Annotated in this window: 48 protein-coding genes (2 of these 48 cut by a window edge); 29 read left to right on the top strand and 19 right to left on the bottom strand. The window is 60.8% G+C overall.

Annotation, left to right across the window (positions count from 1 at the left end; all coding sequences use genetic code 11):
* The 5 genes from FJ949_RS08125 to FJ949_RS08105 form a co-directional block, all read left to right on the top strand.
* Window positions 1-1,068: the 3' portion of a glycosyltransferase family 4 protein gene (locus tag FJ949_RS08125; protein ID WP_140494882.1), read on the top strand. Its footprint begins 87 nt before the window's first position; the window shows 1,068 of its 1,155 coding nt (coding positions 88-1,155); the start codon falls outside the window, past its left edge; it ends in the stop codon at window positions 1,066-1,068.
* A 353-nt stretch (window positions 1,069-1,421) separates the two neighbouring features.
* Window positions 1,422-1,907, top strand: coding sequence for a hypothetical protein (locus FJ949_RS08120; RefSeq protein WP_140494880.1), 486 nt, complete (start codon window positions 1,422-1,424; stop codon window positions 1,905-1,907).
* A 107-nt stretch (window positions 1,908-2,014) separates the two neighbouring features.
* A complete protein-coding gene (locus FJ949_RS08115; RefSeq protein WP_140494878.1) occupies window positions 2,015-2,512 on the top strand; it encodes a hypothetical protein in 498 nt (165 codons plus the stop codon).
* A 21-nt stretch (window positions 2,513-2,533) separates the two neighbouring features.
* Complete coding sequence (locus FJ949_RS08110; RefSeq protein WP_224646752.1) at window positions 2,534-3,436, top strand: polysaccharide biosynthesis/export family protein; 903 nt, start codon at window positions 2,534-2,536, stop codon at window positions 3,434-3,436.
* 47 nt (window positions 3,437-3,483) lie between these two features.
* A complete protein-coding gene (locus FJ949_RS08105) occupies window positions 3,484-5,862 on the top strand; it encodes a polysaccharide biosynthesis tyrosine autokinase (protein ID WP_140494876.1) in 2,379 nt (792 codons plus the stop codon).
* Here the strand turns inward: FJ949_RS08105 and FJ949_RS30605 are convergent.
* Window positions 5,846-6,121 carry a hypothetical protein gene (locus FJ949_RS30605; protein ID WP_224646749.1) on the bottom strand — a complete coding sequence of 92 codons (276 nt, stop codon included), beginning with the start codon at window positions 6,119-6,121 and terminating at the stop codon, window positions 5,846-5,848. The genes FJ949_RS08105 and FJ949_RS30605 overlap by 17 nt on opposite strands.
* Window positions 6,122-6,175: 54 nt before the next feature.
* Between FJ949_RS30605 and FJ949_RS08100 the strand changes: the two genes are divergently transcribed.
* The 6 genes from FJ949_RS08100 to rfbD are packed head-to-tail and all read left to right on the top strand — an operon-like array spanning window position 6,176 to window position 11,893.
* Window positions 6,176-7,009 carry a hypothetical protein gene (locus tag FJ949_RS08100; RefSeq protein ID WP_224646747.1) on the top strand — a complete coding sequence of 278 codons (834 nt, stop codon included), beginning with the start codon at window positions 6,176-6,178 and terminating at the stop codon, window positions 7,007-7,009.
* Complete coding sequence (locus tag FJ949_RS08095; RefSeq protein ID WP_140494874.1) at window positions 7,006-8,460, top strand: O-antigen ligase family protein; 1,455 nt, start codon at window positions 7,006-7,008, stop codon at window positions 8,458-8,460. Before FJ949_RS08100 ends, FJ949_RS08095 begins: the two co-directional genes overlap by 4 nt.
* 19 nt (window positions 8,461-8,479) lie before the next feature.
* Window positions 8,480-9,361, top strand: coding sequence for a glucose-1-phosphate thymidylyltransferase RfbA (rfbA, locus tag FJ949_RS08090; RefSeq protein WP_140494872.1), 882 nt, complete (start codon window positions 8,480-8,482; stop codon window positions 9,359-9,361).
* Entirely contained in the window at window positions 9,362-9,916 is a 555-nt protein-coding gene (gene rfbC, locus FJ949_RS08085) for a dTDP-4-dehydrorhamnose 3,5-epimerase (protein ID WP_140494870.1), read from the top strand. It begins immediately after the preceding gene.
* Between the two features lie 31 nt (window positions 9,917-9,947).
* Window positions 9,948-11,018 (top strand): dTDP-glucose 4,6-dehydratase, encoded by a 1,071-nt coding sequence (gene rfbB, locus FJ949_RS08080; RefSeq protein ID WP_140494868.1) that lies wholly within the window; start codon window positions 9,948-9,950, stop codon window positions 11,016-11,018.
* Window positions 11,015-11,893 carry a dTDP-4-dehydrorhamnose reductase gene (rfbD, locus tag FJ949_RS08075; protein WP_140494866.1) on the top strand — a complete coding sequence of 293 codons (879 nt, stop codon included), beginning with the start codon at window positions 11,015-11,017 and terminating at the stop codon, window positions 11,891-11,893. The genes rfbB and rfbD overlap by 4 nt, the downstream gene beginning before the upstream one ends.
* A 75-nt stretch (window positions 11,894-11,968) precedes the next feature.
* On the opposite strand, the gene FJ949_RS08070 is transcribed toward rfbD, so the two are convergent.
* From FJ949_RS08070 to FJ949_RS08025, 10 genes are all read right to left on the bottom strand, one after another.
* Complete coding sequence (locus FJ949_RS08070; protein ID WP_140494864.1) at window positions 11,969-13,087, bottom strand: glycosyltransferase; 1,119 nt, start codon at window positions 13,085-13,087, stop codon at window positions 11,969-11,971.
* A gap of 60 nt (window positions 13,088-13,147) precedes the next feature.
* Window positions 13,148-14,263: a glycosyltransferase family 1 protein gene (locus tag FJ949_RS08065; protein WP_140494862.1), complete on the bottom strand. Its 1,116-nt coding sequence runs from the start codon at window positions 14,261-14,263 to the stop codon at window positions 13,148-13,150.
* Between the two features lie 52 nt (window positions 14,264-14,315).
* A complete protein-coding gene (locus FJ949_RS08060; protein WP_140494860.1) occupies window positions 14,316-14,927 on the bottom strand; it encodes a NeuD/PglB/VioB family sugar acetyltransferase in 612 nt (203 codons plus the stop codon).
* A complete protein-coding gene (locus FJ949_RS08055) occupies window positions 14,924-15,304 on the bottom strand; it encodes a glycosyltransferase (RefSeq protein ID WP_224646757.1) in 381 nt (126 codons plus the stop codon). Before FJ949_RS08055 ends, FJ949_RS08060 begins: the two co-directional genes overlap by 4 nt.
* A gap of 36 nt (window positions 15,305-15,340) precedes the next feature.
* Window positions 15,341-16,093: an ABC transporter ATP-binding protein gene (locus FJ949_RS08050; RefSeq protein WP_140494856.1), complete on the bottom strand. Its 753-nt coding sequence runs from the start codon at window positions 16,091-16,093 to the stop codon at window positions 15,341-15,343.
* Complete coding sequence (locus tag FJ949_RS08045) at window positions 16,090-16,872, bottom strand: ABC transporter permease (protein WP_181165147.1); 783 nt, start codon at window positions 16,870-16,872, stop codon at window positions 16,090-16,092. Before FJ949_RS08045 ends, FJ949_RS08050 begins: the two co-directional genes overlap by 4 nt.
* A gap of 22 nt (window positions 16,873-16,894) precedes the next feature.
* Window positions 16,895-17,995, bottom strand: coding sequence for a DegT/DnrJ/EryC1/StrS family aminotransferase (locus tag FJ949_RS08040; protein ID WP_140494854.1), 1,101 nt, complete (start codon window positions 17,993-17,995; stop codon window positions 16,895-16,897).
* Window positions 17,996-17,997: 2 nt separating this feature from the next.
* Window positions 17,998-19,086 (bottom strand): GDP-mannose 4,6-dehydratase, encoded by a 1,089-nt coding sequence (gmd, locus tag FJ949_RS08035; protein WP_140494852.1) that lies wholly within the window; start codon window positions 19,084-19,086, stop codon window positions 17,998-18,000.
* An 80-nt stretch (window positions 19,087-19,166) separates the two neighbouring features.
* Window positions 19,167-20,582 carry a mannose-1-phosphate guanylyltransferase/mannose-6-phosphate isomerase gene (locus FJ949_RS08030; RefSeq protein ID WP_140494850.1) on the bottom strand — a complete coding sequence of 472 codons (1,416 nt, stop codon included), beginning with the start codon at window positions 20,580-20,582 and terminating at the stop codon, window positions 19,167-19,169.
* Window positions 20,579-22,012 (bottom strand): phosphomannomutase, encoded by a 1,434-nt coding sequence (locus FJ949_RS08025; RefSeq protein WP_140494848.1) that lies wholly within the window; start codon window positions 22,010-22,012, stop codon window positions 20,579-20,581. The genes FJ949_RS08030 and FJ949_RS08025 overlap by 4 nt, the downstream gene beginning before the upstream one ends.
* A 584-nt stretch (window positions 22,013-22,596) precedes the next feature.
* Here FJ949_RS08025 and FJ949_RS08020 point away from each other — a divergent pair.
* Complete coding sequence (locus tag FJ949_RS08020) at window positions 22,597-24,537, top strand: nucleoside-diphosphate sugar epimerase/dehydratase (protein ID WP_140494846.1); 1,941 nt, start codon at window positions 22,597-22,599, stop codon at window positions 24,535-24,537.
* 219 nt (window positions 24,538-24,756) lie between these two features.
* Window positions 24,757-25,296, top strand: a complete 540-nt coding sequence (locus FJ949_RS08015; RefSeq protein ID WP_140494844.1) for a sugar transferase — start codon at window positions 24,757-24,759, stop codon at window positions 25,294-25,296.
* Here the strand turns inward: FJ949_RS08015 and FJ949_RS08010 are convergent.
* Window positions 25,284-26,231 (bottom strand): NAD-dependent epimerase/dehydratase family protein, encoded by a 948-nt coding sequence (locus FJ949_RS08010; protein WP_140494841.1) that lies wholly within the window; start codon window positions 26,229-26,231, stop codon window positions 25,284-25,286. The two genes, FJ949_RS08015 and FJ949_RS08010, sit on opposite strands and share 13 nt — an antisense overlap.
* Before the next feature lie 17 nt (window positions 26,232-26,248).
* A complete protein-coding gene (locus FJ949_RS08005) occupies window positions 26,249-27,526 on the bottom strand; it encodes an O-antigen ligase (RefSeq protein ID WP_140495055.1) in 1,278 nt (425 codons plus the stop codon).
* 483 nt (window positions 27,527-28,009) lie between these two features.
* On the opposite strand from FJ949_RS08005, the gene cysD reads away from it, so the two are divergent.
* Genes cysD through cysQ form a run of 3 tightly spaced genes read left to right on the top strand, consistent with a single transcriptional unit; the run spans window position 28,010 to window position 31,657 of the window.
* The gene (gene cysD / locus FJ949_RS08000; RefSeq protein ID WP_140494839.1) at window positions 28,010-28,915 is read left to right on the top strand and encodes a sulfate adenylyltransferase subunit CysD; all 906 of its coding nucleotides are present in this window, start codon (window positions 28,010-28,012) and stop codon (window positions 28,913-28,915) included.
* 2 nt (window positions 28,916-28,917) lie between these two features.
* The gene (cysN, locus tag FJ949_RS07995; protein WP_181167193.1) at window positions 28,918-30,855 is read left to right on the top strand and encodes a sulfate adenylyltransferase subunit CysN; all 1,938 of its coding nucleotides are present in this window, start codon (window positions 28,918-28,920) and stop codon (window positions 30,853-30,855) included.
* Window positions 30,856-30,865: 10 nt separating this feature from the next.
* Window positions 30,866-31,657, top strand: coding sequence for a 3'(2'),5'-bisphosphate nucleotidase CysQ (cysQ, locus tag FJ949_RS07990; RefSeq protein ID WP_181172060.1), 792 nt, complete (start codon window positions 30,866-30,868; stop codon window positions 31,655-31,657).
* 10 nt (window positions 31,658-31,667) lie between these two features.
* On the opposite strand, the gene FJ949_RS07985 is transcribed toward cysQ, so the two are convergent.
* From FJ949_RS07985 to FJ949_RS07970, 4 genes are all read right to left on the bottom strand, one after another.
* Window positions 31,668-32,810 carry a DegT/DnrJ/EryC1/StrS aminotransferase family protein gene (locus FJ949_RS07985; protein ID WP_140494833.1) on the bottom strand — a complete coding sequence of 381 codons (1,143 nt, stop codon included), beginning with the start codon at window positions 32,808-32,810 and terminating at the stop codon, window positions 31,668-31,670.
* Between the two features lie 493 nt (window positions 32,811-33,303).
* Window positions 33,304-34,227: a carbohydrate kinase gene (locus tag FJ949_RS07980; RefSeq protein ID WP_140494831.1), complete on the bottom strand. Its 924-nt coding sequence runs from the start codon at window positions 34,225-34,227 to the stop codon at window positions 33,304-33,306.
* Window positions 34,224-34,670 carry an RbsD/FucU domain-containing protein gene (locus FJ949_RS07975; RefSeq protein ID WP_140494830.1) on the bottom strand — a complete coding sequence of 149 codons (447 nt, stop codon included), beginning with the start codon at window positions 34,668-34,670 and terminating at the stop codon, window positions 34,224-34,226. The genes FJ949_RS07980 and FJ949_RS07975 overlap by 4 nt, the downstream gene beginning before the upstream one ends.
* Window positions 34,671-35,897 carry an ROK family protein gene (locus FJ949_RS07970; RefSeq protein ID WP_140494828.1) on the bottom strand — a complete coding sequence of 409 codons (1,227 nt, stop codon included), beginning with the start codon at window positions 35,895-35,897 and terminating at the stop codon, window positions 34,671-34,673.
* A gap of 229 nt (window positions 35,898-36,126) precedes the next feature.
* On the opposite strand from FJ949_RS07970, the gene FJ949_RS07965 reads away from it, so the two are divergent.
* The 10 genes from FJ949_RS07965 (at window position 36,127) to FJ949_RS07920 (ending at window position 52,362) form a co-directional block, all read left to right on the top strand.
* On the top strand, window positions 36,127-37,143 hold the full coding sequence (locus tag FJ949_RS07965) for a sugar ABC transporter substrate-binding protein (protein ID WP_181165177.1): 1,017 nt from the start codon (window positions 36,127-36,129) through the stop codon (window positions 37,141-37,143).
* Window positions 37,144-37,299: 156 nt separating this feature from the next.
* Entirely contained in the window at window positions 37,300-38,361 is a 1,062-nt protein-coding gene (locus FJ949_RS07960) for an ABC transporter permease (protein ID WP_140494823.1), read from the top strand.
* Window positions 38,358-39,140, top strand: coding sequence for an ATP-binding cassette domain-containing protein (locus FJ949_RS07955; protein ID WP_140495053.1), 783 nt, complete (start codon window positions 38,358-38,360; stop codon window positions 39,138-39,140). Before FJ949_RS07960 ends, FJ949_RS07955 begins: the two co-directional genes overlap by 4 nt.
* A gap of 132 nt (window positions 39,141-39,272) precedes the next feature.
* The gene (locus FJ949_RS07950) at window positions 39,273-41,741 is read left to right on the top strand and encodes a glycogen/starch/alpha-glucan phosphorylase (protein WP_140494820.1); all 2,469 of its coding nucleotides are present in this window, start codon (window positions 39,273-39,275) and stop codon (window positions 41,739-41,741) included.
* A gap of 104 nt (window positions 41,742-41,845) precedes the next feature.
* Window positions 41,846-44,092 carry a 1,4-alpha-glucan branching protein GlgB gene (gene glgB, locus FJ949_RS07945; protein WP_140494818.1) on the top strand — a complete coding sequence of 749 codons (2,247 nt, stop codon included), beginning with the start codon at window positions 41,846-41,848 and terminating at the stop codon, window positions 44,090-44,092.
* Between the two features lie 3 nt (window positions 44,093-44,095).
* Window positions 44,096-45,361 carry a glucose-1-phosphate adenylyltransferase gene (gene glgC / locus FJ949_RS07940; protein WP_140494816.1) on the top strand — a complete coding sequence of 422 codons (1,266 nt, stop codon included), beginning with the start codon at window positions 44,096-44,098 and terminating at the stop codon, window positions 45,359-45,361.
* A 135-nt stretch (window positions 45,362-45,496) separates the two neighbouring features.
* Window positions 45,497-46,942: a glycogen synthase GlgA gene (glgA, locus tag FJ949_RS07935; protein ID WP_140494814.1), complete on the top strand. Its 1,446-nt coding sequence runs from the start codon at window positions 45,497-45,499 to the stop codon at window positions 46,940-46,942.
* Window positions 46,943-46,945: 3 nt separating this feature from the next.
* Window positions 46,946-48,574, top strand: a complete 1,629-nt coding sequence (locus tag FJ949_RS07930) for an alpha-D-glucose phosphate-specific phosphoglucomutase (protein WP_140494811.1) — start codon at window positions 46,946-46,948, stop codon at window positions 48,572-48,574.
* 157 nt (window positions 48,575-48,731) lie between these two features.
* Window positions 48,732-50,735 (top strand): glycogen debranching protein GlgX, encoded by a 2,004-nt coding sequence (glgX, locus tag FJ949_RS07925; protein WP_140494809.1) that lies wholly within the window; start codon window positions 48,732-48,734, stop codon window positions 50,733-50,735.
* The gene (locus tag FJ949_RS07920; protein WP_140494807.1) at window positions 50,728-52,362 is read left to right on the top strand and encodes an alpha-glucosidase family protein; all 1,635 of its coding nucleotides are present in this window, start codon (window positions 50,728-50,730) and stop codon (window positions 52,360-52,362) included. The genes glgX and FJ949_RS07920 overlap by 8 nt, the downstream gene beginning before the upstream one ends.
* A gap of 20 nt (window positions 52,363-52,382) precedes the next feature.
* Here FJ949_RS07920 and FJ949_RS07915 read toward each other — a convergent pair whose 3' ends face one another.
* Window positions 52,383-54,152, bottom strand: coding sequence for a TadG family pilus assembly protein (locus FJ949_RS07915; protein WP_140494805.1), 1,770 nt, complete (start codon window positions 54,150-54,152; stop codon window positions 52,383-52,385).
* Window positions 54,153-54,599 (bottom strand): TadE/TadG family type IV pilus assembly protein, encoded by a 447-nt coding sequence (locus FJ949_RS07910; protein WP_140495051.1) that lies wholly within the window; start codon window positions 54,597-54,599, stop codon window positions 54,153-54,155.
* Window positions 54,600-54,884: 285 nt separating this feature from the next.
* Between FJ949_RS07910 and FJ949_RS07905 the strand changes: the two genes are divergently transcribed.
* From FJ949_RS07905 to FJ949_RS07895, 3 genes are all read left to right on the top strand, one after another.
* The gene (locus tag FJ949_RS07905; protein WP_140494803.1) at window positions 54,885-56,477 is read left to right on the top strand and encodes a peptide ABC transporter substrate-binding protein; all 1,593 of its coding nucleotides are present in this window, start codon (window positions 54,885-54,887) and stop codon (window positions 56,475-56,477) included.
* 171 nt (window positions 56,478-56,648) lie between these two features.
* Window positions 56,649-57,572, top strand: a complete 924-nt coding sequence (locus tag FJ949_RS07900; protein ID WP_140494801.1) for an ABC transporter permease subunit — start codon at window positions 56,649-56,651, stop codon at window positions 57,570-57,572.
* Window positions 57,565-57,671: the 5' portion of an ABC transporter permease subunit gene (locus tag FJ949_RS07895; protein WP_140494797.1), read on the top strand. It continues 1,012 nt past the right edge of the window; 107 of the gene's 1,119 nt are visible here — the first part of the coding sequence; it begins with the start codon at window positions 57,565-57,567; its stop codon lies beyond the right edge, outside the window. Before FJ949_RS07900 ends, FJ949_RS07895 begins: the two co-directional genes overlap by 8 nt.

The following is a 57,671-nucleotide window of genomic DNA, read 5'->3' as shown; positions in this document are numbered from 1 at the left end:
CAAGGGCGGGGCTATGAAGTGGTGGTTGCGGCGCCCAGGGACGAGTATTCGCGCCTGATCCCGCCGATGGGCTGCCGGTATGTCGAAATCGAGATGGATAATTCCGGCACCTCGCCGTTTCGCGACATGGTGCTTCTGTGGCGCTACTGGCGCCTGCTGCGCCGCGAGAGGCCGCTGGCGTTTGTCGGCTTCACCATCAAGCCCAACGTGTTCGGATCGCTGGCGGCAAACCTCAATGGCATCCCGGTCATAAACAATGTTTCAGGGCTAGGCACGGTTTTCGTCCGTGGCGGCCTTCTCCAGAAAATTGCCAAGGTCCTGTACCGGCTGGCGCTGGCCCGTTCGAAAATAGTCTTCTTTCAGAATGACGACGACAGGATGCTGTTCGTCAGCGAGCGCCTAGTCCGCAAGGAACTGACCGCGCTGCTGCCGGGCTCCGGGGTCGACCTTATTCGCTTCTCTCCGGCGCCCCGCCAAAGCCAATCGTCCGGCGCGATCGTCTTTCTGCTGGTGGCCAGGCTTCTCTGGGACAAGGGCGTGGGCGAGTTCGTCGAGGCAGCTCGTCAGATGCGCCGCAACATGCCCGGCGCGCGCTTCCAGCTTCTTGGATTCCTCGATGTCGAGAACCGCACAGCGGTCAGCCGTGCGCAGGTCGAGCGATGGGCAGGCGAAGGCCTGGTCGAGTATCTCGGAACCACCGACGACGTCCGTCCCTTCCTGGACGCGGCCGATTGCGTCGTCTTGCCCTCCTACAGGGAAGGAACGCCGCGCTCGCTGCTGGAAGCAGCCGCGATGGGCAAGCCGCTGATCGCGTCAGATGTGCCCGGCTGCAGGGAGGTGGTGGACCACGGCGTCAACGGCCTGCTGTGCAAGGTGAAAGACGCAGGCGACCTGGCAAGCAAGATGCTCGAATTCGCAACGATGGACGCCGCATCCAGGAACAGGATGGGCATGGAGAGCCGAAGCAAAGTGGAGCGGCAGTTTTCGGAACGGATCGTCGTAGAGTGCTACATGACGCAGATAGGGAAGCTCAATGCCTCGCCAGGCGATGAACCGGCCGGCGTGTAGTTGAACGCGGTTGAAGTTCGAGCCGAGGAGATCAGGCATTCAAGCAGGCGCTAAGCTTGTCTTGCTGCATTGCAGATCGGGACTCGGCTTTCGAGGGGGCTCGGCCTTGATCAAGTTGGGCTCGGTGTAATCAGGATGAAAAGGGAACCGTAATTTCTCTTTGGAGGGCCAGACATCCATCGCCGACAGCTCGGGATTATTTATACGTAATTGCTAAAATGGCGCGTTGTTCAGGTCAAACTTCTCCGCATCGTGCGACACGGGTTGGAATTGTGGCAAAAAAATGTTAGGCGCTGATGTCACCACCTTTTGATCTGGCATATCCGGGATGATTTGAAGGAAAGGCGAAACGGATGAATGTCATCATTAGAACCGCAGTGAGCGCGTTGGTTGCCGCGAGCGGTTTCACTTCGGTTTCATCTTTCGCCCAGGACGTATCCTGCAGCTGCGCTGCCGCCTATCGCGGCCCGGCGAGTGCGATTGGATCCATTCGTTCCGCCGATGGCGACGTGATGGTCTCGCAGTCGGTCGGCTATGGTCCTGCAAAGGCGGGGAGCACTCTCGGCCTTGGCAGTCGGGTGGTAGTCGGTACCAAGGGTTCGGCATCCGTACTTGTTGGCGGCTGCAACATGAATGTACCGGCGAATTCCAGTCTGGATGTTTCACGCGTGGGCGGCAACATCTGTCTGAAACTCGTGGGTTCAGAACGGACGGCGGCCATCCAGCCGTCCGGTGGCACAAGTGGGTTTGGCCTGCCCGAAGGGATTTTCGCCGGTGCGCTTGTCACCAGCGGTGTGTTGGCGGCGACGCAGGATGACGACAAAGCGGTCAGTCGCTGAGGGGCGGACCACCGTGAGTGCTGGTGAGTTCTTTGAGTGTTGTTGATCGAAGGGGTGCGTAAGCGATCCGTTCCGGGGGCGGGTCGTTGGTTCGAAGGGGGGTAGAAATGACCGGGCGTCATCGGGTTGGGGTTGTCTTCGCTTTTATCACGCTCGCCGGGGGAGGTGCCTGGTTTACAGCGTCCGATGCTGTTGCCCAGTCGGCACAGACATGTTCGTGCCTGGCCGCTGCGCCCGTGTCTGGCATTGTCGGCCAGTTCACCCAAGTCCGGGGTGATGTGCAGATGTCGCAGGCCGGCGGTTACGCCGGGGTGGGCGCGGGAGCGCCGATTTATCCAGGCGCGCGCATCATGACCGGGCCGCAAGCATCGGCTTCTTTGGCCATCGGCGCCAATTGCGCGCTTGATGTTCCGGCCAACGCGACCGTCAGCATCAATCCGGTGCAAGGCGGTATGTGCGTCTCGCTTGATGCGCAGGAAGCTGCTACCGGACCTGCCAATTCCGGACCTGGCATTTTGCCGGTGCTGTTGGGCGCCGGCGCGGTTGGTGGCGGCGCCGCACTGGCTATTGGACTACAGGATGACGACGACGCAGTCAGCCGCTAGGCAAGGTCTGGTCTCGCCGGTTTGCGCAAGCTCGGGCGCGATAGTGCAGAACCAGTTGCTCACGCCATCGGAAAAACGAGCGAAGAAGCCGGGAGCCAGCTGTGCGGGCCATTTCGATGGGCCGCCCAAGCTGTTCAAAAGTGGGGCTCTGTGATGGGCATTCTCGATCTCGGGGGAAGTGGCGTGGAGATGCCGGCATTGCTTGTACTGCTCGCCCTCTCTGCTTGCGCGAGCAGTTCATCATCGTCCACGAGCTCTGTCGATGCGCTGCAGCCGACATCGTCCTCAACGGCGCTTGCCGGGGGCGGCGCGCTACAGATGGTGAAGGATCTGCCGGCACCGCAGAATACACAAAACGGCAGCGAGCAGCCGCTGTCTGCCAACGATGTACTCGAAGTCAGCGTATTCCAGGTCGACAACCTGAACAGGACGGTTCAGGTGGACGCCGGCGGCCAGATTTCCCTTCCGCTTATCGGGACGATGACAGCGGCCGGCAAGACGGTCCGCCAGCTCGAAAAGGATATCGAGACAGCCTATGGCGCAAAATATCTGCAATCGCCGGATGTGACGATTTTCGTCAAGGAATCGATAGGCCAGCGCATCACGGTCGACGGTGAGGTCAACAGGGCCGGCATCTATCCGGTGTCCAGCAGCGCCTCCTTGCTGGATGCGATCGCCCTTGCCGGAGGCTTCAACGCCATCGGCGATGCCGGCAAGGTCTTCGTCTACCGCAATGTCGGTCAAAACAAGCTGGTCGCAAACTACAATGTCGAGGAAATCCGCGCCGGCAAGAATCGCAACCCGCGCATCTATGGCGGCGACGTGGTCGTGGTTTTCGCTTCGAAGTCGAAAATCGCAATGAACAATTTGAAGGATGCCCTGGGCCTCGCGTCGAGCGCGGCCCGAATTGCGGTCATTCCGTAAGGGAGGCCTGGCCGGCCAGGGTACGGATAACCAGGATCACCTCGCGCATGCTCGATCGCAACAGGCAGCCCCAAATCGCCGGTCCTCGACATGGCCAGGCTTTGTCCGCGGACCTCTATTATGACGGGGCGCAGAATTATAGTCCTTACGGTCGAGACTATGCCGCTCACGACGAGAGATTCAATCCGCTCAAGCTGCTTTTCTATGTCGTGCAATATCGCTGGCTGATTGTCATGATGGCGGTGGCTGGCCTAGTTGCCGGTATCATAGTGACAATGATGCAGACGCCGAAATATCAGGCAACGACACAGCTGGAAGTCCTGGTCCCTTCGGCAAAGGTTTTTCAGGACATCGAAGTGGTTTCCGAAAACAGCGACTTACGCGCGTTTCTGACCGCTCGCGAGAAACTGAAGAGCCGTGCGCTGGCCCAGCGCGTCGTGTTTCAGTTGGGGCTCTCCGAAAAACCGGATTTCCTATTCCCAACCCCGAGCTTCTCGCTCAGCAACATCCTCTACCGTGCATTCGGAATTTCCAAATCGCCTTCGATCCAGGAAAAGACCCCCGAAGAGCGAGAGGCAATGGCGATCAAGCGCGTTCTGAAGGATCTGACGGTCAACCTTGTGACCAACACCAGCTTGCTGTCGATCACCTTCATCGACCAGAAGCCCAGATACGCAAGCGACGTCGCCAACCAGGTCGCGCAGAGTTTTATCGATCAACGTCTCGACCAGACCAGCGAGACGTCCGATCTGGCGAGACAGTTCATCCAGGAACAGGTCCTGCAGGTCAAGCAGAAGCTGCAGAAGTCCGAGGAGGAGCTTGTCACCTATGCGAAGGATGCCGGCATCACCGTCACCGGCGACGACAAATCGCTGATCGGATCGAACATCGAGGCGCTGAACACAGCGCTCGCTACCGCTATCCAGGATCGTCTTGATGCCGGTCGCGTCGTGGACCAGATAGACAAGGGGCGAGGCTCCAGCCTGTCGCCGGTTCTGGAGAGTGATGGCTTACAAAAACTCAGCGAAAAACTCGCGGACCTCAAGAGCCAATATCAGCAGAAACTGAGCATTCTGAAGCCTGGCTTTCCGGAGATGCAGCAACTCCAGTCGCAGATCAAGGAGCTGACGCGGCTCTATAACAACGGCGTCCTGGCGATAACCGATTCGCTGCGCCTGAAGTACCAGGAAGCGCAGAACAAGGAAGCCGACCTCAAATCCAAGCTCGCCGAGATGGAAAAGCAGCAGGTTGTCTTCAATGACAAGAATATAAAATACACCATCCTCAAGCGCGAGGTCGATTCCAACCGGTCGCAATATGATAGCCTCATCACCAAGCTGAATGAAGTAGGCGTCAGCTCCGAGCTCAAGACGCAAAGCGCAGCCATCGTCGATTTCGCGACCCTGCCCGTAAGTCCCTATTCTCCGCGCCTGATCATCAATCTGGCGATCGCGCTAGCGCTGTTCATGGCTCTCACTGCATCGATCATCTACATCATCGAGTTGCTGAACAACACCTTCACCAACCCCGAGCAGGTCGAAAGGGAGCTGGGGCTGGCCATGCTCGGTATCCTGCCGCTCGTCGATGACCGCGAACTGACGGCCAGCATCGCCGACCAGAAGTCCGGGCTATCGGAAGCTTATCGTTCGCTGCGAACGTCGCTGCAATTCTCCGGCGCGGAGGGCGCGCCGCGTTCGCTGCTGGTGACCAGCTCCGAGCCTTCCGAAGGCAAGTCGACGACCTCGTTCAAGCTCGGCCAGGATTTCGCCGCCCTCGGTGCGAAGGTCTTGCTTATCGACGGCGATCTGCGCAAACCGAATCTTCATCGGCTGTTCGGTCTCGACAACACGATCGGGTTGAGCAATCTCCTGACGAATACCGTGCGCAAGGAAGATGTGGCGGGCATATTCAGGACGACCAAATATCCCAACGTGACCGTGCTGACGTCCGGAACGATCCCGCCCAACCCTGCGGATCTGCTTTCATCGCCGAAGATGGCGCTGATCGTCACCAATCTTGGCAAGCGTTTCGATCTCGTCATCATCGACGCTCCGCCGATCGTCGGCCTGTCCGATGCGCCCATTCTCAGCCGGCTTGCCGAGGGCACACTGGTGGTCATTTCCACCAACCAGGTGACGCGCAAGGCGGCCAAGACGGCGCTGAAACGCCTGCGCGCAGCCGGAGCGAACGTGATCGGGGCGGCAATGTCGAAATTCGCGGTGAACAAGTTCGACTACAACTACGCCTATAAATACATGAACTACCAATATTACGAACATGGCGCGGGCACGCCGAAGATTGAGGGCAAAGTCGATGACGGAGCAGGCCAGCCCTCTCATGCAAAATCTCCTGCGTTCAAGCGTTTGGTTCGTCGCCTCCGTTCTGGTGTTGATGGCTTCGTCGATCGGGCTAAGTCGGCTCCTTGAGGAGGGAACGCCGAGCGTGTCTCTGGCACTGGACCCGCTGAACGCAGATGCCTTGATAGACGAAATTGCCGGCGAGCTGAACGAAACGAGCGTCGATCTCGGCGCCTTGGCCGCCAAGGCCAAGAATGCGCTTCGCTTCAATGTCGCGGACGCCCGTCTCTACAGCCTGATCGGTGAGATCAGATATCGGCAAGGCGAACAGGCCCAGGCTTTCGAACTTTTCGACCAGGCGCGAAAACTGTCCAAGACTGAAATCCATGCGCTGCAGAGGTCCATCGATCGCTCGATCGCGGCAGGCGATCTGGCGAGGGCCGTGGGCGAGATCGACACCTTGCTGCGCCGGTGGCCAGACCAGTTTTCGGCCATCGCCCCAGGCTGGCCTGCCATCCTTTCCAATTCCGACGGCTATCAGGCCGTGCTGGCAGCCCTGGAGGCAGAGGCGCCGTGGCGTGGTAAGCTTTTTCTCGCCCTTGGCCAGAACCCGCAAAGCCTGGGACCTGCAAACCAGCTGCTGCTCGATCTCGGACGCACGGGTGCGCCGCCGACATCCAGCGAATTGTCCGCCGTTATCACCGGTTACATCAAGCAGAAGGACTATGGCCCGGCCTATCGGCTGTTTCTTTTCAGCCTGTCCGATCGGGAGCGGAAGCTGGGCGGCTATATCTTCAATGGCGGCTTCGAGCCGCTCTTCAGCGGCAAGCCGTTCGACTGGGTGATACACGACCGATCTGGGCTGGAGATCACCTTTGCCGGATCGCAGGGCGCGGGTGAAAGTGAAAGCGACAGCGGGGCGACGGTTCGATTTCTAAACACGCCGGTCAAGAACGCTGCGCTTCAGCAATATGTCGAATTGCCCCCCGGTTCTTACCGGATCTCCATGACCGTGTCCGCGACAAATCTCAAACTGCCAAAGCAGCTGTTCTGGTCCGTCAGATGCGCGGACCCGTCAAGCGAGATAGCGCGCTTCAACATACCGGAAGGCACATTCAACCGGCGAAGCCTGAGCCTGGATTTCACCGTCGGACCGGCTGCGTGTCCGATACAGTTGCTGAGGCTGGAAACAGCCGCAATTGCCGAGAGCTGGCGGTTTCGATACGTCGGCACGCTGGTCATGCACAGATTGAGCATCGAGAGGGTGTCGTCGTGAGAGCACGGTCACGGCAGCCCGGGCAGTGGGACAAATACCTGCTTGGGTCGGTTCTTTTCCTGTCCCTGCTGATTGGCGGCGGCACCGCGAGCGGCCTCTACACCGAAACGCTGATCGAGATCGCGGCGATTCTCTCGGCCGCGGCCATCCTGTCGCGGCCCAGCGGACAAACAATTCCCCGGGCGATCTTGTGGCTGATTGCTCTCGGCCTAGCCGTGTTCTGCTTCCAGATCGTTCCGCTGCCCGGGGCCTTGCTGGACGGGTTGCGGCCCGAGGTGCTGCTTGTCAGACCCTGGCTGGATGGTGAAACGCAATCGCGCTTCGTCAGCGTCGGCGTCGGGCGCACGATCGAGTGCATGTTGTATTTCGCCGCCGCCGCGGCATTTTTCCTCGGCGTCACCCGCCTGCGCACCGAGGAGGTCTACGGCCTTGTTCCCTTCTTTTTCATGGGCGTCATCTGCAATGGCCTGGCCGCGGCGATCCAGTATTCGCTCTCCGATAACGTCGCCATAGAAGGATTGCTGCCGTTTACGATCAATGCGGGCCTGTTTGCCAATCAAAATCACTTTTCGGCCTTGCTCTTCGTCTCCATCCCATTCGTGGTCTATTACGGCTTGTTCCGTGGACATTTTCTGTCCGGATCGCTTGGGCTGACGATGCTCTTGCTGCTTCTTCTGGCAGCCGGCTCGCGCGCCGGCATTCTGATCGGACTGGTGATCACCGCGATATCAGTTGTCTTCCTGTCCGCTCGCTCAAGGGCGGGCGGATATGGCACTCTTGCGGTTTTCATCGGGCTTTCCGTCTACACGATCGGCGCATGGGCGAAGATCGATGCGAAAGTGGTCGATCCGGCTTTCGGCAGGGCAGAGTTTGTTCGCACCACGATCGAAGGAATGAAAGAGAACTGGGTGACTGGCGTTGGTTTCGGCAGCTTTCCGAAGGTCTATCAGATATACGAAAAAGCCGGAATGATTTTCAGAGCTTATGTAAATCATGCCCACAATGACTACCTCGAATTGGCACTTGAGGGCGGCATACCGGTCGTTTTGTTAATGATTGTGTATGCCATATTGCTTTTCGCCTCGTCGGTCCGGATTCGCCGGGAGCCGTTACAGAAGGCTGCATTTCTGTCGGTGTCGTTTTTGCTCGTTCACTCTCTTGTCGACTATCCCCTGCGAACCGCAGCACTCGCGATGACGTTTGCCTATTTGAATGCGATCGTCTTTCACAAGGGTTTTGCCGAGCGGCTGAACCAAAGGCGCGAGATGGGCGAGATAGGCCATCACGATGAAGACAATCTGCTTGTCCCGGCCAGGACCTCGGGCCCGGCAAGGCAAGGGCGGTTGGCAGGGGCCGGTGACACTCGCTCGGCCCCTTCGTCGGGCACCAGATTGACAAGCCACGGCATGAAACCTAAGCACGGGCGGCTTGTGTCAGGGGAGGGGACTTAGGCATGTCAAGGAGAGTTTCTTGAAAGGAATTATCCTTGCTGGAGGCAGTGGAACGCGCCTTTATCCGCTAACGTTGGCGGTCTCCAAGCAAATCCTCCCGGTATACGACAAACCGATGATCTATTACCCGCTGAGCGTTTTGATGCTTGCGGGGATTCGAGAGATTCTGGTCATATCCACGCCGCGGGACCTGCCGGTTTTCCGCGAGCTGTTGGGCGATGGATCGGAATTCGGGCTTGAGTTGTCCTACGCCGAGCAGCCGCAGCCCAACGGGCTTGCGGAAGCGTTCATTATCGGCCGCGATTTCATCGGCGCGGACAGCGTTTCGATGATACTGGGCGACAACATCTATTTTGGCGACGGATTGTCCAAGCTTTGCCGCACCGCGGCATCGCGCGAAAGCGGCGCTTCGGTGTTCGCCTACCATGTCGAGGATCCGGAGCGCTATGGCGTGGTGTCCTTCGACAAGACCACTGGAACCGCGCTCACGATTGAGGAAAAACCGCAGAAGCCGAAATCCAACTGGGCCGTCACCGGCCTTTATTTCTACGACAACGAGGTTGTCGACATCGCCTCAAGGATTCGGCCCTCGGCTCGAGGCGAGCTCGAAATCACGGCGGTCAACAATGCCTATCTCGAGCGTGGCCAGTTGCAGGTGCATCGGTTGGGGCGCGGTTATGCCTGGCTCGATACCGGCACTCACGATAGCCTGGACGATGCTTCTTCGTTCGTGCGTACAATCGAACGTCGCCAGGGCATCAAGGTCGCCTGTCCGGAGGAAATCGCCTTCGAACAGGGCTGGCTGAGGGCCGATGAAGTGTTGCAGCGCGCAACCCGCTTGGGAAAAAATGAATATGCCGCCTATCTGCGCCGCCGGGTGGTCGAGTTGTCGGAGGACTAGATGCTGGAGGTGAGACCCCTTGGCATCGAAGGTCTGCTCGAAATCATTCCGAAGCGGCATGGCGATGCCCGTGGCCACTTCACCGAAACCTGGAACGCCGCACGCTTCGCCGCGGCCGGCCTCGAACTCGCCTTCGTCCAGGACAATCACTCCTATTCCGCCGCGGCCGGCGTCGTCAGGGGACTGCACTATCAGTTGCCGCCACGTGCCCAGGACAAGCTGCTGCGCGTTGTCAGAGGCAGCGTCCTTGATGTCGCGGTCGATATCCGCCACTCCTCGCCGACATTCGGAAAATGGGTTGCCCTCGAGGTCTCCGCCGAGAAGGGCAACCAGATCCTGGTGCCCAAGGGCTTCGCCCACGGCTTCATGACGCTCGTGCCCGATACCGAGGTGCTGTACAAGGTGACCGACACCTATTCGCCCGAACACGACCGCTCGATCCGTTTCGACGATCCGGCCATCGGCATCGAATGGCCGCCGCCGGCTGGCGGCTTCCAGCTTTCTGACAAGGACCTCAAGGCGCCGCTGCTCGCCGCCGCCGAGGTGTTTGCCTGATGAACATTGCCAGATGCACGGGAATAGCGGCATGAATTTTCTGGTGACGGGTGGGGCCGGCTTCATCGGTTCGGCGGTGTGCCGGCATCTATGCGCCAATCCGGCCTACCGGGTGACCAATCTCGACAAGCTGACCTATGCCGGCAACCTGGCCTCGCTGCGGCCGATCGAGAATGCACGAAATTACAGCTTCGCCCATGCCGACATCTGCGACGAGCGGGAGGTGCTCGACATATTGCGCCGCGACGATATCGACATCGTCATGAACCTCGCCGCCGAGAGCCATGTCGACCGCTCGATCGATGGGCCGGGCGCCTTCATCGAGACCAACATCGTCGGCACCTACCGGATCCTCAATGCAGCGCTGGAATACTGGCGCGGCCTTTCCGACGACAGGAAGGGCCGTTTCCGCTTCCATCACGTCTCGACCGACGAGGTGTTCGGTGACCTGCCCTTCGATGGCGGCATGTTCGTGGAAGAGACGCCTTACGCGCCGTCCTCGCCCTATTCCGCCTCCAAGGCGGCCTCCGACCATCTGGTGCGCGCCTGGCACGAGACCTATGGCCTGCCGGTGGTGCTGTCCAATTGTTCGAACAATTACGGGCCCTACCATTTTCCCGAAAAGCTGATCCCGCTGGTCATCCTCAACGCGCTCGACGAGAAGCCGCTGCCGGTCTACGGCGCCGGCGCCAATGTGCGTGACTGGCTGTTCGTCGAGGACCATGCGCGCGCGCTGGAACTGATCGCCACCAAGGGGCAGCCGGGCGAGAGCTACAATGTCGGCGGCAATTCGGAACGCACCAATCTGGGTGTCGTCGAGACGATCTGCGATCTGCTCGACGCCAGGCGCCCCCGGGCCGCCGGCAAAAGCTATCGCGACCTGATCTCTTTCGTCACCGACCGTCCCGGCCATGATCGCCGCTACGCCATCGACGCGTCCAAGATCGGCCGCGAGCTCGGCTGGACGCCGAGGGAGAATTTCGACAGCGGCCTGGCAAGGACGGTCGACTGGTACCTGGACAACAAATGGTGGTGGGGACCGATCCGCGAACAGCGCTATGCCGGCGAAAGACTGGGCGAAGCGCGCAAGGAGGCGGTGTGAGGCTCGTTGTCACCGGACGCGAGGGCCAGGTTGCGGCAAGCCTTCTGGAGGCTGGGCGCGATGACGTCAAGGTCATCGCCATCGGCCGGCCGCAACTCGACCTCGCGCGGCGCGGGACTGTGATCGAGGCCATCACCGCCGCTAAGCCCGATATCGTCGTGTCGGCCGCCGCCTACACGGCGGTGGACCAGGCCGAGGACGAACCCGAGCTCGCCTTTGCGGTGAACGCCGCCGGCGCCGGCGAGGTGGCGCAGGCGGCGGCTCGGCTCGGCGTGCCCGTCATCCATCTGTCGACCGACTATGTCTTCGACGGCACCAAGGACGGTCCCTATCTGGAAACCGACGCGACCGCGCCGATTGGCGTCTACGGCGCCTCCAAGCTTGCCGGCGAACAGGCGGTGGCATCAGCCAATTCGCGCCACCTGATCTTGCGCACGGCGTGGGTCTACAGCCCGTTCGGCAAGAATTTCGCCAAAACCATGCTGAGGCTGGCCAGCGACCGCGACGAGATACCGGTTGTGGCCGACCAATGGGGAAATCCCACTTCCGCGCTTGATATCGCTGACGCGATCCTGCATGCGGCAGCACGGCTGCACCGCAACGAGGATTTCGCCGCGTGGGGCATCTATCATCTGGCCGGCACGGGCGAGACCAACTGGAGCGGCTTCGCCCGCCATATCCTGGACATAAGCGGTGGGCTCGGTGGCCCCTCCGCGCGGGTGCGCGATATTGCTGCGACGGACTATCCGACCAAGGCGCGCCGCCCCGTCAATTCCCGGCTGTCGAGCGCGAAGGTTGCCTCCGTGTTTGGATGGAGTGCGCCGGTACTGCAGAAATCGGCGCGAGAGGTGGTCCGTCGTCTCCTGAGCAGGTGACCTGACGGGGATTTGACTGCATCAACAACCAACAAATCGCGGGGATTCACCGGCTGCCACAGTGCGAAACCGTATTCAGCGTCGGCGGTTATCGAGTTGGTGATAGAGATCGGCGTATGTTTTTCCCATCCTGTCAGCTGTAAAGAGGCGAACGTAGCGATCGCGAGCAGCTCGCCCCCAGTTCGCTGCCTCGACCGGCGAATCGACGACCTGGTTGATGGCTTCGGCAAGGCGTGCTGGATCGGAAGGCGGTACGACCAACCCGGTCTCGCCGGCTTTGTTCACATAACTTGTTCCCGTTCCGATCTCGCAGGAGATCATCGGTTTACCGCACATCGCAGCCTCGACGAGAGAAAGCCCGTAGGCTTCCGACCTCTGGTTTGACGGAAAAACGAACCCCAGGCAGTTGTGGAGGAGCGCCATCTTGTGCCGCTCGGCCACCTCGCCGAGGAATATCACATTGTTGCGACGCAACGTCTTGGCCTGAAGCTTCAGGCGCTCTTCGATAGGCCCTGATCCGGCAATAACGATCTTGCACCTGACTTTGTCGGCCGCCTGAATCAGCACGTCCAGCCCCTTGTAGTAGCGCAAGACGCCGACGAAGAGCACGAAAGGCTCCGTCACCGCCGCTTGGCACCATCTGTTGTCGGCTTCGGTCGGCGTGGGATAATCGGTTTCATTGATGCCGATTGGGATGATCGCCGATTTGCCCTCCAAGGCTCTGAGAACGGGGCTCGATTTCAAATAGTCCGGAGATGTCGCGACGATAGCGTCCACATCCCTGAGGAAGCGCAGCATCAGCGGCCGATAAAGAGGCAGCAAAAGCCGCTGTTTGACGATGTCGGAATGGTAGGTGACGACGGTCGGTTTGCCATGACGGGATTGAAAATGCACCATGTCCATGAATGGCCATGGGAAATGGTAGTGTATGAGGTCGGCTTTCCCGGCGAGCGCCCCGAACTTCCGAAAGACCTCGAGCGAAAACCCGGTCGACGCCAGTTCGAAATCCAGCCTGGCTTTTCGGGCCATGTGCCCGTCGAGATGCTGCGTGTTCTCGTTCGGAGCACGGCTCAACGAGAGCACTTCGGTTTCAATGCCGCGGCTGGCGGTGCTTTGAGCGATGGCATGTATCGTCCGCTCCACCCCGCCAAAGGTATCGGGCCAGTACGTCTTGAAGAAATGCAGCACTTTCAAATGTTGGTCTTCCGTCTTCGCTCGATGGCCAGTTCAAAAATCTGAAGCATACCTTCCACGTCAGCGCCTTCTTGCGATTATGGCCAATTCGAACACTGCGACCAGGTCCAAGGCGCTTTTTCTCCAGTCGAACCGGAGCGCGTTCAGGGGCGCTTTCTCAGCCAGCCGCGAGCGCAACGCATTGTCGAGTGCCAACCGGCCCATCGCGGCGGAGATATCCTGGACGTTGGTCGGGTCAACAAGAATGGCAGCTTCGCCAGCCACCTCGGGCATGGAAGACATATTTGAAGTTACAACAGGCACCCCAACCCCATTTGCTTCGATAATTGGAAATCCAAAGCCTTCGTATAGCGACGGCATGACAAGAAACTTCGCTCGGCGATAGAGGACAGCGAGATCGCTGTCCGTGACATAACCCGTAAGTCGCACGTCCGATTCGATTTCGAGGCGCACCATGCGCTCGCGCAGGTCGCCGAGACGCCACCCCTGACCCCCCGCTATGACGAGCAGCAGATTTTTCCTGACAGGCTCCGGAAGCAGCGCATATGCTTCCAGGAGATTTGGCAAGTTCTTGCGGGGTTCAAGTGTGCCGACAAAAAGGGCGTAATCGCGGTCGATGCCTTTGTCCGCAAGCACGCTGTTGGTCCCGCCATCCTCCAGGCGCGTCACTCCAGGGTACACCACGTGCAGTTTCTTGGAGACCTGTGGATACAGCATTCGAATGGCATCGGCCGTAGCGCGCGAGACTGCGACGATCTTATCCGATGAAAATACTGCAGGTCGCATGAGGAAGCGATCGCCGAGCCAGCCCTGCAAACGCATTGTCGATGCCGCATGGTGCCATACGAGATCGTGAATGGTCACAACGCGGGGAATATCCGGATCCAAGCTAAAGGGCAATCTGTGGGCAGGGCCCCAAAAGATGTCGATTTTGTCGCGGGCTGCCTGTTTGGGTAAGATGGTTTGACCCCAAACCATGCGCCTGAAATTGCCTGCATGACCAGATATCCGAAACGTTCCGCCCGATAGACGAGAAATATCCGAGACCGGTCGCTCCGGGAGATACAGAAAGATTTCGTGACCGGCTTCCGCCAACCCACGGCACATCTCCAGCACATAGCGGCCGATGCCTGTGAGATTGTGGACAAGGTTGCGGGCATCAATGCCGATTTTCATGAATCGGACCGTTTTTTCTGTTCGAGCCTGAAAGGAAAGCGGCTGGCGCTGTCTAGCCGTGGGCTCGACGGGCCGGCGTGCCTGTATACACGCCGGGCACTTCAATGTCTCGGACGACCGTTGCGCCAGCGCCGATGATGACATTGTCGCATATGCTGAGCCGATCAATCACGGTCGCACCTGCGCCAACCAGAACCTGTGTGCCTATTCGGCAACGGCCTGCAACGGTCGCATTGACGGATATATGAGAAAAATCACCGATCACGCATTCGTGGTCAACGACTGCGCCGCTATTGATGATGACGCCCCGGCCAACCTTTGTAAGCGGTCCTATATGGGCCTGATGAGCGACCAGTGAGCCTTGCCCGATCTCACATTGCCTCCCGACAGAGGCAGTCGGTGCGACGAGCATCGCAAGAGGAACAAGCGCGCTCCCGCATTGCGCGCGTCGCCGCGCATTGTCACCCGAGCCCGGAAACATGAACCAACCGGCGCCGGAGGCATTGCTGGGAAGAACAGCGACAGCAGGAAAGCCCGCAAATTCCTCACCGGCCTTTGCCTGGTCATCGATGAAAATCAAATCATCGAACCCTGACGACAGCGCTATATCCCCTACGCTACGCGCATGGCCGCCAAAGCCAAGAATGAAAAGACCTTTGCTCATAGTGACGGCGTCATGCCTTTCTGCTCGGCTATGACATCAAGGATGCGGATATGTTCCTTAACAACATCCTTCCACGTACGTTTCGCGAGAACATCAAAAAATTGGCGCTGCTGAGCGTAGAGGGCATCCCGGTTTTGAAGTGCCCATTCGATCTTGTCGGCCATTGCCTTCCAATCATATGGGTCGAACAAGGTGGATTCTCGCAGCGCCGGATCGACAACAATCTCCCTGGTCACCTCAATGTCGCCCATGACAACGGTAGTTCCTACGGACAACGCCTCTGTAATCGTGAATGGCATTCCACCTTCGGAAAGCGATGGATTTACCGCAAGGTCAGCGCACTTGTAGAGGCGGCAAGCTCTACCGGACCCCGGGATGAACGCCGACCAAGACAGATTGGGTGGGCATCGACATCACTGCGCCAATCCATTCACTTTTTTGTATGCCTTGATCGCGGGCCCTATTGCGCCGTCAAACGCAACCGCTCCATGATGAAAAACAACACCTCGCTCACAAATGGAACTCAGCGTGCCAAAGTCGTGTGAAGCGAGCAGCAGAATCTCCGCCTGCTCGACAAGATCCAGGATGCGTTTGCGCGCTTTTCCCATAAAATTCGCATCACCGGCACCGATCACCTCGTCGAGGAGGAGAATGTCACCGCCGACCGCTGTCGAAATCGCGAAGGCGAGGCGCACCTGCATGCCAGCGGAATAGGTTTTGATCGGATAGTCGATAAACTCCCCGATATCGGCAAAGGCGACAACCTCGTCCTCTATCGAGCGCATGAATTTGGGCGAGAGACCAAGGAGAAGTCCGCGGTACAGGATGTTCTCCCGGCCGGTGGCATCAGGCTCGAAACCCAAACTCAGGTCAAACAAAGACCGGACGGTCCCCTCGACCACGCGCTTCCCGGAAGATGTCGGGTATAATCCTGCCACCATCTTGAGGAACGTGCTCTTGCCGGCCCCATTGTGTCCTAAAAGGCCAACGCGTTCGCCGGGACCAATGTCCAGACTAACATCCTTCAATGCGTGGATGTCGACGATCTTCTTGCCTCCTCCGTTCAACGTCGCCAGCGACGCCAGCATGGATTTCAACGACCGCTCGCTGAAGCCGACGGATGCATAATGGAGGTTTACCGACTCGAGGTGAATCCGGTTTGTCATAGGTAGAAGATCACCCTCTTTTCGGCGGACCTGCCCACGAGTGCTGCGATCAGCATGAGCACTGCGATAGTCCCGAAGCACCACAGGTAATTGGCAGCGACGGGCCATTCACCATGCAGGAGTGGAGCGCGTACGATCTGGAGGAGGTGATAAAGCGGATTGTAGTCCAGAAGGACATGCAGATTGCCTTTGCGGAACACCGAAGTCTCGAAATAGATTGGTGAGACAAACCATAGGGCTTGCAATATCAGGCCAAGCGCATGCGGCAGATCGCGAAAACGGGCAGAAAAATATGCCATTATCGTCGCCCACGGCCAGACAATCAGACCGATGATCGGGAATATCGTGAGGGCGGCAAGCCAAGACCAGCCGAAATTCTGCGGCATAACGACAAGCACCCAACCGATGAGGCTGATGCTGGCCAGGGCAAGCACCATAAGCCCGGAAATAACGTTTCGAAGCGTATATATCGCTAACGGGTGACGTGTCTGCTTGATGTACGCGTCGGCTTGGACGAAAGCCAATGCGCCTCCACTTACATTGAAGACGATGTACTCCCAGATGATGACCCCGGAGAGAATGTAGGGCGCATATTCCGAGATCGCGGCGTCGAAGATGCGACTGAATACGATGGAGATAAGGATCGTTAGGCCCAGAGGCTGGATAATCGACCACAGGACACCGAAGAAGGACCTTCTCCAGCGACCGCGCAGATCGGACATCGCGAGATGCATCCAAAAATATCGCGCGGCCCAAATGCCCCTAAGATACTCGTTCACAGGCCATTTCCTTAACGCAAAGTCACCGCGGTCGATCCTCGAAATAACCGATGATCGAAGAACATATGCGGTTCAACTGTTCCTCGGTCAGTCCGGGGTAGCTCGGCAGATTGATGCCACGCTTGCTTACGCTATCGCCATTCGGAAAGGCCCGGTCAGAATAACAGTGCGGCATGTGGCTGGCTAAGGGGAAAAACGGGCGTGTCTCGATTTCGTCGTCGGCAAGATGCGCACGCAACCGATCTCGATCCTCAACGTGGTCAACGACAATCGAACACATCCAGTGCGAATGATTAACGTCGCCCACGGGATCATGGGTCCTCAAGGGAAGCCCGGACAGTCGGGTCCGGTATATCTCTGCGATCTGCTGCTTGCGGTGGATGATCTCTTCAGCCATCTCGATCTGGGCAAGCCCGATCGCCGCCTGGATATTGGTCATCCGATAATTGTAGGCGAGCATGTCGTGCCAGTATTCGCGGGTCGGCGAGACACCTTGGCTTTTCAGGCGCCGACACTTGTCCATCACCTCAGCCGATCGCGCCAGAACCATTCCGCCTTCGCCAGTTGTGATTGTCTTGTTCCCGAAGAAACTGAAGGTGGCAACATCACCAAACGTGCCGACATGCCGGCCTTTCCACCGGGTCCCGAAGCCTTCCGCGCAGTCCTCGATGAGCAAAAGATCGTGATCGCGGCAAAGGCTCGAGATCGCATCCATATCACAAGGATGGCCATACAAATGCACCGCCATGACCGCGCGGGTTCTCGGGGTTATAGCGTCACGTATTGCCTGCGGATCCACCTGCAGCGTGTCTTCCAACGAGTCGACATAGATCGGCGTCGCGCCGGTCTGCAAAATGGTGTTGACCGACGCTATGTAGGTGAAGCTTGGAACGATGACCTCGTCGCCGGCACCGATGCCCAATGCATCCAGCACAAGGTGGATGGCTACGGTGCCGTTTGCCACGCTTGTCGCCTCTTTCGCGCCTACATACTCCGCAAAAGCTTTTTCAAATCGGGATATGAAGGCTCCACGCGAGGAAATCCAACCCGTAGTCAAGCACTCGTTGACATACGCCGATACGTTTCCGCTGAGGTATGGCTCATATACTGGAATTCGTGCCATGGTTATTCTGCGCGAGTGAAGCGTTGATAGCCATGCGTTGTAAGCAGCTTTTCCTGCTCGGCACCCTTAAAGTCCTCGCGAATCATTTCTTGGACCAGCTCGGTGAATTTAATTCTAGGTTCCCAGCCAAGGTTCTTTCGAGCTTTACTGGCGTCGCCAAGAAGCGTTTCGACTTCTGTCGGCCGAAAGTAAGCCGCATCGACAGCCACTATACATTGACCGCTTTTGTTATCGTACCCTTTCTCGTCGACGCCTTTTCCCTCCCATCTTACGTCAATATCCAGTTCCGCAGCCGCCAGGGTCACAAATTCGCGCACGGAATGCTGCTCGCCAGTTGCGATAACGTAATCCTCAGGCGCCTCCTGTTGCAACATAAGCCATTGCATCTCAACATAGTCTTTGGCATGCCCCCAGTCGCGCAGTGAATCTAGATTACCCAGGTAAAGCTTCTCTTGCATGCCTAGCTTGATCCGTGCCAGCGCTCGCGTAATCTTACGCGTCACAAACGTCTCACCTCGCATTGGGGACTCGTGATTGAACAGAATGCCGTTACACGCATAGATGCCGTATGCTTCGCGATAATTGATCGTAATCCAGTATGCATACAATTTGGCCACGGCATAAGGAGACCGTGGGTAGAATGGCGTGGTTTCCTTTTGCGGCGTCTCTTGCACGAGCCCGTACAGCTCAGACGTAGACGCCTGATAGAAACGGACCTTCTTCTCCAAGCCGAGAATTCGGATGGCTTCCAAAATTCTCAACGCCCCTAGAGCGTCGGAGTTGGCGGTGTATTCAGGTTCCTCAAATGAAACGGCTACGTGACTCTGTGCCGCCAGATTGTAAATCTCATCCGGCTGAACGAGCTGAATGATCCGCATCAGACTTGATGAGTCAGTCAGATCGCCATGATGCAACGTCAGATCTACACCCTTTTCATGCGGATCATGATACAAATGATCGATGCGATCAGTATTAAAAAGGGATGTGCGGCGCCTTACGCCGTGAACGGAATAACCCTTTTCCAGCAGGAATGCCGCCAGATAGGCGCCGTCCTGCCCGGTGATGCCGGTTATCAGTGCTTTTTTTTTCATCAATGTTCTCGATGTATCCGATTTGTGTCCGCCCAGCCCCTAAGGCTTTGCCCGCCCAAGCACCGTGAGCCAATGGATTGTCAGGCGCGGCCGTATACGTCGTCAAAACGCACGATATCGTCCTCGCCGAGATAATCGCCGCTTTGCACTTCAATGATCACCAGGTCAATCCGGCCCGGGTTTTCCAGCCTGTGTTTATGACCGCAGGGGATGTAGGTTGACTCGTTGGTCGCCAGGAACAGCTCCTGGTCGCCATTGACTATTTTCGCGGAGCCGCTGACCACGACCCAGTGCTCGGAGCGATGGTAGTGCATCTGCAAACTCAAACGTCTGCCGGGTTTCACCTCGATGCGTTTGATTTTGAAGCGCTCGCCTTCCTCCAGAACCGTATAGGTGCCCCACGGCCTATGTACGGTGCTGTGGACCAAATGCGCCTCATGCCCGGAAGCCTTGAGGCCCTCGAACAACTTCTTGACGTCTTGAACGCGATCGCGGGAGGCGACAAGCAATGCGTCGGGAGAATCGACGATCACCAGATCGCTGACCCCGACCGTGCCGATGACGCGCTTGTCGGAACTTATATAGCTGCCGGTGGTGTCGACCATGTGAACATCGCCGCGTAGCCTGTTGCCGCTTTCGTCAGGAGCGATCAAATCGGCCATCGCGTTCCAAGATCCGATGTCGTTCCAATCCATGTCGCAAGGAACCACGGCAAGATTGTTTGCCTTCTCCATAACCGCATGATCGAGAGAGATACGCGGAGCGGAGCCAAAATGCTCGGGCGCGAGTTCGATTTTGGCAAAGCCTTCGCCTTGACTGAATCGGCCGTTCTCATAACTGTCGGAAACCGCCTGGATCACTTCGGGGCAATGCAAAGCCATCTCGTCGAGCATGCGTTGCGCGCTGAAGCAGAATATCCCCGCGTTCCAGAAGAAGCGTTTGGATTCGACATAGGCTTTGGCTGTGTCGAGATCCGGTTTTTCAACGAAACGGACGACTTTCTCACCATCGGCTTCGATATAGCCGAACGCCGTGTCCGGCCTGGTTGGGCTGATGCCCAGTGTGGCAATCCGCCCCAGTTTTGCATATTCGATGGCGCGGCCCATAACGTCTAGAAATGCGGGCAGGTTGCCAATCATGTGATCGGCCGGGAAGACGCATAGAATCGCATCAGGGCCCTGCGTTGCCTTGGCATGGACAGTGGCTGCCGCCACGGCAGCGGCCGTATCCCGGCCTTCCGGCTCGAGCAGAAACGTACGTGGCAACACAACCGAATCCAGTTCGTCGAAGTCGTCCTTCGTGAGGAAAAGGTGGTCCCCGGACGTTACAGCCACGAGTTCCACCACTCCCTCAATCGACGCGGCGCGCAGCACTGTGTGCTGAATAAGCGAATGCCCGTCCGCCACTTTAAGAAAAGGCTTGGGGTGCGATTGCCTTGAGGCAGGCCATAGTCGCGATCCGGCTCCACCGCTGATGATGACGGGAACCACTTTCATGAAATGACCTCTGCTTCGTTTGTGGATGCGATCGCCAGCGCCCTGTCGAGCGTCAGCGCCACAATCGCTCTCGCTCTGCCTGGGTCTGCTGCCTCCGAATAACAGCGAAGTTCAGGCGCGTTGCCGGACGGCCGCAGATGGATGATCTCGCCAGTCAGCATTTGTGTCCTTAGGCCGTCGGTCTCGTCAACTTCAGCAACAGTCCCGAACGGGGCCAGAAACCGCTGCAGTGCAGGCCGATCCGCGAGCCGACGCATCAAGCTGCGCGAACTCTCCACTGGAAAATTCTCAAGGCGTTCGCTTGCACAGGCCGGAAGATTCCACAACGCGCGCAGACCTGACAGCGATTTTCTTGTCGATGCGACCATCCCGAGGACAGCCAGGATGGGGAGCAGTGAATCCCGTGTCGGCAATGCCGTCAATGTCTTGCCGTGTAGCGAACAGTCCGACCCCAAGAGAACGCCACCATTGGCTTCAAAGCCCACAACGATTTTCCCGGGGCGGTGTGAGGCTTCCATGGCTTCGACAACAAAGGGAGATCCGACCTTCGTTCTCAGAACCGTAAAACCGAAGGCTTTCGAAATACCTGAATTCGAAGTCACGGGCGTCACCACGATGTCAGCCCGCAGGAACAGAGCCGTGGCGAGGCCGATCAGGTCGCCGCGAAACAGGTCACCATTCTCGTCGGCAATCAGTGGCCGATCAGCATCGGCATCGGTCGACACGATGGCGTCGAGGTGGAATTCCCGCGCCCAACCCTTGAACTTTGCAATTGTGGTTTCGTCAACGGCTTCGGTATCGACGGGTACGAAGGTCTCCGATTTCCCGACAGGTGTCACATCTGCGCCAAAGGATCGGAGAACCTCCACCAGAAGATCCGCCGCGACCGAACTGTGCTGATAGACGCCGAGCCTCAGGCCCGAAAGGGACCCTGGCTCCAAGATGTCATCAGCGCGCGCGCGATAGGCGGCGATCGCATTGTCGTGATGCCCCGGCAAAGCCGTACCTATTGGCGGCGGGGGGCAATAGGCGTCTAGCCGTTCGGCAGCATAGTGTGCCATAGCGGCTTCATCGGCCTTGGTGATCTCGCCCCGCGGGCTATAGAACTTGATGCCATTGCGGTCCGCAGGGATGTGCGAACCCGTAACCATGAGCGCCGCTGCGTCATGCTGCCCGGCATACAACGCCAAGGCTGGCGTTGGAATGGCACCGCAATCGATCGGTTGAAACCCACTTGCCGCCAAGGCAGCCATGCAGTTGGCGGCGATCGTCGGACTGCTATCGCGCAAGTCGCGACCAACGAACACCTTGGCCTTCGATCGGACCCCATCGGCAACGAGACGACAAGCGAAAGCCTCCGTATAAAGGCCGCTGGGTTTCCCGACTAATTCTGAAGCCAACCCTCGCAGGCCACTTGATCCAAACTTCATCACTTCGCTTTGGCTGGTAAAGGGAAGACCGTCATATTGCAGCAGACTTGGCTGTCAACCGCAAAATCGCTTCGGGCGGTTCACCTTTCCTTCCAGCTATCCACACTGCATTCCCAGCCGCGTCGACAGGGTGAGAGCCGCCTGGCGTCAAGGACCGAGCGATGGCCTCACGATCGCGCTGCCGGCATTCTCGAACCGCTTGATATCTGCGGAACCATAGGCCATAGGTCGAGAGCAGACCGCACCAGGGCAAAGAGTAGTCAAGGATTGATCTCTCCGGCCGACCCCTCTCTCTATCCTGAGTTGCTGTCGGACTCTAGGGCTCTTTGCAGTTGATGTGCAAGATCTTGATCAAACGGACTTTCTCTTCACCCGCCAACCTATGAAAAAATCTCTGGCGATGATTTCAAGTCCACGCTATGCGATACACGCGGCGGGGGCCGAAGATTTGGTACTAAAAAGAAGCCGCCGGTGACGGATGGTATTCGCTCTAGAGCCACTTTAGTATTGAAGTCTTCGCGCCTGGAGTTCAGTACCGTCCGATGAAATCCTATGTAGAAGCTGTACCCGGACTCCGGCCCACAATGCGTCGCGCCATCATCATGATTCAAGACATCGCCATGGTTTTGGTGGCGGTGGCGCTTAGCCTGACTTTATCGCAGTCGAGGCTGTCGTTCGAAGCGTTCTCTCCAGCGGGTTTCGCTTGCTGGGCGAGCATCATTATTCTTAGTCATCTGTTATTCAGATATTGCGGCCTCTACAATACTGTGTGGCGCTTCGCCTCGACGCCGGATTTCTTCAATATCCTGAAGGGCTGCGCAATACTGACCATCGTCCTTTACTGTGTTTCGCTTTTTGTTCGTTCCTTTCAGCCGGTGGCGGGCCTCAATGAGCGCCAGTTCATCGTCTTCTTCCTGGTTTCTTTCACGATCATCTCGGCGCCCCGGATTTTCTACCGGTTCTTTCGCGACGGCGCGAGCTGGCGCATTCTGAGTCGCGGCAAAGCTTCGACCAAGAGAGCGGTGTTTGTCGGCAAGCTGAGCGAGGCCGACGTAATCATCCGTTTCACGCGCACGACGCAGCCTGTAGAGTATTCAATTGCAGGGATTATGGCGATTGAACACGGTGTTCCGCAGGGCACTCGGATCCAGGGCGTTCCCGTCGTGGCCACCCGCCCCCGCCTGATCGAGGTGCTGGAAGAATACGCCAAGGGTACGACAAGCCTGGACCTGCTGATTTTCGGCAGCGGCGCCGAACATGAGATCGAGGAGTATTCGGAGCTCGTCCGTGTTGCCCGGCAAGGCGACATAGCGGTGGTGCAGTTCTCGGGGCTTTCGCAGCTTGGCCAGGAAGGAAAGCTCGTTCTCGACGAGGTCGAGATGGAAACGATCCTGCGCCGCCCCACGGTTCCGTCCGACATCGAACGGATCGGGGCCTTCGTCGGCGGCAAGCGCGTCCTGGTCACCGGCGGCGCCGGTTCCATCGGCCGCACCCTGGTCAAGAGGTCACTGGAACTGGGCGCGGAGGCGGTGCTGGTTGCCGATAATTCCGAGTTCGGCATTTTCCAGTTGAGCCAATATGTCGAAGAGAAGGACCACGACCGCCTCAAGGTCCGCATTGTCGATGTCGCCGACCGGCGCCAGATGACGCGTGTCGTCACCGAGTTCAAGCCGGACATCGTTTTCCACGCCGCGGCACTGAAGCATGTGCCTTTGCTCGAGGAAAACTGGGATTCGGCCATCCAGACCAATGTCTTCGGAACGCTTGTCTGTGCCGAGGTTGCCGCCAAATGCGGCGTCAAGCAATTCGTGCTTGTTTCGAGCGACAAGGCCGTGGACCCGACATCCGTGCTGGGCCTGACGAAGCGGGCGGCCGAACAGATCGTCAGCGCCTTGCATGAAACGCCCGCCGGCGAGCCCGGCGCGCGGCGCCCCGCCACCAAGTTCATAGCCGTTCGGTTCGGCAATGTCTTTGGCAGCAATGGCTCGGTCGCAACCATATTCCAGGCGCAGATCGAGGCCGGAGGTCCGGTCACCATAACCGACCGGCGCATGACGCGCTATTTCATGACCGTGGCCGAAGCCGTCGACCTCGTCATCATGTCGGCTGCCGATGCCGCCTCGCGGAAAGCCGGCGACGACTACGCCGTCTACATGCTCGACATGGGCAAACCGGTGCCGATCCTCGAAGTTGCCGAGACGATGATCCGCATGTCCGGAAAAAGCCCATACACGGACATCCCCATTCGCTTCACCGGAATCCGGCCCGGTGAAAAACTCCATGAAACGTTGCATGGTGAGGATGAGGAGCTGGTCGAACTCGGCATTTCCAAGATTTTTGGCCTGAGCACCGATGTCGCGGAATGGTCCGATGTCCAGGCGGCGCTTGCGGCCCTGCAGCAATCCGTGAAGAGCCAGGACAAGGCATCCTCGCTCGCGGTGCTTGCGGGTCTTGACCATACCAAGAAGGTAAGAGGGGACGTGCCTGAGGCCGTGATCCCGAAAGCGGCCGGGCAGGCGAACTGATGCTTCAAAAGACCCTGGCCTTCTTCGGCGCTTGAGCAGTCTGCGCAAGAGCGGCATTTATCGGCGGACCTTCGGGACCCTGGGGCGCTGGCTGGCATTCCTCTGCAGGCGCATCCGAGCAGGCGAGGGGTCGAGCTTGGTCGAGCGATAGCCTCATGCTACGTCGAGCGGATTCGTATTTTCGTCTTTGGTTTTGGCAACGAGCACTATCGGCGGTTCATGAAGACAGCCAAGCAAATCTTCGATCTTGCCGGCGCGGCGCTGCTGCTCCTGGTCACTTCACCCGTCCTGGCGCTCGCTGTCCTGGCTGTTCGTATATCGTCGCCCGGTCCGGCCATCTTTTCTCAAACGCGGGTTGGCCGCGATGGCGTGCTCTTTCGCTGTCACAAATTGCGCACGATGTATGTCGGCACGCCATCCTTGCCTTCGCACGAGGCGCCGGCGAATGCCGTGACGCCGGCCGGAAAGACCCTGCGGAAGTTCAAGCTCGATGAGCTGCCGCAGTTCTGGAATGTTCTGAAGGGCGAGATGAGCTTGGTCGGACCGCGTCCCTGTCTGCCGACGCAAACCGAGCTGATCGAGTGCCGCCGACGGCTGGGCGTTTCATCGGCGCTTCCCGGCATCACCGGCCTGGCTCAGGTCAAGGGCATCGACATGTCGGACCCGGCCCTATTGGCCGAAACCGATGCCGACTATCTCAAGGTCGCGTCGATCGGCCTTGATCTTCGCATCCTGCTTGCGACGATTTATCCAGGTTGAGCTTGCCTGCTGCGCGCCGCGATTTCGCTTAGACGATCAAGCGTCGCTGTTTCCGGCAGCCAGCCCTGCGAGACGAGCAGGGAAGGGTCGCATATCTGTGTCGCCGTCATGCTTTCCCAAAACGCCCGCTTGCCTAGCGCCACCGCGGCCATCCGCATCAGGCTGGCCGGTACGGCAGCCAGGCGCACCGGCCGCCCAAGTCCCTTACGGAAGGCGCTTACGACGGCTGCCACCGACACCGGAGGCACGTCGCTGGCTATATAGGCAGGGCTGAGCGGCCCCGGATGAGTCAACAAATGCCGCACGGCTTGCGCGGCTGCGTCGGCCGACACCAGCGAGCGGGTTCCTGTCAGAATACCTGTCGGCAGCGGCAGGCCCGTATCGGCCAGGCGCATCAGCATTGCCAGATTGCCCTTCATGCCGCTTGCGTAGGCCGCCGGCAGGCGCAGCACGGCGGCGTCGGCGCGGCCGTGCGATGCATAGGCGTCCAGGACCCTGATCTCGCCCTCGCGTTTCGAGCGCCCGTAGGCGCATTGCGGATCGGGGACCGTATGCTCGTCGATCGTTGCGCTGACGCGGGCGCCGATCACGGCCCGGACCGATGACAGTTGGATGAAGCGTCCGCTTGCCTGCATGGCGGCCGCATGCGCCAGCCGCGCGCTCAGTTCCGCGTTGGCGGCTCGGTAGTCGGCTTCGGTGGCACCGCCGTGATCATTGTTCAGGCCGGCGCAATGAACGACGTCCGTGACATCGCGGGTGACGGCAAGGAAGGCCTTGGCCGGCGCATCGAAACGCGGCAAGGCGACGATGTCGCTGCCCGAAGCGAGGCTTTCGGGATAGCGCGAGGCGAGGCGAACCTCCACGCCTGCCTCGCGAAGCCTTTGCACGACGAGACGTCCGATGAAGCCCGATGCGCCTGTGACCAAGACCTTCATTGCCTTGCCCGGAGCCGCTATTGCGTGACTGGCGGAAGCGGCATCTCTTCCGGCAACGGGGCCTGACGTCCCGACGCAAGATAGGTCCCGGATACCAGGAAGACCATGAACACCGAATCCAGGATGTCTTGGCCGATCAGGATGCCTGTCATCCCAGCCGTCAGGTAGATGATCACCATGACGACGACCATGGTGGCGCCAAAGCGCTCGATCGGGTCGGCGCTGTTGCGCAGGACCAGGGCGGCGTTTCTGCCGGCGACGACAAAGATCGCCGCCAAAGTCACGGCGCCCAGGATGCCCGCCTGTACCAATGCCGTCAGGAAGCCATTGTGGAAATGATTGAAACCTGCCGTTTTCGCGAACAGGTCTTGGAAGCCCTGCCTGATCAAGAGCTGGTTGGCGCCCACTCCGTGTCCGAACAAGGGCATGTCGCGGAATGCCTTCAGGCCGATGTCCCAGAGGGCAACACGTATTCCAAGCGAGGTGTCGGAATTGCCGTGCGCCCCAAGCGCGTCCCAATCAGAGCGCAGAAAATCAAATCTGTCGGATATTGTATGGAAGCCGATAGCGGCGACCGCGACGCCGATCGCCGCCAGCAGAAGCAGCAGACGGACGGCATTCTTCCCTTTCAGCCAATGCTGGTTGATCAACAGCACGGCAATGCCGGAAATCAGCAGCGCCAGCCAGATGATGCGCGTGCCGGAATAGATGATGGCGATCGTTCCGCCGAGCGCTGCGCAGATCAGCGCACTCTTGTGCCTTTCGATGCCCGACAGGGCACCGGCCACGCAGGCCATCACTGCAAGGCAGACGACCGTGGCGAACACTATCGCATTTCCCGCTCCGCCCTCCGCCCTCATCCCGATCCAATATTGCTGGATGATCGCCAACAGCAGCGCGACGAAACAGGCGGCCATGCTGCTGAGGATTATGATCCGGACAAGGGTTGTTTTCTGCGTAATGCTCCAGGTTGAATAGGAGAGGGGGAAAAACAGGAAGGTGACGAGCGGGATCAGATGCGGCGCATCCCTGACAATTGCGTTATTGGCGAGCGAAGCCAGGAGATTTGCCGCGCAATAGGCATAGATCGCGATCGTGAGCGCCATCATCGCCCGGTCGATGTTGAAGCGCCTCTTTTTCGAGGCGATCAAAAGAACCGACCACAGGCCGCCGCCGTTGAACACGAAGCTCACCACAGACCCCAGGACCGGTGGAAAAAAGAAGCAAGCGATGGAAAAATAGATATTGATCCGCGCGGGCGAGAACTGCCGTCTTATCGATGAAAGCTGGCTCAAGGGCGGCTCACCATTCTCGGACGCTTCACACGGCGGATTGTCTGACGGCGGCAAACATAGCCCTGCCGAAATTGCCCGTGTCGCATCGTGCATCTGCCCGCTTTCAGGGGCCGGTATAGCGGCTTGGGTCTTTTTCTGAAAGTGCATCAAGGCCGATTGCCACCGAAAATCGGTAGTCGCTGGCAGACGATCGGATTTGGGCGCGGCGAAGACTGCGTGCTTTTCATCAAGCAATTTTTTCCCCCGCATTTTCTCAGCCGCCGGCGTGACAAGCAGGAATTTCCGCATTTTGACGCATGGATGGAAAATTCATTCCCGAACCACTCCTTGCCAGGCGCGTCTTGCATTGTTCTGGGCAGCGGCGATCTGCTAGAACGCCCGCAAGAATAACATTGTCCAGAAGCAAGCTTGAACCGGGCGGGAAGCCCGATGATTTGATGCCAGGTCTTCTGTCGGAAGGCACGAGAGAACGCTAGACAGGCCATGACAACAGCGCTTACGCACCTGCAGCGGCTTGAGGCCGAGTCAATCCACATATTCCGTGAAGTCGCGGCCGCCTTCGCCAAGCCGGTCATGCTCTATTCCGTAGGCAAGGATTCGTCCGTGCTGATGCACCTGGCGATGAAGGCGTTCTATCCCGCCAAGCCGCCCTTTCCGTTCCTTCATGTCGACACAACCTGGAAATTTCGCGAGATGATCGCCTTTCGCGATCAGATGGCGCAAAAACTCGGTTTCGATCTCCTGGTTCACGTCAACCAGGATGGCGTGCGCGACAACATCAATCCCTTCGATCATGGCTCGAACACGCACACCCATGTGATGAAGACCGTGGCGCTGCGCCAGGCGCTCGACAAATACGGTTTCGATGCCGCCTTTGGCGGCGCCCGCCGCGACGAGGAAAAATCGCGCGCCAAGGAGCGCATCTTTTCCTTCCGCAACGCCCAGCACGTCTGGGATCCGAAGAATCAGCGCCCCGAAATGTGGAAGATCTTCAACACCCGCATCGCCACGGGTGAATCGATCCGCGTCTTTCCGCTGTCCAACTGGACCGAGCTCGACATCTGGCAGTACATCCTGCAGGAGAACATCCCGATCGTGCCGCTCTATTTCGCCAAGCAGCGGCCGGTCGTGGAACGCGATGGCATGCTCATCCTCAAGGACGACGATCGCATGAAATTGCGCCCCGGTGAGGCGATCGAGAATCGGCTGGTGCGCTTCCGCACGCTCGGCTGCTACCCGCTGACCGGCGCCATCGAATCGGAAGCAGACACGCTGGAAGCTATCGTCGGCGAGATGCTGACCGCGCGCACCTCCGAACGGCAGGGCCGCCTGATCGACCGGGACGAAGCCGGCTCGATGGAAAAGAAGAAGCGCGAGGGGTATTTCTGACCATGCGCCACATCATGGCAAAGAGCCTCGCACCTACCGACGGCGTCCGCGATTATCTGGCGGCGCAGGAGAAGAAATCGCTGCTGCGCTTCCTCACCTGCGGCTCCGTCGACGATGGCAAGTCGACGCTGATCGGCCGCCTGCTCTCGGACACCAAGCAGATTTTCGAGGACCAGCTCGCCGCGCTCGAACGCGATTCGCGCAAGCACGGCACGACCGGCGACGACATCGATTTCGCACTGCTTGTCGACGGTCTCGAAGCCGAGCGCGAACAAGGCATCACCATCGACGTCGCCTATCGCTTCTTCGCCACGCCAAAGCGCAAATTCATTGTCGCCGACACGCCCGGCCACGAGCAGTACACGCGTAACATGGCGACCGGCGCGTCCACCGCCGACCTGGCAATCGTGCTGATCGATGCGCGGCAAGGCGTGCTGCGCCAGACCAGGCGCCACTCGATCATCGCCTCGCTGCTCGGCATCCGCCATATCGTGCTGGCCGTCAACAAGATCGATCTCGTCGATTTCGACCAGGCGGTCTTCGACCGGATCACGCAGGACTATCTGCAATTTTCGCGCGATCTCGGCTTTGAGACCATCGTGCCGATCCCGATGTCGGCGCGCTACGGCGACAACGTCACCGGCCGCTCCGACAGGATGGAATGGTATTCCGGCCCGACGCTGATCGAACATCTCGAAACCGTTTCGGTCGACGAGGCCGCGGCCGAGCTGCCGTTCCGTTTTCCGGTGCAGTACGTCAACCGCCCCAATCTCGATTTTCGCGGCTTCGCCGGAACGATCGCCTCGGGCGCGATCTCGCAAGGCGACGAGGTCGTCGTCGCCAAATCGGGCAAATCCTCCCGCGTCAGACGCATCGTCGCGCAGGGTGGCGACCTCGCCCAGGCGGTTGCCGGCCAGGCCATCACGCTTGTCCTCGATGACGAGGTCGAGATTTCCCGGGGCAACATGCTGGTGGCGCCTGCGGCACGCCCGCAGGTCGCCGACCAGTTCGCCGCCAACATCGTCTGGTTCGACGAACATGCGCTGTTGCCGGGCCGCTCCTATATCCTGCGCACCGAGACCGACCAGACCAGCGCTACCGTCACCGATTTGAAATATCGGGTCAATGTCAATGACTTTGCCCGTGAAGCTGCCAAGTCGCTCGAGATGAACGAAGTGGGCATCTGCAACATCTCGACGCGCACGCCGATCGCTTTCGACACCTTCGCCGAGAACCGTACAACCGGCGCGTTCATCCTGATCGACCGCATCAGCAACGCCACGGTCGGCGCCGGCATGATCCTGCATTCGCTGCGCCGTGCCGAGAACATCCATTGGCAATCGCTCGATGTCGGCAAGCGGGTACGTGCCGACATCAAGAACCAGCGGCCCGCCGTGTTCTGGTTCACCGGGCTGTCGGGCTCGGGCAAATCGACCATCGCCAACCTGTTCGAGAAGAAGCTGTTTGCCTCCGGGCGCCATACCTACATTCTCGACGGCGACAATGTCCGCCACGGCCTCAACCGGGATCTCGGCTTTACCGACGCCGACCGCGTCGAAAACATCCGCCGCGTCGCCGAAGTGGCCCGCCTCATGGCCGATGCAGGGCTGATCGTCATCGTTTCCTTCATTTCGCCTTTCAGCGCCGAGCGGCGCATGGCCCGCGAATTGATGGCCGAAGGCGAGTTCGTCGAAGTGTTCGTCGACACGCCGTTCGAGGAATGCGCCAGGCGTGACCCGAAAGGCCTCTACGCCCGCGCGCTCAATGGCGAGATCAAGAATTTCACCGGTGTCGACTCGCCTTACGAAGCGCCGGAAAAACCGGAAATCCATCTGAAGACGCTCGGCAAATCGGCCGAGGAGATGGTAGATGCCCTGGAACACTGGCTGAACGAGCGTGACATTGCCGAAGACCAATACGACAATGGCGGCGGCATCTGACGACAGGTCGATGCTCGAAATTTTCGAGGGGCTCGCTTTGGCGGCCGGCCGCGAGGTCATGCGTGTGTTCCACGCCGGCTGCGCGGTCGACCAGAAATCAGATTCCTCGCCGGTGACCGAGGCGGACCGCGAGAGCGAGAAGATCATTCTGGCCGGATTGCGTGCGGCCTTTCCCGACATTCCCTGCGTGGCCGAGGAGGAAGCATCCGCCGGCATCGTGCCGCCGGACCTGGACGGGGCTTTCTTCCTGATCGATCCGCTGGACGGCACCAAGGAATTCGTCAATCGCCGCACCGATTTCACCGTCAACATCGCGCTTGTCCGCCACGGCGTGCCGGAAGTCGGCGTCGTTTTCGCGCCCTGCACGGGCCGGTTCTTTTCCGGGCTGCCGGGCAAGGCGGAATTCCTCGAAATAGATGGCGACTTCCGCATCGTCTCTCGCCGGCCGATTTCGGTGAGGGCGGCTGCGACGCCGCTGGCGGTGGTTGCGAGCCGCTCCCACAACACGCCCGAAACCGAAGCCTATATTCGTGACCTAGGCATCGCCGAGATCGTCTCTGTCGGCTCGTCGCTGAAATTCTGTCTGGTCGCCAATGGCGAGGCGGACATTTATCCGCGCTTCGGTCGTACCATGGAGTGGGATACCGCAGCCGGCGATGCCGTGCTGCGCGCCGCGGGCGGCATCACGCGCACGTTGGATGGACAGCCCTTGATGTATGGCAAGCGAGACCAGGGCGGCGATGCGGATTTTGCCAATCCGCATTTCATCGCCAGCGGCAGGGCAGGGGCAAGCCCCGCCTGAAGCCGGCTGGTTACTCGGCCGCGGCCTGCGCCGAGTTCGATCCGACATAGTTGCGGATTGTCTCGATGATCCGGTCCTGATCGGCTTCGCTGAGATAGGGGTGCATCGGCAGGCACAGGATGCGCTTGGGCAATTGCTCGGATACGGCAAGACCGGTCGGCGTTCTCGGATAGTCGCGATAGGCGATCTGCTCGTGCAGCGGCTTCACATAGTAGATGACCGACGGAATGCCTTTTTCGCCGAGATGCGCCTTCAGCCCGTCGCGCTTGGGCGTCTCGATGGCGTATTGCGCCCAGGCCGAGCGGCTGCCGTCCAGGTCACGGGCTGCCGTGACGACATCGCCAAGCCCTTCGGCATAACGGTTCGCCACCATTTGCCGGGCAACCATCTCGTCCTCCAGAATGGCGAGCTTTTCGATCAGGATCGCGGCCTGCAGCGTGTCGAGCCGTGAATTGATGCCGACCCGGATGTTGTCATATTGCGTCTCGCCCTTGCCGTGGAAGGCGAAGGAGCGCAGCTTGTCGGCCAAGGCATCGTCGTTGGTGAACATCGCTCCGCCGTCGCCGTAGCAGCCGAGCGGCTTCGCCGGATAGAAACTGGTCGAGCCGACCGTGCCGAACGACCCGCACATCTTGCCGTCCGCCGAACCGCCCATCGACTGGGCGGCATCCTCGATCACCATCAGGCCTTCTCGGTGGGCGATCGCCATGATGGCATCGTAGTCGGCGGCAAGGCCGAAGAGGTCGACCGGAATGATCGCCCTGGGCTTCAGCCGGCCTTCTTTCTTGATCATCGTGATCGCCGCCTCGAGGCTGGCGATGTCGATGTTGTAGGTGTTGGGATCGACGTCGACGAAAACCGGCTCGGCCTTGGCCAGCGCCACCACTTCCGCCGTGGCGGCAAAGGTGAAGCTCGGAACGAACACGGCATCGCCCGGGCCGATCCCGGCGGCGAACAGCGGCAAAAGCAGTGCGTCGGTGCCGTTGGCGCAGGCCACGACGTGCTTGACGCCGACATAGGCGGCGAGCTTTTTCTCGAATTCGGCTACCTGGGGACCGAGGATATAGCGGCCGTCCTCGACGACATGGTCGATCGCGGCCCTCAGCCGGTCGCGGATTCGTTCGCGCTGTGCGCCAAGATCGATGAACTGCATGTCGTCCTCAAACGATTTTAACCGGGCGGTCTGGCCTCGACCCGCTGGTATCAGAATTGCGCCTGCCGAGAAAGCCGGGCGCGCGGAGCGACAAATTGCCCGGTCGTGGCAGTCTGTTACCGCATTTTCCGGTGTCGGTCAGCCGGATGCCGGAAATCCGGGATTCGTGCGGCGCAATTACGGCCTTATAACCCCAGAGTCGACCCTGCTAAACATAAAGTGATCGGCCGGCTCAATCCATGTTGGGCCTTACCACGGCCCGAACTTGGGTCAGCCAAGGCCTGAGAACGGCCAGTCCGCAGTGCGGCAGCTATCCGAAGATAGGAATTTTTTCTTGACGGGGTGAAGGCAACTATGCTAGATATTTGCCTATGGTGCTGAGTTGCGCCAAGGACCCGCCGCACAGGCGGGTTTCTTTACCACCTCATCAACAGCGCGCCGGTGAAGGTTCCAAGGAACCTGTTAATTCGGATTCGTTCCTCTGGCGCGCCACTCAGGCGATCTCATGGCGCCAGGGCGGATTGGCGCCGGCCCGCGATACCGTCACCGCCGCCGCTTTGGCGCCGAGTGTCAGGGCCGCACGGATGGCGTCCTCGGAAAGGCCTGAAATCGCCGCTTTCGTTAGCCGGCCCTGCTCATGCAGCGAGGCGAGGATGCCGGCATTGAACGTATCACCGGCGCCGACCGTATCGACCACCTCGACTTTTCGCGGCGTTACGCTGACTGTGTGGTCCCTGGTGTAGCCGACGGCGCCTTCGCTGCCATGGGTGACGACGATCAGCTTGGGTCCGCGGTCGAGCCAGTTGCGCACGACGTCCTCGTGCGAGCCGGCTTCGTCGAACCAGTGAAGATCTTCATCCGAGAGTTTCACGATATCGGCCATCGCCATCATCTCGCGGATACGCTTCAGATGCTTTGCCTTGTCCGGGATGAAGTTCGGCCGGATGTTGGGGTCGAGCATCATGACGCGACGACCATGCTCGCGCTTCATCAATTCCTCGTAGGCGGCCCCCGCCGGGTCCGAAATAAGGCTGATGGCGCCGAACAGCATGGCCTCGATCTCCGGACCAAGTTGCGGCAGATCCTCGCCGGTCAGCATGCGCCCGGCGGTGTTCTCGTCGTAGAAAGTGTAGGTTGCCTGGCCATCGTTCAGCCGCACGAAGGCGAGCGTCGTCGGCCGGGGCGAAGTGTGCGCATAGGTGGAACTGACCTTGCTCGCCCCGAGCGCTTCGCGGAGCTGGCCGCCGAACAGGTCCGACGACAGGCCCGAGAAGAAGCTGGCAGGAGCGCCCAGCCGGCCGAGCGCAATGGCGGTGTTGAACACCGCGCCGCCGACATAGGGTGCGAAGGCCCGTTCTCCCTCCGTCGTCGTGCGCGGCAGCATATCGATCAGGGCCTCGCCGCAGCAAAGGATCATTGTCTTGTCGTCTCCGGCGGATGGATCACGCCCTTGCGGATGATGATGTTGGCGTAGAGCCTGGGTTCGCTGGTCGCGACGATGGCGTGCGCGGCCCTGACGCGTGCATAGAAGTCGGCACCGGCCAGCGCAACCACCTTGCGCCCGGGCGCGCGTTTTGCACACAGCACTTCGATTTCATGATGCACGGGATCGGCGAGCGAGGGGTCGCCCTTGGCCGAGGCGCGAAACAGCGCCTCCGGCACGACGTCATCGACGGGCAGCACGCTCAATATGGCGTCCAGCACCGGAATGAGATGGTGGCCGTCGGCCCGCACCAGCCGCCTTGCCTGCTCTTCGGCCGGGTAGTTTCCATCGACCAGGGCGATTTCGTCGCCATGCCCCATCGCACGCAGGATCGCCAGAAGCTCCGGACCGAGCAGCGCCGGAATTCCGATCAGCATTCAGATGCTCCTGGAAATCGTGGTCGAACCGATCAGGAAGCGCTCGGATAGTGGCAGGCTGGCGCCCCCGAGAGCGCGCGCGTGAATACCGACGGTGCCTTCGCGGACGTTTGGCAGTTTCAATCCCTCGGCATCGACCGTGTCGATGGTTGCGATGACGGCGTCGACCAGCCTGCGGCGCACCTGCGTCGGCATCCAGCCGTCGATCACCGCCGCCTCGAAGTCGATGACGGACGATGCCGCGACGATGGCATAGGCGAGCGCCCGCGAGGCGTTTGTAATCCAGTCGTCGAGCTCGGCGCCGATCTCGCCCCAGTCCTCGGGCGACGTCCACAGATGCGAAGCCTCGACGCCACGTGCATTGAGCGCTTTTTCGAGCATGGCGATCGAGGCCACGTCGATCAATTGGGTCGGCTTTCCCTCCGGTCCGGGCACCGGCATGGAGCCCAGCGCGCCGGCGTTGCCGGTCGGGCCGCCAAAGAGCCGTCCGTTGAGGACGATGCCGCCGCCGGCAAAGGCGCCGATATAGAAATAGACGAAATCACGCGGGGCGCCTGCCTGGCCGAAGACCAGCTCCGCGCCGCAGGCCGAAGTGGCGTCGTTCTGCAGATAGACCGGAAAATCGCATTGCGCCTGGATCTCCGCGCGGATATCGCGATGGCGCCATTCGTCCATGACGTCACGCGGCGCGCCGGCGGTATCGGCCCAGTTCCAGAGCTCGAACGGCATGGCGATGCCGAGCCCCGCTATGCGCTTGTCCTGCGCGGGCGAAAGCTCGCCACGCATCTTCTTCATGCCTGATGTGACGAATTCCACCGTCTCGCGCGGGGCAGGGTAGCGGTAGGAATGCTGCAGCATCGAACGTACATTGCCGAGGAAATCGATCAGCACGAGTTCGGCGCTGCGGCGGCCGATCTTCAGGCCGATGAAGAACGCGCCCTCGGGATTGAGCGCCATGGGGATGGAGGGCTGTCCGATCTTGCCGCGCAGCGGCGCCTGCCGCAGCAGCAGCCTTTCCTCCTCGAGCTCGCGCATGATGACGGAGACGGTTTGCGCCGACAGTCCGGTCATGCGGGCGATGTCGGACTTCGCCAGGCTGCCATGCTGGCGCACCAGCGACAGCACCAGCCGCTCATTGTGGTCCCGCATGCCGCTCTGGTTGGTGCCGCGGTGAATAAGGCTCTCATTCGCCTCGGGCGAACCATGCCTGGCAGTGGCCGTCTCCACCCCTGTTCCTCCCGTCATTTCCCCTCGAGGCTTTTGGAGCAGAATGTGCGAACAGCGCAAGGCTGTCAATAATAAATAAGAGTGATTTAATTATTGACAGAGAGATTGGTCTGGTGTCATTTGAGGCAGGCATCCCCACCGGGAGAGGTTGCTTGGATGCCGTACGGATGCCGGTTGGCCGGCATCCGGAATGTTCCACTGGGAGGAAATCGTGACCAATACAAAACTGTTGAAATCCACCGTTTTTGCGGCGGCTGCTCTGGGCCTGATGGCATTCGCCTCGTCCGCATCCGCGGCCGGTGTCGGCGCCTGCCTGATCACCAAGACCGACACCAATCCCTTCTTCGTCAAGATGAAGGAGGGTGCGACCGCCAAGGCCAAGGAGCTTGGTGTCGACCTCAAGACTTATGCCGGCAAGATCGACGGCGACAGCGAAAGCCAGGTCGCGGCGATCGAGAGCTGCATTGCCGACGGCGCCAAGGGCATCCTCATCACCGCGTCCGACACCAAGGGCATCGTGCCGACGGTGAAGAAGGCGCGTGATGCCGGCCTGCTGGTGATCGCGCTCGACACGCCGCTCGATCCGATCGACGCCGCCGACGCGACCTTTGCTACCGACAATTTGGAGGCCGGCAAACTGATCGGCGCCTGGGCCGCCGCGACGCTCGGCGACAAGGCCAAGGACGCCAAGATCGGCTTCCTCGACCTGACCCCCTCGCAGCCGACCGTGGACGTGCTGCGCGACCAGGGCTTCATGATGGGCTACGGCATCGACGTGAAGGATCCTAACAAGATCGGCGACGAGGATGACGCGCGCATCGTCGGCCATGACGTCACCAACGGCAATGAGGAGGGCGGCCGCAAGGCGATGGAGAACCTTCTGCAGAAGGACAACACCATCAACGTCATCCACACCATCAACGAGCCGGCCGCGGTCGGCGCCTATCAGGCGCTCAAGGCCGTCGGCCTGGAAAGCCAGGTGCTGATCGTCTCCGTCGATGGCGGCTGCCCCGGCGTGAAGTCGGTGGCCGAAGGCGTCATCGGCGCGACATCGCAGCAATATCCGCTGCAGATGGCGGCGCTCGGCATCGAGGCCATCGCCAACTTCGCCAAGGACGGCACCAAGCCGAAGCCGACCGAAGGCAAGAACTTCTTCGACACCGGCGTCAATCTGGTGACCGACAAGCCGGCCAATGGCGTGAAGTCCATCGACACCAAGGAAGGCCTCGCCAAGTGCTGGGGCTGATGCCGGTCTGACTGGCAACGAAAAACGGAGCGGCCGGACTTGATCCCCGGCCGCTTCGGGTGGACGATGGTCGCGTGACCGCGAACAATCCCGGCAGGAGACCGGAAAGGCGTGGACGGGTGTCGCCGCGTGGCTGATACCCTACGGGGAGGAAACATGTCTCAAGCTCAGGAATTCGAGAAGGTTCTCTCGGGCAGCGACACGAGCGTTGCCGCGTTTGACGAGCATAAATCGGCGGTCAGACGCATCCAGCATTTTCTGCACTCGACGCCGGCCGCGGTGCCGCTGATCGTTCTGGTCCTGGCGATCATCGTGTTCGGCCTCACCATTGGCGGGCGTTTCTTCTCGTCCTACACGCTGACGCTGATCCTGCAGCAGATCGCCATCGTCGGCATTCTGGGTGCCGCCCAGACCCTGGTCATCCTCACCGCCGGCATCGACCTTTCGATTGGCGTCATCATGGTGATTTCGGCCGTGATCATGGGCAATTGCGCCGTCAGCTACGGCCTGCCGAGCGTCCTTGCCGTAGCGATCGGACTTGCCGCGGGTGCTGCCTGCGGGCTGCTCAACGGGGTGCTTGTCGCCTACATGAAACTGCCGCCATTCATCGTGACACTCGGCACCTGGAACATCGTCATGGCGACGAACTTTATTTATTCGGCCAATGAGACGATCCGCGACACCGACGTCGACGTTCAGGCGCCGCTGCTGCATCTGTTCGCGCTCAGCTTCAAGGTCGGCACCGCTGTGCTGACGGCCGGCGTGATTGCGATGGTCGCGCTCGTGCTGCTCCTTTGGTACGTGCTCAATCACACGGCATGGGGCCGCCATGTCTACGCCGTCGGCGACGACCAGGAGGCGGCGAAACTGTCGGGTATCCAGACCAAGAAGGTGCTCATGACGGTCTATACCCTGGCCGGGCTGATCGCCGCTTTCGCCGCCTGGGTCTCCATCGGTCGCAATGGGTCGATCTCGCCGTCGGCCGCCGTGACTGACTACAATCTGCAGGCGATTACCGCCACGGTGATCGGCGGTATTTCTCTTTTCGGCGGCCGCGGCTCGATCCTCGGCACGCTGTTCGGCGCGATGATCGTCGGTGTCGTCTCCATGGGCCTCAACATGCTGGGCGCCGATCCGCAATGGAAGGTGCTGCTCACCGGCGTGCTGATCATCGGCGCCGTGGCGGTCGATCAATGGATCAGAAAGGTTTCGGCATGACCCAGGACCCTATCCTCACCGCTCGCGGACTGGTCAAGCGCTACGGCCGCGTCACCGCCTTGGACAATGCCGATTTCGACCTCTACCCCGGCGAAATCCTCGCTGTTATCGGCGACAACGGCGCCGGCAAGTCGTCGCTCATCAAGGCGATTTCAGGCGCTGTCGTGCCCGATGAAGGCGAAATCCGGCTTGAGGGCAAACCGGTCGCCTTCAAATCGCCCATGGAGGCCCGCGAAGCCGGCATCGAGACCGTCTACCAGAACCTGGCGCTGTCGCCGGCGCTGTCGATCGCCGACAACATGTTTCTCGGCCGCGAGATCCGCAAGCCCGGCTTTGTCGGCCAATGGCTTCGCATGCTCGACCGTCCGGCGATGGAAAAGCGCGCCCGCGACAAGCTGACTGAACTCGGCCTGATGACCATCCAGAACATCAGCCAGGCGGTGGAGACGCTATCCGGCGGCCAGCGCCAGGGCGTGGCAGTGGCGCGCGCCGCCGCTTTCGGCTCCAAGATGGTCATCATGGACGAGCCGACGGCAGCACTTGGCGTCAAGGAAAGCCGCCGCGTGCTGGAACTCATCCTCGACGTGAAGAAGCGGGGCCTGCCGATCGTGCTGATCTCGCACAACATGCCGCATGTCTTCGAAGTGGCAGACCGCATCCACATCCATCGGCTGGGTCGTCGGCTGTGCGTCATCGATCCCAAACAACATACAATGTCCGATGCCGTCGCATTCATGACCGGGGCAAAGACGCCGCCGGAGGCGGCGCTGGCGGCCTGAACTGCCAAATTGCCGCTGGGTAAGTCGCCTCCGGCTTACTTAAATCGATTGAACGTCTGCTGCAATGCGGTAGCATGGGCTGGGATGAATGATGAAAGCCGGTATGATCGTGGCAAACGCACGAGAGGCAGCATGACGCGCACGATGACATCCGACCCCCTCCCGCCACTGCTTGAAAATCCCGACCCCAAGACGCTCGCAAGGGAAGTCTTGATGGCCCTCAAATACAGGGTCGGCAAGGACACCACCGTCGCCACCCAGTACGATTGGCTGACCGCCTCGATCAAGGTCGTGCGCGACCGCATCGTCGATCGCTGGATGCAGGCGACGAAAGAGGCCTACGCCCAGCAGGAAAAGCGCGTCTATTACCTCTCGCTGGAGTTCCTCATCGGCCGCCTGATGCGTGACGCCTTCTCCAATCTCGGCCTGATGGAGAACATGCGCGAGGCGTTGTCGTCGCTGGGTGTGGAACTCGACCTCATCGCCACGCTTGAGCCGGATGCAGCACTTGGCAATGGCGGCCTCGGCCGGCTCGCCGCCTGCTTCATGGAAAGCATGGCCACCGTCGATATTCCCGCGCATGGCTACGGTATCCGCTACGCCAACGGCATGTTCCGCCAGGAGATCCATGACGGCTGGCAGGTGGAATTGCCCGAGACCTGGCTCGATCACGGCAATCCCTGGGAGTTCGAACGCCGCGAACGGTCGTTCGAGGTCGGGTTCGGCGGCTCGGTGGAATCGGTCACCACCAGGGATGGCCGGCTGGAACGCCATGTCTGGAAGCCGACCGAGCATGTGCTGGCCGTCGCCTACGACACACCCGTCGTCGGCTGGCGGGGGAACCGCGTCAACACCTTGCGGCTTTGGTCGGGCATGCCGGTCGATCCGATCCTGCTCGACAAGTTCAATGCTGGCGACCACATCGGCGCACTTGCCGAAAGCAACAAGGCCGACGCGTTGTCGCGCGTGCTCTATCCCGCCGATTCCCACATGGCAGGGCAGGAACTCAGGCTGCGGCAGGAATATTTTTTCTCCACCGCCTCGCTGCAGGACATCGTGCAGCGGCATCTCAGTCAATATGGCGACCTGAAGTCGCTGCCCGACAAGGCGGCAATCCACCTCAATGACACCCATCCGGCGATCGCCGTGCCGGAGCTGATGCGCCTCCTGATGGACGTCCACGGCATGGATTTCGACCAGGCCTGGGACACCACCAAACGCACCTTCGGCTATACCAACCACACGCTGCTGCCGGAGGCGTTGGAAAGCTGGCCGGTGCCGCTGTTCGAGCGGCTTTTGCCGCGCCACATGCAGATCGTCTACGCCATCAATGCGCAGGTGCTGCTCGAGGCGCGCGCCACCAATCAGTTCTCCGGCGAGCAGATCAGCCGCATCTCGCTGATCCAGGAGAATGGCGACCGTCGCGTGCGCATGGGCAATCTCGCCTTCGTCGGCTCGCATTCGATCAATGGGGTTTCTGCGCTGCACACCGAGCTCATGAAGGAAACGGTGTTCGCCGACCTGCACACGCTTTATCCCGACCGCATCAACAACAAGACCAACGGCATCACGCCGCGGCGCTGGCTGATCCAGTGCAACCCAGGTCTGACCGCACTCGCCCGCGAGGCGATCGGCGACCGCTTCCTGGATGACATCGAGGCCATCAAGGGGCTCGATGCCTTTGCCGACGATACCGCTTTCCGCGAAAAATTCGCCGGCGTGAAGCGGCAGAACAAGGTGAAGTTGGCCAATCTCGTCGCCGACCGGCTCGGTATCAGGCTTGATCCCTCGGCGCTGTTCGACATCCAGGTCAAGCGCATCCACGAATACAAGCGCCAACTCCTGAACATCCTCGAGGCGGTCGCGCTCTACGACCAGATCCGCTCGCACCCGGAGCGCGACTGGATGCCGCGCGTGAAATTCTTCGGCGGCAAGGCGGCGCCCAGCTACCACAATGCCAAGCTGATCATCAAACTGGCCAACGACGTTGCCAGGGTCATCAACCGCGATCCGGCCGTTCGCGGCTTGCTCAAGGTGGTGTTCGTGCCGAACTACAATGTCAGCCTCGCCGAGATCATGATGCCGGCCGCCGACCTCTCCGAGCAGATATCGACCGCCGGCATGGAGGCTTCGGGCACCGGCAACATGAAGTTCGCGCTGAACGGCGCGCTGACCATTGGCACGCTCGACGGCGCCAATGTCGAAATCAAGGAGTGCGTCGGCGACGACAACATCTTCATCTTCGGCCTGACCACGGCGGAGGTCGCCGAGCGCCGCAACAATGGCTACGATCCGCGTGGCGTCATCAAGGCATCGCCCGAACTGTCGCAGGCGCTCGCGGCCGTTTCATCGGGCGTCTTTTCGCCCGATGATCCCAACCGCTACCGCGATCTCATCAATGGTCTCTACGACAGCGACTGGTTCATGGTCGCGGCGGATTTCGACGCCTATGCCACTTGCCAGCGAGACGTCGACGCCGTCTGGCGCAACAGTCCGGACTGGTACGCCAGGGCAATCCGCAACGTCGCGCGCGTCGGCTGGTTCTCTTCCGATCGCACGATCCGCCAATACGCGAAAGACATCTGGAACGTACCTGCCTGATGTGATTGCATGAGGCCACGAACGATGTAGTCCGGGGTGTGAGTTCAAACGCCGAATTTATACCTTAAAACAAACATTTGGTGCCCGGGGAGGGACACTGCCCGATGAGGAAACCGCGCGCGACCGCTGCGACAAGCGGGCCGGACGGATCGGCCCCGGCCAGCGATGTCGCGGCGATTGTCGCCGGCACGCACGGCAATCCGTTTGCGGTCCTCGGCGTCCATGAGGTGGGCAAGAACCTGTTTGCCCGCTGTTTCGTTCCGCATGCGGAGTTCGTCACCGCCTATACGCTGACCGGCATGATTGCTGGTGAACTGTCCAGGCGTGACGATGGCGGCTTTTTCGAAGGCAAGCTGTCGATCAAGAAGCGCCAGCCATTGCGCTATCACGCCAGGAATGCCGGGGGCGACTGGTGGTTGACGGATCCCTATTCTTTTGGCCCGGTGCTCGGTCCGATGGACGATTACTACATTGCCGAGGGCTCGCATCTGAGGCTGTTCGACAAGCTCGGCGCGCATGTCATCGAGCACGAAGGCGCCACCGGAGTGCATTTCGCCGTCTGGGCCCCCAATGCAAGGCGCGTCTCGGTGGTCGGCGATTTCAACGACTGGGACGGCCGCCGCCATTCGATGCGCGACCGCCGCGACACCGGCATCTGGGAGGTATTCATCCCCGATATCGGCGCCGGCAGGCCCTACAAGTACGAGATCATCGGCCCCGATGGCGTGAGATTGCCGCTGAAGGCCGATCCGTTTGCCTTCAAGTCCGAACTGCGCCCGGCGACCGCGTCGGTGACCGCTGCGTCGCCCGCCCATCAATGGGGCGACGAGGCGCATCGCAGTTTCTGGCGCAATGCCGATCCCCGGCGCGAGGCCATCTCCATCTACGAGGTCCATGCCGGCTCCTGGCAGCTTCGCGACGATGGAACGTTTCTGTCATGGGATGAACTGGCCGACCGGCTGATCCCCTATGTCGTCGAGACCGGCTTCACCCACATCGAGTTCATGCCGATCTCCGAACATCCCTATGATCCCTCCTGGGGCTACCAGACGACAGGCCTCTATGCGCCATCGGCGCGCTTTGGCGACCCGGCCGGCTTTGCCCGCTTTGTCGACGGCGCCCACCGTGCCGGCGTCGGCGTCATCCTCGACTGGGTGCCGGCGCATTTTCCGGTCGACGAGCACGGCCTTGTCCATTTCGACGGCACTGCGCTCTACGAGCATGCCGATCCGCGCCAGGGCTTTCATCCCGACTGGAACACCGCGATCTACAATTTCGGCCGCCGCGAGGTGGTGTCGTTCCTGGTCAACAACGCGTTGTTCTGGGCCGAAAAATATCATGTCGACGGCCTGCGCGTCGACGCGGTCGCCTCGATGCTCTACCTCGATTATTCGCGCAAGGCAGGCGAATGGATTCCTAACGAGAAGGGCGGCCGCGAGAACCTCGAGGCGGTCAGCTTCCTGCAGAAGATGAACAAGGAGCTCTACGGCCACCATCCGGGCGTCATGACCATCGCCGAGGAATCGACCTCGTGGCCGAAGGTCTCGGCTCCGGTCCATGAAGGCGGGCTGGGCTTCGGCTTCAAGTGGAACATGGGCTTCATGCACGACACGCTGGAGTATTTCTCCAAGGAGCCGATCTTCCGCAAACACCACCACAACGACCTTACCTTCGGCCTGGTCTATGCCTTCTCGGAGAATTTCGTGCTGCCGCTCTCGCATGACGAGGTCGTGCACGGCAAAGGCACGCTGCTTGGCAAGATGGCCGGCGACGACTGGCAGAAATTCGCGACATTGCGCGCCTACTACGCTTTCATGTGGGGCTACCCCGGCAAGAAGCTGCTGTTCATGGGCCAGGAGTTCGCGCAGCGCCGCGAATGGAGCGAGGCGCGCGCGCTCGACTGGAATCTTCTCGATTTCCGCTCGCATCGCGGTGTCTGGCAGGTGGTGCGCGACCTCAACTATCTCTACCGCTCGCGACCGGCCCTGCACGGCCGCGACTGCGAGCCGGAAGGCTTTTCCTGGCTGATCGTCGACGACAGCCAGAATTCCGTCTTCGCCTGGCTGCGCAGCGCGCCGGGAGGCAATCCGGTCGCGATCATCTCCAATTTCACGCCGGTGCCGCGCGACAACTACCGCGTCCCGCTGCCGAAAGCCGGCACATGGCGCGAGATCATCAACACGGACGCTTCCGAATATGGCGGATCCGGCAAGGGCAATGGCGGCGCCGTCGAAGCGCGGGCGGAGGAAGGGGGCATCTCCGCAACGATGCTCTTGCCGCCGCTGTCGACGATCATGCTTGAACTGGTCGCGGAACAAGCCATGTCGAGACCGGGTAACTTGGGAGGGTAGAAAATGGCAAACTCGAAACGAACCCAGCCGCTGGCCCGCGACGCCATGGCCTATGTGCTGGCCGGCGGGCGCGGCAGCCGCCTCAAGGAACTGACCGACCGGCGCGCCAAGCCGGCGGTCTATTTCGGCGGCAAGACGCGCATCATCGATTTCGCGCTCTCCAACGCCCTCAACTCCGGCATCCGCCGCCTTGGGGTTGCAACCCAATACAAGGCGCATTCGCTGATCCGCCATTTGCAGCGCGGCTGGAACTTCCTGCGGCCCGAACGAAACGAAAGCTTCGATATCCTGCCGGCCAGCCAGCGCGTGTCGGAAACCCAGTGGTATGAAGGCACGGCCGACGCGGTCTACCAGAACATCGACATCATCGAGGCCTATGGCCCCGAATACATGGTCATCCTCGCCGGCGATCACATCTACAAGATGGACTACGAGCTGATGCTGCGCCAGCATGTCGACGCCGGCGCCGATGTCACCGTCGGCTGCCTCGAAGTGCCGCGCATGGAGGCCACGGGCTTCGGCGTCATGCATGTCGATGCCAAGGACAACATCATCGCCTTCGTCGAAAAGCCGGCCGACCCTCCCGGCATTCCAGACAAACCGGAGTTTGCCCTGGCCTCGATGGGCATCTACGTGTTCAAGACCAAGTTCCTGATGGAGCAGCTGCGCCGCGATGCGGCCGAGCCCGGTTCAAGCCGCGACTTCGGCAAGGACATCATCCCCTATATCGTCGAGCACGGTAAGGCGATCGCCCACCGCTTCGCCAAGTCCTGCGTGCGCTCGACCGCGGAAAATGAGGCCTACTGGCGCGATGTCGGCACCGTCGATGCCTATTGGGAAGCCAATATCGACCTGACCGACGTGACGCCCGAACTCGACCTCTACGATCGCGACTGGCCGATCTGGACCTATGCCGAGTTGAAGCCGCCGGCGAAGTTCGTGCATGACGAGGATGGACGGCGCGGTTCGGCCGTGTCCTCGCTGGTATCGGGCGACTGCATCGTCTCGGGCGCGACGCTCAGGAAAAGCCTGATTTTCACCGGCGCGCGCATCAATTCCTATTCGACGCTGGAAGAAGTCGTCATGCTGCCCGACGTCCATGTCGGCCGGAACGCAACGTTGAAGCGCGTCGTCATCGACCACGGTGTAAGGATACCGGAAGGGCTGGTGGTCGGTGAGGATCCCGTGCTCGACGCCAAGCGCTTCCGCGTTTCGGAAAAGGGCATCTGCCTGATCACGCAGGACATGATCAACAAGTTGTCAACCTGATCAGTTTGATCAACAAGTTGTCAATCCGATCGGGTTGATCAACAAGCTGTCACTTTAGGGTGGTTTGTGCATGTCCTTGCCCCAGAACCGCTGCACGGTTTGGGCTACATGCACCAGGAGCGGTTCGGTAAGCGCATGCAGGTTCTGTCGGTCACGCCCGAGATCTTTCCGCTGATCAAGACCGGCGGGCTTGCCGATGTGACCGGCGCGCTGCCCGTCGCGCTGGCCGCCAAAGGCGTGACCATGCGCACGCTTATTCCCGGTTTTCCCATGGTGATGGACGCCTTCAAGAAAAAAAAGTCTGTCTACAAGTATCCGCTGCTGCAGGGCGGCAAGGCTTCGGTCCATTCTGTCCAGCTTGCCGGGCTCGATCTTTTCGTGCTCGATGCGCCGCATCTGTTCGATCGTCCCGGCGGTCCTTATGGCAATGCCGCGGGTGCCGATTGGCCGGACAATTGGCGCCGTTTCGCAGCGCTCAGCCAGGCCGGCGCCGACATCGCCGGCGGTGCCATCTCCGGTTACATGCCCGATATCGTGCATGCCCATGACTGGCAGTCGGCGATGACGCTGGCCTATATGCGCTATGGCAAAGCGGTCGGCACGCCGTCGATGATGACTGTCCACAACCTCGCCTTCCAGGGGCAGTTCGGCGCCGGCATCTTCGGCGAACTCGGACTGCCGACGGCGGCGATGGCGCTTGACGGCGTGGAATATTATGGCGGCGTCGGCTTCCTCAAGGCCGGCCTGCAGGCTGCCTGGGCAATCACCACCGTCAGCCCGACCTATGCGCAAGAAATCCGCTCGCCGGAATTCGGCATGGGTCTCGACGGCCTGATCAACATGCGCTCCAGCGATCTCTATGGCATCGTCAACGGCATCGACACCGCCATCTGGAACCCGGAGACCGACAAGCATCTGGTGTCGAACTATACAGCCGCCTCGCTCAAGGCGCGCGCGCCCAACAGGGCCGCTGTCGAGGGCCGTTTCGGCCTCGATCGCGACGGTAGCCCGATCGTCTGCGTCGTCAGCCGCCTGACCTGGCAGAAGGGCATGGACATACTGGCGACGGCGGTCGACGGCATCGTTGCGACGGGCGCGCGGTTGGCTATTCTGGGTTCGGGCGATGCCGGCCTCGAAGGCGCGCTGCTCGCCGCCGCCGCACGCCACCGCGGCCGTATAGGCGTCGTCGTGGGGTATGACGAAGGCCTGTCTCACGTCATGCAGGGCGGCTGCGACGCCATCGTTATCCCGTCGCGCTTCGAGCCTTGTGGACTGACGCAGCTTTATGGCCTGCGCTATGGCTGCGTGCCGGTGGTCGCCCGCACCGGGGGGCTCGCCGACACCATCATCGACGCCAACGAGGCGGCGATTGCCGCCGGCGTGGCGACCGGGTTCCAGTTCGCGCCCAGCGACGGCGGCGCGCTGCTTCATGCCATCCGCCGCCTGGCCGAGGCCCATGCCAGCCCCGCGATCTTCGAGGCCATCCAGCGCCAGGGCATGAAGACCGACCTGTCCTGGGACCGAAGCGCTGACAAATACGTTGAACTCTATCGCCTGCTGCTTTCGAAAAGGGTTGCTTGAAGCATGATACGCACCGTTCCCACCAAACCCTATTCCGACCAGAAGCCCGGCACTTCGGGGCTGCGCAAGAAGGTGCCTGTGTTCCAGCAGGAGCACTATGCCGAGAACTTCATCCAGTCGATCTTCGACGCGCTGGACGGGTTCAAGGGCAAGACTCTGGTGATCGGCGGCGACGGCCGCTTCTACAATCGCGAGGTCATCCAGAAGGCCATCGCCATGGCCGCCGCCAACGGATTCGGCAAGGTGATGGTCGGGCAGGGCGGCATCTTGTCGACGCCGGCCGCTTCGCATGTCATCCGCAAGTACAAGACGTTCGGCGGCATCATCCTGTCAGCCAGCCACAATCCGGGCGGCCCGCACGAGGATTTCGGCATCAAGTACAATGCCGGCAATGGCGGCCCGGCGCCGGAAAAGCTGACCGATGCGATCTTCGCCAGGACCAAGGCGATCTCCAGCTTCAAGACCGTCGACATCGATCCGATCGACATCGACGCGATCGGTACCGTCAAGGCCGCCGGCATGACGGTCGAGATCATCGATCCGGTCGTCGACTATGCCGAGCTGATGGAAAGCCTGTTCGATTTCGACGCGCTGCGCAAACTGTTCAAGTCGGGCTTTCGCATGCGCTTCGACGCCATGCACGCGGTGACCGGCCCCTACGCCAAGGAGATCCTCGAACACCGGCTTGGCGCGCCCGACGGCACCTGCCGCAACTTCAAGCCGCTGCCGGATTTCGGCGGCCACCATCCGGATCCGAACCTGGTCCATGCCAAACATCTCTATGACGAGATGATGGGACCGGACGCCCCGGATTTCGGTGCCGCTTCCGACGGTGACGGCGACCGCAATTTGATCATCGGCAAGGGCATTTTCGTCACCCCGTCGGATTCTGTCGCCATGCTCGCCGCCAACGCCCGCCTGGCGCCGGGCTACAAGGAAGGCCTGAAGGGCATTGCGCGCTCGATGCCGACCAGTGGGGCCGCCGACCGCGTCGCCGAAAAACTCGGCATTGGCATGTATGAGACGCCGACCGGCTGGAAATTCTTCGGCAATTTGCTCGACGCCGGCATGGCGACGATCTGCGGCGAGGAAAGTGCGGGCACCGGCTCCAACCATGTGCGCGAGAAGGACGGCCTGTGGGCCGTGCTTTTGTGGCTCAACATCCTCGCCGCGCGCGGCGAGAGCTGTAAGCAGATCGTCACCGAGCACTGGGCGACCTACGGCCGAAACTATTATTCGCGCCATGACTACGAGGAAGTCGAGAGCGGGCGCGCCAATGCGCTGGTCGACGAACTGCGCGCCAAGCTTGGCTCGCTGCCGGGCACCAGCGTGCGCGGCCTGAAGATCGCCAATGCCGACGACTTCACCTATCACGATCCGGTCGACGGTTCGGTGAGCGAGCATCAAGGCATCAGGGTGCTGTTCGAAGGCGGCTCGCGCGTCGTCTTCCGGCTTTCCGGCACGGGCACCTCGGGCGCCACCTTGCGCGTCTACATCGAGCGCTACGAGCCGGACAAGGCCAGGCACGATCTCGATACGCAGAAGGCGCTCGCCGATCTGATCGCGGCAGCGGATGACATCGCGGGAATTAGGAGCCACACCGGCCGCGACAAGCCGAGCGTGATTACTTGAGCGTGGCGGTGGCTTCACCCTCCCCCTTGTGGGGAGGGTCGATCCGCGTAGCGGGTCGGGGTGGGGGTGCTCGTAGAGGGCTTTGCCGGCGTCACCCCCCACCCCGCTCACTTCGTTCGCGACCCTTCCCACAAGGGGGAGGGTGGAGGACGCGCCGATGACCTCACTAGGCGCCACCATCACCCCCGACGGCATCCGCTTTGCCGCCTGGTCCTCGTCGGCGCGCCGCCTCTGGGTCTCGATCTTCGACGAACAGGGAAACCGCGAACTCGACCGGCTGGAGCTGAAAGCGGAAGGAGAGGGGGTGCATGCACTCTTCGTCTCCGGCCTTGCCGAGGGCACCCGCTACGGTTTCCGCGCCGATGGCGACTACGCGCCCGAGCGCGGATTTTGGTTCGACCCCGACAAGCTGCTGACCGATCCCTACGCCGTCGAGATCGATCGGCCCTATGCCTATCACTGGCGTCTCGCCGCGCGGCGCAACGAAGGTGCCGATACCGCGCCGCTGATGCCGAAGGCCGTGGCGAAAGCCTTGCTCACGGCTGTGCCTGTGCCGCCGCCGCTGTTCCGTCCGGGCGGCCTGATCTACGAAGTGCCGGTGCGCGCCTTCACCAAGCTGCATCCGGATGTCCCGGAAAAACAGCGCGGCACGACCGCCGCGCTTGCTCATCCGGCTATCGTCGAGCACCTGCAAAGGCTCGGCGTCTCCGCCGTCGAACTGATGCCGGTGACCGCATCGATCGACGAGCGGCATCTGCCGCCGCTCGGGTTGAGCAACGCCTGGGGTTATAACCCTGTCACCTTCATGGCACTAGACCCGCGCCTGGCCCCTGGCGGCCTGGCCGAATTGCGCGTTACCGTTGCCGCGCTGCGTGCGGCCGGCATCGGCACCATTCTCGACCTCGTCTTCAACCACACGGGCGAAAGTGACAGGCTCGGTCCGACATTGTCGCTGCGCGGCCTAGACAATCAGGCTTATTACCGGCATCAGCCGGATGGCAGGCTGGTCAATGACACCGGTACCGGCAACACGATTGCCTGCGATCACCCGGCGGTGCGGGAAATGGTGCTCGACACGCTTCGCCATTTTGTCCGCCATACCGGCGTCGACGGTTTTCGTTTCGACCTGGCACCGGTGCTGGGGCGCGTCAACGGCACATTCGAAGCGCAAGCGCCGTTGCTGGAGGCGATGCGCGAGGATGCGCTGTTGGCCGGCCGTGTGTTGATCGCCGAGCCCTGGGACATCGGTCTCGATGGCTATCAGCTCGGCAACTTCCCCTCCCGCTTCCTGGAATGGAACGATCGTTATCGCGACGATGCCAAGCGCTTCTGGCGCGGCGATGCCGGCATGGTTGGTACGCTGGCGACACGACTTGCCGGTTCGTCCGATATTTTCGCCAAGGGCGGCCAGCCCGCCAGCCGCACGGTGAATTTCATCGCGGCCCATGACGGCATGACGCTGGCCGACATCGTTGCTTATGAGGAGAAGCATAACGAGGCCAATGGTGAGCAAAATCGCGATGGCCACAACGAGAACCTGTCCTGGAACAACGGCGTCGAGGGCGCGACGGACGACGCGGCAATCGCGAAGGCGCGCTTCAGCGACCAGTGTGCGCTGCTCGCCACGCTGTTCGCCTCGCGCGGCACGATCATGCTGACGGCCGGCGACGAATTCAGCCGCAGCCAGCAAGGCAATAACAACGCTTATGCACAGGACAACAACATCACCTGGCTCGACTGGAAGGGGCGCGACCAGGCGCTGGAAGGCTACGCGCGTGCACTGGCCGCCTTGCGCCGCGCGGTGCCGGCGCTCTCTAATACAGATTTCCTCACCGGCCAGCCGCTGGCCGGGTCGGACACTGCCGACGTCGCCTGGCTCACCGAGACGGGGGCGCTGCTCGGCGAGGCGGAGTGGAACGATCCCGCCCGGCATCGCCTCGTCATGCTGCTCGGCGGCGTGGATGGCCGGCTTGCCGTCATGGTCAATGGCGATCGCCGCCAATGCATCTTCACATTGCCCGCGCGAGACGGATTCCGATGGCATCCCGCCATCGAAGCGCAAGCAGTTGATCTTTCTCGCGCGCTGCCGGGCCGCAGCGTGAATTTCATGATCGAGCGCAGGACGGAAGGGCCCAGACAGGGAAAGGGTCGTGATGACTGACGACAATGCCGAGCGAGCGGCCGACTGGTGGCGCGGTTGCGTCATTTACCAGGTCTACCCGCGTTCCTTCCAGGACACGACCGGCGACGGCAGCGGCGATCTCGCCGGCATCACATCAAGGCTCGCCCACATTGCCTCGCTCGGCGCCGATGCCGTCTGGCTGTCGCCTTTCTTCAAGTCGCCGATGGCCGATATGGGCTACGACGTGTCGGATTATTGCGACGTCGATCCGATGTTCGGCACGTTGGAGGATTTCGATACACTGGTTGCCGAAGCGCACCGGCTTGGCCTGAAAATCATCATCGACCAGGTGCTGTCGCACTCCTCCGACAGGCACGAATGGTTCGTCGAAAGCCGCGCCAGCCGCGACAATCCAAAGGCCGATTGGTACGTGTGGGCCGACGCCAGACCGGATGGTGGTGTGCCCAACAACTGGCTGTCGGTCTTCGGCGGCCCCTCGTGGGAATGGGATGCGACCCGCCGGCAGTACTATCTGCACAATTTCCTCGCTTCGCAGCCGGATCTCAACTTTCACAACCCGGAGGTCCAGGACGCGCTTCTGGATACAGTGCGGTTCTGGTTGGAGCGCGGCGTCGACGGCTTCCGGCTGGACACCGTCAACTACTACGTCCACGACCGCTGGCTGCGCAGCAACCCGCCCTTGGCGTCGAGCGTTGCAGGCACCAACACCGAGACCAACACCTACCTCTACCAGGAGCACCTATTCGACAAGACGCAGCCGGAAAATCTAGCGTTCCTGCGGCGCTTTCGGGCGCTGCTCGACGAGTACGGGGATCGCGCCGCCGTCGGCGAAATCGGTGATGAGGGGCGCTCCCTACAGACGCTGGCCGCCTACACCTCCGGCGGCGACAAGCTGCAGATGTGCTACACCTTCGATCTGCTTGGCCCGCAATTTTCGGCGGCGCATGTGCGCGGCTGTGTCGAGGCTTTCGAAAACGCTGTCGTAGATGGCTGGGTCTGCTGGGCGTTTTCCAACCATGACGTCATGCGTCATGTCAGCCGCTGGACGCGGCCGGGCGGCGATCCTGACGTGGTGGCCAAATTCTCGATCATGCTGCTCTCTTGCCTGCGTGGCTCGATCTGCCTCTACCAGGGCGAGGAACTCGGTTTGCCGGAGGCGGAACTTGCCTATGAGGACCTGCGCGATCCGGTAGGCATCCGCTTCTGGCCCGGTGTGAAGGGAAGGGATGGCTGCCGCACGCCCATGGTCTGGGAGTCCGGCGCCGATAATGCGGGCTTCTCCACCGGTAAACCCTGGCTGCCGGTGCCGGAAAGCCATCGCGCTCGCGCGGTCGATGTACAGAGCGGCGATGAGCAATCGGTACTTTCCGCCTACCGTTCGGCACTCGCTTTGCGCAAGCGGCATCCGGCGCTGGTCGGCGGTTCGATCCGCTTTCTCGACGCCGAAGGCGACGTGCTGGCCTTTGTCCGCGAGCATGGCGATGAGAGGCTGCTTTGTGCCTTCAATTTCGCCGGGGAACCGGCCAATTGGCCGCTGCCGCAAGACTTAGGAGCGGTTGCGAAACTTGGCGGCGATGCCTCGCTCGCCGGAGAAGCCGTGCTTTTGCTGCCGACACTCGGATGCTTTCTTGGACACCTTGCCTAGATCAGCGCGTGCCGGCCATCTTACTGGACAAGCACGGCACGTCCGCACGTTGCGCCGGTGACCCGGACGTCGGCTTCACCGAGACGCACGCCAAGAGCTCCGAGCAGATTGGTAAGCAACGTGTCGACCGGAGCTGTTACGCTGTTCAGAAGTGCCACCACTGGCGGGCTTACGGTTGCGATCAGCGTGTTCAGATTCAGCAGCGGCAGACCGAGTAAATTCGCCGTCAGCGACAAATCGCTGACCAGCGACGTAGTCAACGACTGGGTAAAATTTTGCGTGTAAGCGGTCCTTATCGTCTTGGCATCGATATCGGCCTTGTTGAAAGTCAACGTCGTCGGCGTGTTGTTGGCCATGTCGAACGCCGCTGAGCCCACCACCGACAGCACCGGGATGATCAGAAGTTTCACGCTCGCGATTTCCGTGTTGGAAAACGTCTCCTTGTTGGTGACATCGGCAAAGCCGGCGCTGCTGCTGTCGCCGAGATGCCCTTCGACGATACCGGGACGAGTGGCGATGGTCACCTTGATGCTGCTGGGGCCTGTCGGACAACTTATGTCGGTGAGCTTGGCCTCGGCATAGGCGACTTCGACATGCAGAGGCAGACTGACCGACACCAGGGTGATACCGCCTCCGACATTGCTGTTGCCGGCTCCGATCTTCACCACCAGCTTGATGCGGGTCTGGGCCGTCCGCACAATGGTGCCGACTTCGCCAACCTTCAGCCATGGCGAGGATTGCGGCGGTTCGCCGACGGCGATGGCGAGCGTGCTCGACAGCACCCCCGGTATGCCGGTGCTGAGACCGAGGTCGATCTGCTTCGAACCGTTTGCCAGTTCGGCGGCGGCCATCAGCATTCCCATCGCGCTGGCGTCAACGCCAAGGCCGGCTGGCCTCTGCCCGAGGCCAAGTCTGCCGAGGGGGCCGAGGTCAATGAGATGGCTGAGCGGAATCTTGACCGTGTTAGTCGATTTGCTTGCCATGGTTTGCAAGGCGACCTTGGCCGTGTTGCCGAGCCCGGGAACATTGGCCATGGCGGTGGCGATCTGGCCGACTGTAGCCTTTGAGGCCAGAACGTCCGAATAGGTCACGCCCGTCAGGTTCAATTGCACCGCCAGGGCATCGACGAACGAAAGCACGCTGACATCGGCGGAGATCAATCCGTTGTAGTCCATGACGCTGAGCGAGATGTTGCCGCCTAGGAGGCCGCCGAGAAGCGCGTTGAGGATGGGGCTGTTGCTGGTATTGACGCTGAGCAACCTCGATCCGACCGAGAAAGTGGCCTGTGGCGTCATGCTGGCGGTGGCTTCGGTGCCAATGATGGGCGTTGGGATCAGCGAGCTTGCGAAATAGCGGTTGGGGATCTTGCGCAGGGTCACATGAACCGCGTTGTAAGGGGTTACGCCTGCTTGGAAGCGTTGATCCACATTGACCGAGGATGCCCCTGCATATCGGCCCCGCGTGACCGTCACGACGGTTTTGCCCACCGCCGCGGGAATGGTTTGACCCGAGCCCTGAACGACGACACCTGGCATCCCGTTGTCGGTGAGCGTGGTCAAGACTGCGGTCTGGACGTTGTTGATGTTCGAAGCCGCGGTGATCGCTGCCAGGTCGACCATCGCCTGTGCTTCTAGGCGCTCGGTGTAAATGGAGGCCTCGTCGATCGCCACCGCTGCCAGCGCCAGCGCGACCGGCGCGCTCAACGCCGCCATCACCGTGAAATTCGCTCGCCGGTCACCAAGCATCAGGCGTGCAAGCCTGCCGACCTTCAAGTGCGCGCAGAGCAGCATTCAGATGCCCCCGACCCTGATCGTTGATTGGCGTTTGATCGTTGTACCCGGCATGGCTATGCCCGGAAAGAGATTCCAGATCGGCAGGTTTCGGGCATCGTACTGGATCGACACCACGAACTGATTGCCGTCCGCCGTGCTGTCATTGGCCCGATAAGTCAGCTTGCTGGCGTCGACGAAGGGATATCCACCGGCATTATTGGCGAGAAACGAGGCCACGAGCGTCTGCCGCTCGGTCTGGTTCAGCCCCGAGATGGCCGTCCGGGCGGCGTCCGCCGCGATCTGCTGTATTGAATTGGCCGCGCCGAAATAGATACCGTATGCAACCATTCCGAGCAGGAGAAGGATGAATATCGGTGATAGCAGAGCGAACTCAACCGCCGAAGTTGCCGAAGTGTCTGTCTGGAATCGGCGCCCCTGGATCCGGCGAATGAGGTTCTGAACCATGCCGCCGAGCATGCCAAAGTTCGCATGCAAAAAGCGAAAACTCTAGGCGCAACCTGGAAGTGTGTATGATTGAAAAGCTACGCTAATTTAGCCGCGGCTTCTTTGATTCCTGGCTATTGACTTAGGGTCAATCAGTACTCGGTTGAAAAGAGCTTGCCGCCTGTCTAGTCTCCTGCCACCAGCCGACGGAGGGAACCGGCGGCGCGCTCAAAGGGGCCAGACATCGGTCCCGGGGCGTCAACACGCAAAGGCGCGCCGTTGGCAGCGCCGACAGGGAGAAACTTCATGCTGAAAAACATGCTGAAGGCGACGGCATTCGCCACAACCATGGCGCTGGCCGCCGGAACATTCTACACGCCGGCCTTTGCCGAGGTCGTCTACAACAGAGGCACTGCTGCCGAATCCGAGTCGGTTGATCCGCATAAGACGTCGACGGTTTATGAAGCCAACGTCTTGCGCGACCTGTTCCAAGGTCTGGTGATGCAGGACGAGAAGGCCAACGTCATCCCCGGCGCCGCCGAGAGCTGGACGGTGTCGGATGACGGTACCGTTTACACCTTCAAGCTCAGGAAGGACGGCCAGTGGTCCGACGGCAGCCCGGTGACGGCCGAAGACTTCGTCTTCGCTTTCCGCCGCCTCGAAGACCCGGCGACGGCCGCCGAATATGCCTCGATGCTTTATCCCGTCAAGAACGCCGAGGAAGTCAACACCAAGAAGGGCAAGCCCGAGGACATGGGCGTCAAGGCCATCGACGCGACCACCCTTGAAGTGACGCTGAAGGCGCCGACGCCATATTTCCTCGAAATGCTGACCCACCAGGCGACCTATCCGGTCAACAAGGCGTCCATGGACAAGCTCGGCGCCGACTGGATCAAGCCGGGCAATCTCGTTTCCAACGGCCCCTATACGCTGGCCGAGTGGGTTCCCAACGATCATATGAAACTGGTCAAGAATCCGAAATTCTGGGATGCCGGAAGCGTCAAGATCGACGTCGTCAACTACATCCCGACAGAGGATCGCTCCTCGGCGATGAAGCGCTTCGAGGCCGGCGAACTCGACAGCTACGACGATCTACCGACCGAGCAGCTCGCCGACCTCAAGGCCAAGTTCGGTGATCAGATCAAGGTGGGGCCGTATCTCGGCACCTATTACTACGCGATCAAGACCGACAAGAAGCCCTGGGACAATGTCGAGCTGCGCAATGCCATCTCGATGGCCATCGACCGCGATTTCATTGCCGAAAAGGTCTGGCAGAATTCAATGCTGCCAGGCTATTCGATGGTCCCTCCGGGCATCGAGGGCTACACGCCGGCGATGGCCAAATATGCCGACATGTCGCAGATCGACCGCGAGGACGCAGCCAAGAAGATACTCGAGAAACTCGGTTACACGCCGGAGCATCCGCTGAAGATGGAGATCCGATACAACACCTCGGAGAACCACAAGAATACCGCGGTCGCCATCCAGGAACAGCTGAAGCCGCTCGGCGTCGACGTCACGCTGCTCAACACCGACACCAAGACCCACTACTCCTTCCTCGAGCAGAGGGGTGACTATGACGTTGCGCGCGCCGCCTGGATTGCCGACTACAAGGATCCCGAAACCTTCCTGGGCATCTCGCGCAAGGCCAGCGGCAACAACTATTCGGTCTATGACAGCCCGCAATATGAGGCGGCCATGGACAAGGCGGCCGCCGCCGGCGGCAAGCCGGAAGAGCGCATGAAGGAACTCGCCGCCGCCGAGCGTATCCTCGTCGATGACGTCGGCCAGATCCCGCTTCTCTACTATAGCTACCACGATATCGTTTCCCCGAAGCTGCACGGCTTCGTCGACAACGTCATGGACGTGCATCCGTCCCGCTTCATCTCCAAGGATTGAAAACCTTGATCGACCCGCCGCCCGTTCAGGACGGCGGTTCGAGCTGTCGTCGCATGGGGCCCGAAAGTCGAAATCGATTTTCGCAGGCCATGGTGCGAAGATGAGAGGTGCCAGAGCGCTGCGGGCGTCCGGTTGGATGCCCGTCACCCTGGCCGAAGCAGGGCACCGCCGATGCTACGCTACATTTTCAGGCGGCTTCTGACCGCCATTCCAACGCTATTCGTCATCGTGACCTTGGCGTTCTTCCTGATGCGCGTCGCACCGGGCGGCCCGTTCAACCAGGAGCGGGGCCTGAGCCCCGAGATCAGGGCCAATCTTGAAGCCCAGTTCGGGCTCGCCGACCCGCTCTGGCTGCAATATGTCCACTATCTCGGCAATCTCCTGCGCGGCAATTTTGGCCCGAGCTACAATATGCCGGACTTTACCGTCACCGAGCTTTTCGCGAAGGGCTTGCCTATTTCCATTCAGCTCGGCGCCTCCGCGCTGATCTTGGCGCTGCTGCTCGGCAGCGTGCTCGGTACCATTGCGGCGCTCAACCAGAACAAACTTGGCGACTACACGGTGATTGCGCTGGCAACCGCGGGCAGCACCATCCCGACCTTCGTCATCGCGCCGATTATCCAGCTCGTGTTCGGATTGACCTGGAAGCTGTTGCCGATCGGCGGCTGGGGCGATGGTGCGCTTATCAACAAGATCGGTCCCGTGCTGACGCTTGCCCTGCCGCAGATCGCCATCGTCGCCCGCCTGATGCGCGGCTCGATGATCGAATCGCTGCGCTCGCATCACATCCGCACGGCGCGCGCGCTCGGCCTGTCCGACTGGTCGGTGGTGGTCAAGCACGCGCTGCGCGGCGCCGTCCTGCCGATCGTCTCCTTCACCGGTCCGGCTGCCGCCGCCCTGCTCACCGGCTCGATCATCGTCGAGACGATCTTCTCCATTCCCGGCGTCGGGCGCTACTTCGTCGATGCCGCGCTCAACCGCGACTACACGCTGGTGATGGGGACGGTGGTGGTCATCGCCATCTTCACCATCGTCTTCAACCTGATCGTCGACGTCATGTATGCCGTCGTCGATCCGAGGGTGCGCTATGACTGATATCGCGATCGCCGCACCGGTCGTCGGCCGTTCGCTGTGGGGCGATGCCTGGGCGCGCCTCAAGGCCAACCGCGCTGCCATGTTCAGCCTCTACTATCT

The organism is Mesorhizobium sp. B2-4-1 (assembly GCF_006442185.1).
GTDB lineage: Bacteria > Pseudomonadota > Alphaproteobacteria > Rhizobiales > Rhizobiaceae > Mesorhizobium.
This window is presented reverse-complemented; position numbering and strand designations above follow the sequence as displayed.

Coding starts and splice junctions, on each gene's coding strand:
- FJ949_RS30605 (WP_224646749.1), bottom strand. CDS start 6,121: ATGGATTTCAGTCTTGGACAGTTTTCGCGCCTGGTCGAAAAGTTCGAA.
- cysD (WP_140494839.1), top strand. CDS start 28,010: ATGACAACAGCGCTTACGCACCTGCAGCGGCTTGAGGCCGAGTCAATC.
- FJ949_RS08060 (WP_140494860.1), bottom strand. CDS start 14,927: ATGAGCAAAGGTCTTTTCATTCTTGGCTTTGGCGGCCATGCGCGTAGC.
- FJ949_RS08050 (WP_140494856.1), bottom strand. CDS start 16,093: ATGACAAACCGGATTCACCTCGAGTCGGTAAACCTCCATTATGCATCC.
- rfbB (WP_140494868.1), top strand. CDS start 9,948: ATGAATTTTCTGGTGACGGGTGGGGCCGGCTTCATCGGTTCGGCGGTG.
- FJ949_RS07930 (WP_140494811.1), top strand. CDS start 46,946: ATGATACGCACCGTTCCCACCAAACCCTATTCCGACCAGAAGCCCGGC.
- FJ949_RS08120 (WP_140494880.1), top strand. CDS start 1,422: ATGAATGTCATCATTAGAACCGCAGTGAGCGCGTTGGTTGCCGCGAGC.
- glgX (WP_140494809.1), top strand. CDS start 48,732: ATGACCTCACTAGGCGCCACCATCACCCCCGACGGCATCCGCTTTGCC.
- FJ949_RS08025 (WP_140494848.1), bottom strand. CDS start 22,012: ATGAAGTTTGGATCAAGTGGCCTGCGAGGGTTGGCTTCAGAATTAGTC.
- glgA (WP_140494814.1), top strand. CDS start 45,497: ATGCAGGTTCTGTCGGTCACGCCCGAGATCTTTCCGCTGATCAAGACC.
- FJ949_RS08015 (WP_140494844.1), top strand. CDS start 24,757: ATGAAGACAGCCAAGCAAATCTTCGATCTTGCCGGCGCGGCGCTGCTG.
- FJ949_RS07950 (WP_140494820.1), top strand. CDS start 39,273: ATGACGCGCACGATGACATCCGACCCCCTCCCGCCACTGCTTGAAAAT.
- cysQ (WP_181172060.1), top strand. CDS start 30,866: ATGCTCGAAATTTTCGAGGGGCTCGCTTTGGCGGCCGGCCGCGAGGTC.
- FJ949_RS08115 (WP_140494878.1), top strand. CDS start 2,015: ATGACCGGGCGTCATCGGGTTGGGGTTGTCTTCGCTTTTATCACGCTC.
- FJ949_RS08065 (WP_140494862.1), bottom strand. CDS start 14,263: ATGAAAATCGGCATTGATGCCCGCAACCTTGTCCACAATCTCACAGGC.
- FJ949_RS08030 (WP_140494850.1), bottom strand. CDS start 20,582: ATGAAAGTGGTTCCCGTCATCATCAGCGGTGGAGCCGGATCGCGACTA.
- rfbC (WP_140494870.1), top strand. CDS start 9,362: ATGCTGGAGGTGAGACCCCTTGGCATCGAAGGTCTGCTCGAAATCATT.
- cysN (WP_181167193.1), top strand. CDS start 28,918: ATGCGCCACATCATGGCAAAGAGCCTCGCACCTACCGACGGCGTCCGC.
- gmd (WP_140494852.1), bottom strand. CDS start 19,086: ATGAAAAAAAAAGCACTGATAACCGGCATCACCGGGCAGGACGGCGCC.
- FJ949_RS07980 (WP_140494831.1), bottom strand. CDS start 34,227: ATGATCCTTTGCTGCGGCGAGGCCCTGATCGATATGCTGCCGCGCACG.
- glgB (WP_140494818.1), top strand. CDS start 41,846: ATGAGGAAACCGCGCGCGACCGCTGCGACAAGCGGGCCGGACGGATCG.
- FJ949_RS07955 (WP_140495053.1), top strand. CDS start 38,358: ATGACCCAGGACCCTATCCTCACCGCTCGCGGACTGGTCAAGCGCTAC.
- FJ949_RS07985 (WP_140494833.1), bottom strand. CDS start 32,810: ATGCAGTTCATCGATCTTGGCGCACAGCGCGAACGAATCCGCGACCGG.
- FJ949_RS07905 (WP_140494803.1), top strand. CDS start 54,885: ATGCTGAAAAACATGCTGAAGGCGACGGCATTCGCCACAACCATGGCG.
- FJ949_RS08105 (WP_140494876.1), top strand. CDS start 3,484: ATGCTCGATCGCAACAGGCAGCCCCAAATCGCCGGTCCTCGACATGGC.
- FJ949_RS07915 (WP_140494805.1), bottom strand. CDS start 54,152: ATGCTGCTCTGCGCGCACTTGAAGGTCGGCAGGCTTGCACGCCTGATG.
- FJ949_RS08010 (WP_140494841.1), bottom strand. CDS start 26,231: ATGAAGGTCTTGGTCACAGGCGCATCGGGCTTCATCGGACGTCTCGTC.
- FJ949_RS07910 (WP_140495051.1), bottom strand. CDS start 54,599: ATGGTTCAGAACCTCATTCGCCGGATCCAGGGGCGCCGATTCCAGACA.
- glgC (WP_140494816.1), top strand. CDS start 44,096: ATGGCAAACTCGAAACGAACCCAGCCGCTGGCCCGCGACGCCATGGCC.
- FJ949_RS08040 (WP_140494854.1), bottom strand. CDS start 17,995: ATGGCACGAATTCCAGTATATGAGCCATACCTCAGCGGAAACGTATCG.
- FJ949_RS07960 (WP_140494823.1), top strand. CDS start 37,300: ATGTCTCAAGCTCAGGAATTCGAGAAGGTTCTCTCGGGCAGCGACACG.
- FJ949_RS08020 (WP_140494846.1), top strand. CDS start 22,597: ATGCGTCGCGCCATCATCATGATTCAAGACATCGCCATGGTTTTGGTG.
- FJ949_RS07975 (WP_140494830.1), bottom strand. CDS start 34,670: ATGCTGATCGGAATTCCGGCGCTGCTCGGTCCGGAGCTTCTGGCGATC.
- FJ949_RS07900 (WP_140494801.1), top strand. CDS start 56,649: ATGCTACGCTACATTTTCAGGCGGCTTCTGACCGCCATTCCAACGCTA.
- FJ949_RS07920 (WP_140494807.1), top strand. CDS start 50,728: ATGACTGACGACAATGCCGAGCGAGCGGCCGACTGGTGGCGCGGTTGC.